Raw genomic sequence first — 57,018 nt, forward strand, 5'->3', positions numbered from 1 at the left:
CCCCAGCCCCAGATCATCGTCGGGCCCTGGCCGGCGCCGATCGAGGTCTTGATCTTCTGCTTGTACGCGTCGTTCTGGTAGTACGTCTCGGCGATCTTGGCGTCCGGGTTGGCGTCGTTGAAGCGCTTGACCGACGCCTTGCGGACGGGCTCACCGGGCGGGCCGCTGAGCGACCAGTAGCTGGCGCCGCCACCGGCGCCGCCGCCGCTGGTGCTGCCGCCACCACTGGTGCTCGGGCCGTCGCTGCCACAGGCCGCGAGCGCCGCAGCGCCGGCCGCACCCGCGGCGAGGCCCATGAAGTTCCGCCGGGACAGAGGGTTATTGGTCACGCTGATCTCCGAACTCGAAAGCCCCGACGCCGCGTCGTCCGCGTCACAGGAGCTGTAACTTTCGCTCGACAACCGCAAATTAACACGAGGTTTCGTTAACGTAGGGTTTCGCCGTGATCATGTCAAGGGTCTTGCTGTGGTCGCGCTCCCATGGCAAGAGTGGACACCGTCCCGACCTGCTGAAGAGGCCCTGCTTAAGATCATCCGGCACCGGAAGAACCCGCTGTGCAAACACTGAAAGTTTCGGAACATCTGAGGAACAACTGAGGAGTGCGCCGTGACCCCAGAACCGGCACGCAAGCCATGGCAGGACCCGGCGCTACCCGTTGCCGAGCGCGTCGACGCTCTGCTCGCCGAGATGACCCTCGAAGAGAAGGTAGGCCAACTCGGCAGCCGCTGGGTCGGAAACGACATGCAAGCGGAAGAGCAGCACGACCCTGAGGAGACCCTCAACGTCGCGCCCATGCAGGACGTTTTCGCCGCATCGGGCACCATACCCCTCGATGAGGCCAGCCGGAACGGACTCGGGCATCTCACGCGTGTCTTCGGGAGCTACCCGCTCACCCCCTCCCAGGGCGCGGCCGAAGTGATTCGTCAGCAGCACATCGTCCTGGCCAACTCCCGCTTGAGCATTCCCGCCATCGTGCACGAGGAGTGCCTGACCGGGTTCACGACCTTCGGGGCCACGGTCTACCCGGCCGCCATCGCCTGGGGCGCCACCTTCGACCCGGAGCTGGTCGAGCGGATGGCCGCCGCGATCGGCCGCGACATGGCCGCCGTCGGCGTCCACCAGGGCCTGTCCCCCGTGCTGGACGTGGTGCGCGACTACCGCTGGGGCCGGGTCGAGGAGACCATCGGCGAGGATCCGTACCTGGTGGCCCTGCTCGGCGCCGGGTACGTGCGCGGGCTGCAGAGCGCCGGCGTGATCGCCACCCTCAAGCACTTCGCGGGCTACTCGGCCTCGCGCGGCGCGCGCAATCACGGCCCGGTGCCGATGGGCCGCCGCGAGCTGCTCGACGTCATCCTGCCCACCTTCGAGACGGCGATCCGCGAGGCCGGCGCCGGTTCGGTGATGAACTCCTACTCGGACATCGACGGCCTGCCCGCGGTGGCCGACCCGTGGCTGTTCACCGAGCTGCTGCGCGACCGGTGGGGCTTCACCGGCACGGTCGTCTCGGACTACTGGGCCGTGCCGTTCCTGGCCAGCACCCACCACGTCGCGACCGACATGGTCGACGCGGGCGTCCAGTCGCTGACCGCCGGCATCGACGTCGAACTGCCCGACACGCTGGGCTTCGGCCCCGGCCTGATCGGCCGGGTGCCCGAGGCGCTGATCGACCGGGCCGTCCGCCGGCTGCTGACCCAGAAGGTCGAGCTCGGCCTGCTCGACGCCGACTGGACGCCGGAGAAGTCGGTGGCGGACGCCGAGCAGGTCGACCTGGACTCGGCGGCGAACCGGGCGCTGGCCCGTGAGCTGGCCGAACGCTCCGTCGTTCTGCTCGACCCGGGCTCGGCCCTCCCGCTGGCCCCGGACGTACGGAAGGTGGCCGTGATCGGCCCGGCCGCGGCCGACCCCCGGACGTTCATGGGTTGTTACGCCTTCCCCAACCACGTGCTGCCACGCTATCCCGACGCCGGTCTGGGCATCGACGTGCCGACCGCCGTCGAAGCGCTCGGGTCTGCACTTAAGGGCAGCGAAATTGTGTACGAACAGGGCTGCGCGGTGATCGGCGGCGACAAGTCCGGGTTCGCGGCCGCCGTCGACGCCGCCCGCGACGCCGACGTGACCGTGGTGATGGTCGGCGACCTGGCCGGCCTGTTCGGGCACGGCACCTCGGGCGAGGGCTGCGACGCGGAAGACCTGACCCTGCCCGGCCTGCAGGCCGACCTGATCGAGGAGCTGCTGGCCACGGGGAAGCCGGTCGTGATCGTCGTGGTCTCCGGACGCCCGTACGCGCTGGGTGCCTTCGCCGGCCGCGCGGCCGGCCTGGTCCAGGCGTTCATGCCGGGCGAGGAGGGCGGCGCGGCCATCGCGGGCGTGCTCACCGGGCGGATCAACCCCGGGGCCAAGCTGCCGGTGCAGATCCCGCGCCACGCGGGCGGGCAGCCCGGCACGTACCTGCAGCCGGCGCTGGGCGCGGAGAACACCGGGGTCAGCAACCTCGACCCGGCCCCGCTGTTCCCGTTCGGCCACGGCCGCTCGTACACGTCGTTCGAACTCGACGATCTGCGCATCAGCGACGAGTCGGTGCCGGTCGACGGCGAGTTCACGGTGACCGTGCGGGTGCGCAACACCGGAGCGCGGGCCGGTGACGAGGTCGTGCAGCTCTACCTGAAGGACCTGGTGGCGCAGGTGACCCGCCCGGTGAAGCAGCTGACCGGGTTCGCCCGGGTGCCGCTCGAGGCGGGCGAGGCCAAGGACGTGACGTTCACCGTGCACGCCGACCGCACCGCCTTCACCGGCCGCGACTACTCGCGCGTGGTCGAGCCGGGCGAGCTCGACGTGCTGGTCGGCACCTCGGCCACCGACCTGCCCTGCACGGGCCGGGTCACGCTGACCGGCGAGCTGCGGGTGGTGGCCGACCGCGACCGCCACCTGATCACCCCGGTGACGGTCGAAAAGGCCTGACCGGCCCTGCGTGCCCTCCGCTCGCGTAGTCAGCACTGCGCCTGCGTGGACGGCACTCCGACTGCTTGGACGTCAATGCGCCTGGGTAGCCGGTCCTCCACCCGCGTAGCCGGCACTCCGGTCGCGTAGCCGGCACTCCGGTCGCGTAGCCGGCACTCCGCCTGTCCAGCCGGCCAGGAGCCGGGCCCTAGCCGGCCAGGAGCCGGGCCAATTCGGTCCGGCTCCGCACGCCGAGGCGGGCGAAGACGTTGCGCAGGTGATGATCGATCGTGCGGGGGCTCAGGTGCAGTTGCTGGGCCACCTCACGGTTGGTCGCGCCCTCGGCGACCAGGCCGGCGATCCTTTCCTGCTGGGCGGTCAGCGGGGCCGGGTCGACCGGCCCGATCCGCTCCCCCGCCGCCCGCAGTTCCCGGGCCGCCTGCTCGGCCCACGGCCCCGCGTCGAAGCGGTGGAAGCGTTCGACCGCCCGGCGCAGGTGATCGCGGGCCTCGGCCGGACGACGGCGCCGGCGCAGATGCCGCCCGTACAGAAGCTCGGTGTGGGCCCGGGCGAAGCCACCGTCGTCGTCGCGTTCGTGCCAGGCCAGCGCCTCGCGGAAGTAGTCGTCGGCGGCTTCGGCGTCGCTCAGCGCGCGGCACCGGCTGCGCAGGGCGAGCCAGCCCGGTTGTCCGGTGCGCGCGGCCCAGTCGTCGAAGGCGGCGCCACCCCCGCCCGACGCCTCGACCAGGTGCGGCGCGATGGCCACCCGCAGGGTCATCGATCCCGTACGGGCCATCCGCGCCAGCCGCTCGGCCGCCGACTCGGGCCGACCCGCGACCAGGTCGAGCAACGCCTCGGACCAGTCCCCGAGAGCGCCCGCCGCCGGCCGCTCGCGACTCGGCCCGGCGTCACCGCGGAAAGCGGCCAGCAGCCCGAGCAGGTCGCGATGCGCATCAGCCAGGTCGGGGCGGCCGGCGGTCCGGGCCACCGCGGCCCCGTCGAGCGCGGCTTCGGTCGCGGCGTCGTGCCGCCCGGCGGCGAGCTCGGCGAAGGCGGCCACTTCCAAGGCTTCGGGTACGAGGGGCGCGTTGCCGGTCTCACGGGCCAGCGTCACCGCCCGCCGGGCCAGGCGGGCCGCGCGCCGGTCCTGGCCGAGCAGGATGCCGGTGCCGGCGGCTCGGGTCAGCGCGGCCGGGTCGGTGGTGTGGTCGGCCAGGCGCAGCACTTCACGCAGGCGGGCGAACGCGACGCCGGGGTCGCCGGTCATGAGGTCGGCCAGGCCCACCACTTGGTGCAAGGCCATCTCGGTGTCGGGGCGGCCGTCTCGGCAGCGGGTCGCGGCCAGCCGGGCCAGGCGCGGGTAGCGTCCGGGCTCACCGGTGCGACCGCAAGCTTCACCGGCCACCAGCAGCGCGTCGACGGCCCCCGCAGGGTCATTCGACATCAACTCGTCGGCCACGTCGAGCAGGGTCTCGCGGGCCTCGGCCGGGGCGCCGCGCAGACGCATCTCGGCGATGAGGCCGCGGGCGCGGGCGTTGACGGTGGCGCTCCCCCGCAGCCTGGACGCGCGACGCAGCAGGGGGCGGGCGTCGTGGGGCCGACCGGCGGCCATCGCCGAGCGGGCCGCCTGCAGCAGCGCCCGCGCCTGCTCGGCCGGGTCGCTGCAAAGGTCGGCGGCACATCGCTGCGCCTCGAACGCGGCCGCCGCCGACGCATCCTCGGCGGCACCAAGCAGGTCGGCAGCCAGAACGTCATCCGGCGCCGCGGCGACGGCGGCCCGATGGAGCAGAGCGGCCAACGTGCGGCCGCGTTCGCTCAAAACCTGAGCGAGCGCAAGGTGCGCCGCCCGGCGACGACCGATCGGTTCCTCGTCGTACGCGATCAGCCCCAGCACGGACGGGCAGAAACGCACCCCGTCGGCGTCGGCATCGATCAGCCCCGCCCGCTCAGCCGGCCCGAAATCGTCCAGACTCGGCCCGTCTCCGCGCAAACGCTCGCCCCCGTCACCCGGAAACGCGCACCTTTTGTCGACAACGTTCATCAACCGCTCATGCTCGGCACCACCAACGAGCGAACGCTCAAGTCCACGCGCAGACGAGCACTCACTCCCATCAGCAGCAAGCAAACGCTCAGGCTCAGGCTCAGGCTCAGACGAGGCCGGCGAGCGCTCACGTTCGTCAGCGGCGAGCGACCGCTCAGGTCCGGCGGCGGATAGGCACCTACTTCCGCCAGCGGTCAGCAGACTCTTGAACTCGCGGGCAGCCGGGCGCTCACTTTCATCCGCGGCCGACACCCGCTCAGGGCCGTACACGGGCGGGCGGTCGTCTTCGTCAGGGGCTGTCGAATGCTCCGTCTCGCGGGTGGGTGAGCACCCACTTACGTCAGCGGCAAGTGAACCCGCGCGTCCGGGGGTGGGTGAGTGCTTATTTTCGACGGGGGTTAGTGAATGCTCACTTCGACCGTCACGTCGGGGATCGCTGCCAGCGCGAGGTGCCCGCGCGGCGGCGAGCAATGCGGACGGGTGTGTGCGAGGGGCGGCGGCGGCCAGCAGGAGCAGGTGGCGGGTCGGCTCGGGCAGGGTGGCCAGGGTGGCGCGGAAGCGCAGGCGGAGCGGGCTGTTCGGGGGCAGCGTCACCGGCAACGGGGTGAGGCCTCGGGCCTGCTGCGGCGTCAGGGCAGCGGCCAGTTCGGTCAGCGTGGCGGGGTGGCCCTCGGCCAATGCCACCAGCGCGGACGCCACCTCGGCGGTCGCGTCGGGGGCGTGGCGCCGGATCAGGGCGTGGCTCGCCTCGTCGTCGAGGAGCGGCAGGGGGCAGACCGGGAGGTCGGCCGCGGCGGATGCGGATGCCACCGTGGCCAGAATCGCGACCGGGAGTTCGTCCACGCGGCGGGCGAGCAGCCGGATCTGCTGCCACGACTGTGGGTCGAGTTTGTCGGCGTCGTCGAGCAGGCACAACACCGGGCCGTTGGCGGCGGCCTCGCGCAGCAGCGTGCGCAGGCTCAGGGCCAGCGTCAGCGGGGCGCATCCGCCGATCGCGACATCACCGCCATCGCCCGGACCGCCGGCCCCGGGCTCATGGCCGGCCACGAGCGAGGCGAGCGGTTCGCGCCGGCAAAGGTGGGCGAGCGGGGCGATCAACCGCTGGAGACCGGCGCCCGGCAGCAACGACTCGTCGGCGAGTCCGGGGGCGGCCAAGATCGTCCACCCGGCTGTCCCCCAGCCGTCCACATGCGCGGGGTTGTCCGTTTCGGCGCGCGACTGCGTCATGCGAACTGACGTCACACCACCGGACGATTCAGCGCTTCCAGCACGCAGCCCCGGGGCCTCCGCCATCGACGCAGCCGTACTCGTTGACTCCCGGCGCGGCTCCACAGCTCCGATCGACGCCGCCGCGCTGAGCCGTATGGTTCGACCGGAACCTACGCCTCCGGCCGACGCCACCGCTCCGCTCGACTGCGCGATTCGATCGGAGCCCACCCCGTCGGCCGGCGCCACCGCCTCGCCCGACCGCATAGATCGGCCGAGACCCAGGCTGCCTACCGCCGCTGCCCCGCCCAATTGCCCGGATCGGCCGGAGACCATGCTTTCGGTCAGCGCCACTGCCTCGCTGAGCTGCGTGGATCGGCCGGAGCCCAGGCTGCCGGTCAGGACCAGGGCGCCGCCGTGGCCTCGGCGGGCGGACGTCAGGAGTTCTTGCACTTGCTGTGCAACTTCCATGTCGCGAGTTTGTCCGGGCCGGCCGCGGGCGGGAAGACATCGACGGTTACTTTTCGGTAGGTGAAATTTCGGGGGTGTTAACGACCGGTTTCGGATGGCTGGTGGTTTCGCCGATGCGCACCGGGTGCGGCCACGCAAACACTGACCGCCATCAATTCCCTATCCCCGGGAGCGTGTCAGGTGCAGCAGCTTCGCAAACTTCGCCGGCTGGTCGTCGCGGTGGCGGCGGCGTCCGTTCTGGCCGTCGGGCTGGGCACGGCGCCGGCCCAGGCCGCCGACAACCCGTACGAAAGAGGGCCCGACCCGACGGTGGCCGCGCTCGATGCCAGCCGAGGGCCGTTCGCGGTCGGGACCGAGAATGTGTCTTCGCTGGTCAGCGGGTTCGGTGGTGGCACGATCTACTATCCGACCAGCACTTCTTCGGGCACGTTCGGTGCGGTGGCGATCTCGCCCGGCTTCACCGCCACCTGGTCGAGTCTGGCCTGGCTCGGGCCGCGCATCGCGTCGCACGGGTTCGTGGTGATCGGCATCGAGACCAACACGCTGCTCGACCAGCCGTCCTCGCGCGGGTCGCAGTTGCTGGCGGCGCTCGACTATCTGACCCGGTCGAGTTCGGTGCGGTCGCGCATCGACACGACCCGCCTGGCTGTGGCCGGGCACTCGATGGGTGGCGGCGGCAGCCTGGAGGCCGCCCGCACCCGGCCCTCGTTGCAGGCCGCCGTGCCGCTGGCGCCCTGGAACACCACCAAGACATGGTCGACGCTGCGGGTGCCGACGCTGATCATCGGCGGCGAGAGCGACACCGTCGCCCCGGTCAGCTCGCACTCGATCCCCTTCTACAACAGCATCCCGTCGGCCTCGGAGAAGGCGTATCTCGAGCTGAACAACGCGAGCCACTTCTTCCCGCAGTCGGTCAACACGTTCACCGGCCGGCTCGCGGTGGCCTGGCTGAAGCGCTTCGTCGACAACGACACCCGCTACGACCAGTTCATCTGCCCGGGCCCGTCCAGCGTCTCGGTCTCGGACTACCGAAACACCTGCCCGCTCACCTGAGCCAGCACAGATCGGGGGCTGGCGTGCGCCGCACGCCAGCCCTCAGCCCATGTCTCAGGGGCATCGACCCGCGGCACACGCCAGCGTCTCAGGTTGCACCGGAGCCGGGATGGGCGTGCAGCACTCGCCGGCCCTCAAGCCGCGTACCTGAAGCAACTACGACAGCGCCACGCTGTGGGCACGAAGGGCAAGGGCAGGACGTTGGCGTCCGGAGCCGACGTCCTCGACCACTTCGACGACGGTCGGCAGCGAACGGGTGGCCTGGCCGGCAAACGTCTCGACCCGTCGCCCGAACGGTGCGCCTGCGGCGCATGTCTGCCCGTGAGTCCATGCCCCAGAGGCATCGAGCCGCGGCACACGCCAGCCTCTCGGTGCGTACCGGAAAGGGGTTGATGTGCGGCGGGCCTCAGCTGCCGGGGCCGGAAGAGGAGTTGAACTTCGGTGCGCGCCAACTCCCGGAAGCGGGTTTGAAGACGGCGCGTGCCAGCCGTTCGGGGCCGGACGCGGGGTTGATCTGTGGTAGGTGTCAGCTTCTTGGGGCGTACATGATGATGGCTACGCCGACCAGGCATATGGCGGCGCCGATGAGGTCGTAGCGGTCGGGGCGGAACTTGTCGACGAGCATGGCCCAGGCCAGGGAGCCGGCTACGAACACGCCGCCGTAGGCGGCCAGGATGCGGCCGAAGTTGGCGTCGGGCTGCAGGGTGGCGACGAAGCCGTACGCGCCGAGGGCGATCACCCCGGCGCCGATCCACAGCAGGCCCTTGTGTTCGCGCACGCCCTGCCAGATCAGCCAGGCGCCGCCGATCTCGGCTACCGCGGCGAGCACGAACAGCAGGACAGAGCGTAGGACGAGCATCTCTAGATCTTGGCAGCGTGGATTCGCTCGATGCTTCCGGCCTTCAGTCGCTCGCTCTCGACGATCTGAAATCCGGCCGCCACGACCGTGTCGCGCTGGCGTCTTGTGAAGTGCTCGCCGGCGGTCGCGATCGTGAGGCGTTCCAGCAGCCACTGCGCGGCCCGGATCGGCGGCCATGAGCTGCCGATGTGGTCGACGAGCAGTAACCGACCGCCGGGAACCAGCACCCGGTGCATCTCGGCCACCGCAGTGCGCGGGTCTGGGATCGTACATAGGGAAAGCGCACATACGACGGTGTCGAAACTGCCTTCGGCGTACGGCAGATGTTCCGCATCGCCCTCGCGCAGGTCGGCCGCCCGGCCGAGTTCGGCCGCGCGCTGCCGGGCCTGGGCCAGCATGACCGGGCTCAGCTCGATGCCGCTGATCGTCGTGCCGGCCCCGTAGAACGGCAGGTTGCGCCCGGTGCCGACGGCCACGTCGAGCACCCGGCCCTGGGCCCGGGCGCCGATCCACTCGCGGGCGCCGGTGAACCAGACGCGTTCCAGGAACACGATCTGCCGGTCGTAGGCGGGGGCGGCCTTGTCCCAGACCTGGCGCGCCTTGTCGGTCGCACTCATGGGGCCGAGCGTACTTACCGGATCGGGATCGTGGTGGTCACCGTGGCCTGGTCGATCTCGGACGTGCGCAGGGTCAGTGACAGCTGCCAGTCGCCGGGGAACGGGAACGTCAGGTTGCCCAGGCCCTGGTTCTCCAGGATGGAGGCGACCTCGTTCTCGATCGGCTCGATCCCCTTCTCGGGCAGGGCCAGCGTCGCCCGCCACTCGACCACCTTGAGCGGCTTGCCCTCGGGCGTGTAGACGAACGCGTGGATCGTGTTGTACTCGCCCACGCCGGCCGGGAAGACCTCGAACTGCACCGAGTAGAGCTTGCTGTTCAGCGTGGTCACGAAACCCCGGGCCTTGGCCGCGGCCACCGCTTCGACGTCCACCGCCCGGCCGGGGTTGGTCTGCACGAGTACGGCCGTGGCCGCCAGCACCAGGGCCGTGATCCCGACCTCGGCCGCAGTGACCTTGCGCAGCCGGTTCGGACTGGCCACAGCCGTGCCACGCAGCACGAGCCGGCGCGACCAGGCCGCCACTCCCAGCACGACGACCAGCAGCCCGGTCTTGATCAGCAGCAGCCGCCCGTAGTCGGAGTTGAGCAGCGCGTCGACGCTGCCGGTCTGCACCACGGCCTGCAGCACACCGGCCGCGACCAGCCAGTACACGGAGAAGGCGGCCCATTTCGACCACGACGGCAGGATCAGCCGTAGCTGCCGGGTGTCAGCCCGGCGCAGCACGACGGCGGTCAGCACAACCAAGCCGCCGAGCCATACCGCCATGCCGGCCAGATGCGCCGTATCCGCCCCGACCAGCAGCCAGGCGAAGGGTGAAGCCGCCGGATGACCGGTCAACGGCCAGGTCGCGAGGATCGCCACGACCAGAATTACGAGTACGGCGGTCGGGCCGCGCCCGGCGTGCCGGCGCACCCGCGGCACGAGCCAGGCGGCCACGCCCAGCAGCGCCAGCCGCACCATCAGGATGATGCCGAACGACGTGGTCAGCACCTGGCCCAGCTCACCGGCGGAGACGTCGAACGGGCCCGCGCCCGACGAGGCCGGCGCCTGCAGCCAGATCGCGACCACAGTGCTCGCCGCGACCACGCCCAGGCCGGCGCGGGCCATCGTGACCAGGGAGCGGCGCTGGAACCACAACGCGAGGAAGAGCACCGGGCCCATGGCGAGCGTCAGACCGCCGTACCCAAAGAATTTGGCAGTGGCTGTTGCCGTCTGGACCGCAGGATGGACGCCCTCGTCGGGCGCGGTCGGCGCGCTGGCCGAGGGAGCGCCGACCGAGAAGGTGAAGGCGCCCGAGATGGGGTGGCTGTCGGCCGAGACGATGCGATAGCTCACCAGGTACGTGCCGAGGGGGCGGTCGGCCGGGCGCAGCTTGATCGTCATGCCGTTCTGCAGCGGCACCGGGTCGCCGACGTTGACCCGCTTGCCGTCGGGGCCGATGACCTGGGTGCGGCCGGGGATGACCTGGATCGCCTCGTTGAACCGCAGCTCGACCTGGTCGGGCGCGACCTTGACGACCGAGCCCTGCTGCGGCACGGCCACGGTGAGGATCGCGTGCGCGCTCGCCGGTTGCGCGGGCCAGCCCAGCGCCGAGACGATCACGGCCAGGCCGGTCGCGAGCAGCCAGGACACGAGCCGTCGGTGCCAAACGTTCCCCACGGACCTCGGTACGGAAAGTGACGGCCAGCGGTTCATAGCCGCCCATGGTGCCTTGCCGCTCCCGGAGCCCGGACGCTGGCCTACCCTGGTCGCCATGCCGGGCCACCACCATCACAGTTTTGCCAGCTCCCCGGGGGCCCGCCGGCTGACCCTGTGGTTCCTGATCCCGGCGGCCGTGCTCACCGCGATCGGCCTGCTGCTGCTGTGGCCGAGCCAGTCGCTGCCCGGGGCCAAGGACGCCGAGGGCCTGATCCGCGTCACCGGCGAAGTACGCACAGTCACACCGGTTCCCTGCGCCGAGGTCCCCACCGGAGATCCCGCGCCCGAGGGCACGTGCGGGACCGTCACTGTACGACTGTCGGACGGTCAGACGGTCGAGGCCGAGATCCCGAACGGGCCGGGCGCGGTCGAGGTGGCCCCCGGCGACGACATCGTGCTGCTGCGGCTGCTCGACGGGGAGGGCGGCCAGAGCCAGAGCTACTCGATCGTCGACCACCAGCGCGGCGCCGAACTGTGGATGCTCGGGGCGGCGTTCGCGCTGGCCGTGATCGCGTTCGGGCGCTGGCGGGGGCTGACCGCGCTGGCCGGGCTCGGGCTCACGTTCGTCGTGCTGTTGCTGTTCGTGGTGCCGGCCATCCTCGACGGCAAGTCACCGGTGCTGGTGGCCGTGGTCGGCGCGGCCGCGATCATGCTGACCGTGCTGTACCTGACGCACGGGTTCTCGATGACCACGACGATCGCGGTCGCGGGCACGCTGGCCAGCCTGACCATCACGGCACTGCTGTCGGCGGCGGCCACCGCGGGCACCCACCTGAACGGGGTCGCGGACGAGACGGCCAACTTCCTCAGCATCACCGAGGGTGAGATCAACATGCGCGGCCTGCTACTGGCGGGCATCGTGATCGGGTCGCTGGGCGTGCTCGACGACGTCACCGTGACCCAGTCGGCGACCGTGGCCGAACTGGCCCAGGCCAACCCGGCGTACGGGTTCCGGCAGCTCTACGGGGCGGCCACGCGCATCGGGCGGGCTCACATCGCGTCGGTCATCAATACGATCGTGCTCGCGTACGCCGGGGCCTCGTTGCCGTTGATGTTGCTGTTCGCGGCGGGCGAGACGCCCGTGGGTGAGCTGCTCACGGGGCAGCTGGTCGCGCAGGAGCTGGTGCGCAGCGCGGTCGGCACCATCGGGCTGATCACGGCTGTGCCGATCACCACGGCTCTGGCCGCGTACGCCGCATCTCGTACTCCCAAGCCGGCTCGGACGGCAAGGCCGGCGCCGCCCCCGGAAGACCGCTGGGCCGCCTTCGCCGACCGCCAGGACTCGTAGTCGGACGGCCTGATCGCCGCCGGACACCGCGCGCTGGCCCGCTCGGTTTATGCTGCCGCGGATGAGTGTGAAGCGTGGGCGGCCGCCCGGAATGATGGACGTCGCCCGGCTGGCCGGCGTGTCGCACCAGACCGTGTCGCGGGTGCTCAACGAGCACCCCAACGTGAGCGAACCGACCCGCCTCAAGGTGCGGGCGGCCATCGCGGAACTGGGCTACCGCCCCGACCGGGCCGCTCGCGCGCTGGTCACCGGCACGTCCAAGGTGATCGGCGTGGTCGCCCAGAACTCCTCGTTGTACGGGCCGGCGTCGATGCTGACCGCGTTCGAGGAAGCGGCCCAGGCGACCGGTTTCGCGGTCAACGTGGGCAGCGTCCGCAACCTCGACGAGCAATCCATCGCCGAAGCCGTCGAACGCCACCTTGATCAGCGCGTGGCCGGCCTGGTCGTGATCGCGCCCGTCGCCTCGGCCGCACCGGCCCTGGCCAAACTGCCCGGTGACGTTCCGCTGGTCACCATCGACGGCGACCCCGAGCACTCGTCGTCGCTGGTCACGGTCGACCAGTACGCCGGGGCCAAGGCGGCCACCGAACACCTGCTAGGGCTGGGGCACCGCACGGTCTGGCACATCTCGGGCCCGGCCGACTGGTTCGACGCGGCCGGGCGCGTCCAGGGGTGGGAGGCCGCGCTGCGCGAGGCCGGCCGCGAGGTGCCGCCCCTGCTGACCGGCGACTGGAGCGCGGCGTCGGGCTACCGCAACGGCCAGCTGCTGGCTCGCCTGCCGGATGCGACGGCGGTCTTCGCGGCCAACGACCACATCGCCCTCGGCCTGCTGAGGGCCCTGAACGAACACGGCCGCCGGGTGCCGGCCGACGTCAGCGTGGTCGGTTTCGACGACGTTCCCGAGGCGGCCTTCTACACCCCACCCCTGACCACCATCCGCCCCGACTTCGACGCGGCCGCCACCGCCGGCCTCGAGCTGCTGCTGGCCCAGATCGAGTCGGGCACGACCGAGAACGCACGCCGCATCATCGCCCCTACCTTGGTGGAGCGCGAAAGCGTCGCCCCGCCCTCGTAACACCGCCGCTGGGTTCGTGTTGCTGTGGTGGCACTCGCGTCGCTGCCGCCTCGGTCGCGTCGGTCGCGTCGCTGCCGCCTCGATCGCGTCGCTGCCGCCTCGATCGCGTCGCTGCCGCCTCGATCGCGTCGCTGCTGCGGCGGTCGCGGAAAGCGTCGGACCCCCGGCGTAGTCTCTGTCAGGTGCCGCGCCCAGCCCCGCTCCTGCTCGTCCTCGATGGCAACAGCCTGCTTCATCGCGCCTACCACGCGGGCGCCGGTGACGGCTGGGTCGACGACGACGGCAACCCGATCTGGGCCTTGCGCGGCCTCTTCGGCTACATGGCCCGGGCCGCCGCCCACCTGCGCCCCGACGCCATAGTGGTCGGCTTCGACTGCCCCGTCGACTCCGCCCGCCGCACCGACTACCCGCCCTACAAGTCCCACCGCCCCGACAAGGCCGAAGACCTGACGGCCCAGCTCCTGGCCGCTCCCGCCCTGCTCCGCGACGCCGGCGTCTGCGTGGTGGTTCCCCCCGCGTACGAGGCCGACGACGTCCTGGCCAGCGCCGCCGCCACCGCCCGCACCGCCGGCTGGCACTCCGTCCTGATGACCAGCGACCGCGACGCCTTCGCCCTGATCGACGACTCCACCACGGTCCTGCGGGTCCGCAACGGCGGCTTCGACGAGGCAGTACTGATCGACGCGGCCGCCCTGCCCGCCCTCTACGGCGTGCACCCCTGGCAATACCGCGACTTCGCCGCCCTGCGCGGCGACCCTTCGGACAACCTCCATGGCGTACGCCGCTTCGGCGCCACGACAGCGGCCAAGTTGCTCACCGCCTTCGGCACCCTCGAAGCAGCTTGGGCGGCCGGCACGACGCTGGTCCGCGACGCGGTGGGCGCCCACGCCGCCACCTGCTTCACCGCCCCCGACGCCCGAGACATCGTCACCCGCAACCGCCGCCTGATGAGCATGCGCGACGACCTGCCCATCCCCGACCTCTCCGGCGCCCGGCTCCCCCTCAGCATGGCCGTGATGCGCCGCGCCCTACGAGCCCGAGGCATCAACCTGGGCCCATCTCTGTGGGCTCTGACCGGCGGCGATCCCCCCACCGCCCCCGACGCCGACCCCACTCCCGAGTTCCGCCCCTGGACCTTCCGCGGCAGCCTGACCGCCCGCCGAGAACCCACCCCGGGCCAGCTCTCCCTTTTCTAGCCCCGCCTCAGCCGACCACGCAAGCGATACCTCACCCCGCCCCGTCCGAGCGTCGACCACGCAAGCCATACCTCACCCCGCCCCGTCCGAGCGTCGACCACGCAAGCCATACCTCACCCCGTCCGAGCGTCGACCACGTGCCCCGGCTCCGCCCACCTGAGCCTCGACCACAGCCCAGCGGCCGACGCACTCCCGCCCGGCCTGTCGACTCGGGCGTTTCGCCACGCCAAATCGTTTCTGTTCCTGCTCACTCCGAACAGGTCGCCAAACCATCCAGCGCCGTGCGCGGCAAGTGACCCGGACCACCATCTCAATCAATGGATTTGACAGACGTGGGCTGTTATGAAGCTGCACTCAAGATTCTTTGTTTTGGCATCATCCATCACTGACATCGAGGGATGGACGACTGGAAGAATATCCGCATGACACAGCTTTCTTTGTTCAGCCGGGCACAGTTGGCCGACATGCGTGATCCCACCAGGGCGCGTAATTACTCCCCCGACGGCGAAGCTTTTCGCCGCGACCACGAACGGCGTCGCAACCACGGAAAAGCGCAACGCCACGCCCGGCGTATATACGAGCAGTTCCAGCGATCATGCCCCGAACCGTCAGCCGTTCCACTGAGCCCTCCAACTCCCCGGCGACCACGCGCCACACCAACACGGGGTGCTCCCTGACGGCGTGTCGACACGCGAATCACATAGGCCAAGACCACTTCCGGGCCGGGCCCGGTCGACCTCCTGGACTCCGAGGACGTCCAACCTCGCGACGCGCTGATGCTCGGCACCGCTGTCGCGGCCCAAACTCGACTTCTTGATCGCGCCCTCCTACCGAAAGACGCCAGCCGCCACGTATACGCCGCGCCGCCATCACGTGCACCGTGACACCCGCCTCACATGGTGAGGAGTCCTCGTTCGACGCCGCAGTCGTCGTTGTATGCAACACCGGCGGCCGACAGAGCTGCAGGAACAGGACGGCTACGCCATTGTCCACCTGACCTGCGTTGATTTCGGCGACGGTTACCTTCGGCGCGTGGTGGCAGACGGCGCTTTGGGGGCTGGTGGTCGCGCGCCAAGAATCCGCCCGATCGCAGCAACCGAACAGGCAGCAGTCCTCCTGATCCCTTCTCGCTGCGGGAAACGCGGCCACCACTCAGCGCGTCTCGACGTGATGAGGAGGCGCCTGAGGTTCGCGCCGCCCCGGGGAGGCTTGAGTGCGACGCAACTTCGCGGGCCAGCACCGCGTAGCGCACACCCATGGGAACGCGGAAGCTTGATCGCGACCCGACCTCGCAGGCCAGCACCGCCTCGCGCACACCCATGAGAACGAACGCGGAAGCTTGAGTGCAACCCGACTTCGCAGGCCAGCGCCGCGTAGCGCACACCCAAGGGAATTCGTTACGACAACGCATGCCAGCCATCAATCGAGATGGTGATGAACTCGGCTTCAAGAATTGATCGCCCATTCTCCCGCATGGCGAGGAGGGCTTTGCAAAAATGCATTGCTTCCGCCAGTCGGGCAGAACACTGCCGGGCCGGAACCCAAGGATGCGGCCCGCCGGAATCGACACTAGTTGAGTCATCCGAAATCGCGATTCAACGGCGTAGGCGCCACCTAATTATCGACGACACCAACCGCGCAGCTGTCACGACGAGCGCCGACAAACACCGCACTCGAGGTTTCCGTGCGCCTGGTTGGCGAGCGGCGTCGATCCACCCGCGGTGGTGCCGGGATGGCCTCGAAGGTCCCCCGGAAGACAATCCAGTGAGGGTCCTGACGACGCGGACGGCTGGCTGGTCCCAACCTGAGCCACCGCCCTACTCGGCGTGCCGTTTCAGGTGCGGCACCGGCGTCGACCCGCGTGCTGCGGGCCATCGGGGCTGATCAACCGGGTGTTGCTGGGGACGAACCGGATCGCCTCGTTGAAGCGCAGTTCGGCACGTCGCGACCATCAGGACTCGCCGCGAGCCAGCGACTCCATCCCACTTGAACGCACGCTACTCGTGCGCCGGGACTCGCCGCGAGCAAGCGACACGATCCCACCGCACGCTCCTCGTACGCCACGCCGCGGACGGCACACGCCACGCCGCGGACGGCACACGCCACGCCGCGGACGGCACACGCCACGCCGCGGACGGCACACGCCACGCCGTGGGCGGGACACGCCGCGCCGTGGGCGGGACTCGGGTTCCCGCGCCAAGGCTGCGGGCTCATCTGAATTACCGTGATGCCCCTCGATGCCGAGGCGACCTGTGCGCTCTTGACCTGCACTAACTTGTTCTGGACGCGCTGGGGTGGCGGTCGGTGGGGTGGAGCTGTCGGAAGTTGGTCTTTGTTGCCGGCCGTCCGGATGTAGTGATGCAGCGAACTCCTAGTTGCCATCTGCTGTTCAATTGCCAAGACTTCGCAACAGCGGTAGGTATTGCTTGCTGCCTATGAGGAGGGCCCATGGAGACGACGGCGATGCACATCGCCAATGGGATCGTGGACGGGCCGGTGTCGGCGGTGTTCGCGGTTCTGGCTGTTGCTGCGCTGGCTTTCTGCGTGCGGAAGGCCCGTAACGACCTCGACGAGCGCCTCGCCCCCATGGCCGGCCTGGTCGCGGCGTTCATTTTTGCCGTGCAGATGTTGAACTTCCAGGTGTTGCCGGGGGTCTCGGGGCATTTGCTGGGCGGGGCCCTCGCGGTCATCCTGGTCGGGCCGTGGGTGGGGGCGCTGTGCGTCTCGACCGTGCTGATCGTGCAGTGTCTGCTCTTCGCCGACGGGGGTCTCACCGCGCTCGGCCTCAACATCACCAACATGGCCCTGCTCGGCACCGCCGCCGGATACCTGCTGGTGGCCGGTCTGCTGCGGATCCTGCCTCGCAACGCCAAAGGCCTCGGCGTGACCGCTTTCATCGCCTCCGTCGTGTCGGTCGTGGTGGCCTCGCAGGGCTTTGTGCTCGAGTACGCGCTGGGCGGCACCACCGACCTGTCGCTGCCCTGGATCTCGGGCACGATGGCCGGCGTCCACGCGCTGATCGGCATCGGCGAGGGCCTGATCGCGGCCACCACCGTCGCCACCGTGGCCAAGGTCCGGCCCGACCTGGTCTACGCGCTGCGCCGCTTCCGCAGGCCGACCGAGCTGAAGCTGAACGCATGAGCAAGCCACTGCGCCGCTTCCGTGAGTCGGCCGAGCCGAACATGGAACGCACGAGCACGCGACCGCGCCGCTTCCACAAGCCGACCGAGCTGGACGTGGAACGCAGAAGCAACCAACTGCGCCGCTTACGCAAGCCGGCCGAGCTGGCGGTGGACGCATTGGGCAAGCGACTACACCGCTTCCGTGAGCCGGCCGAGCCGAACATGGAACGCATGAGCGAGCGACTGCACCGCTTCCGTTTGCCGACTGGACCGACCGAGCTGAAGGTGAACGCATGAGCAAGCGACTGGGCTGGTTCCTGGCCGGCGGCCTGCTGGTGGCGCTGCTGCTGGCCGGCGTGGTGAGCAACTTCGCGTCGTCGAGCCCGGACGGGCTGGACGCCACCGCCCGTGCGGGCTGCACGTTCAACGCCGACGACGAGATCACCGGCGGCACGTGCATGCTGCAGCAGGAACGCGCGCACCAGCTGGAGGATTCGCCGCTGGCCGACTACGGCATCCGCGGCATCGAGAACAGCTTCGTGTCGACGCTTCTGGCCGGCACGGCCGGCGTGCTGATCACGTTCGGCGTCGGGGCCGGCCTGTTCTGGGTGGCCCGCCGCCGGCAGGACGCCTGAGGTGGGCGCCGGGCACGCCCATCCGCTGCATCTGGACAGGGTGAGCCCGGTGCACAACCTCGCGCCCGAGGTCAAGATCGCGGCGGTCCTGCTCTTCACGATCATCGTCGTCATTACGCCGCGTACGGAATTCTGGGCCTTCGGCGGTTACGCCGTGCTCCTGGCCGTGGTCGCGGGGGTGGCGCGGGTGCCCGCCCTGTGGCTGGCCAAGCGGGCCACCATCGAGTTGCCGTTCGTGCTCCTGGCCGTCGCCCTGCCCTTCGCCGGCCGGGGCGAGCGCGTCGACTGGCTCGGCCTGTCGCTCTCGATCGACGGCCTGCACGGCGCGTGGAACATCTTCGCCAAAGGCACCCTGGGCGTCCTGGCCTCGCTGTTGCTGGCCGCCACGACCACCATGCGCGACCTGATCCTAGGACTGGACCGCCTGCGCTGCCCCACCGTGTTCACCCAGATCGCCACGTTCATGCTGCGCTACCTGGACGTGCTGGCCGACGACGCCCGCCGCATGCGGATCGCCCGCCTGGCCCGCGGCTACGACCCACGCTTCCTGTGGCAGGTGAAGGCATTCGCCGTGAGCATCGGAGCGCTGTTCCTACGCGCCTACGAGCGGGGCGAGCGCGTCTACCTGGCCATGGTGTCCCGGGGGTACGCGGGCCGCCTGCCCCAGCCCGAGGCCGGCCCCGCACCCGTCGGGCAGTGGCTGGCCGCGGCCGCGCTACCGATCGCCACCGCGAGCATCGCCCTGACCGCCGTCCTGGGATCATGAGTCCCATGAGCGGCCCCACCACCCCGGCCCTGCATGTGGCCGGGCTGCACTTCGCGTACCCGGACGGCACCCCGGTGCTGCACGGCGTCGACCTCACCCTGGCCCCCGGCGAACGGGTCGCCCTGCTCGGCCCGAACGGCGCCGGCAAGACCACGCTCGCCCTGCACCTCAACGGCATCCTGCACGGCGGCCCCGGCACGATCGAGGTCGCCGGAGCCCGGGTCGACCCGTCCGACCGCGCCGCGCTCGCCGAGATCCGCCGCCGCGTCGGCATCGTGTTCCAGGACCCGGACGACCAGCTCTTCATGCCCACGGTGGCCGAGGACGTGGCCTTCGGCCCGCACAATCTCGGCGTACGCGGGAAGGAATTGCAGTCCCGGGTCGACGAGGCCCTGGCCGCGGTCGGGATGAGCGAGCACCGCGACCAGATCCCCCACCACCTGTCGTTCGGCCAGCGCCGAAGGGTCGCCGTGGCCACCGTGCTGGCCATGCGCCCCGAGATCCTGGTGCTCGACGAGCCGTCGTCCAACCTCGACCCGGCCAGCCGCCGCGAGCTGGCCGAGATCCTCGATCCGTTGCCGGTAACCGTCCTGATGGTCACGCACGATCTGCCGTACGCGCTGCAACTCTGCCCGCGGGCCGTGATCCTCGACGCCGGCCGCATCGTGGCCGACGCCCCCACCGCCGACGTGCTCACCGACGACGCCCTGCTGCGGGCCCACCGCCTCGAGCTGCCCTTCGGCTTCGACCCGGCCGCGGCCGCCCGGTGATCCGCCCGATCGCCCTGGCCGTCCCCCGTCGCGGCGACGACATCCTGGTCTTCGAGGCCCACGACGGGTCGTTCTTCCGCCCGCTGGGCGGCGGCATCGAGTTCGGCGAGACCGCCGAGGCCGCCCTGCGCCGCGAGATGCGCGAGGAGCTGGCGGTCGACGTCGAGGACGTGCGCTGCCTGGGCGTCCTGGAGAACCTGTTCCACGCCTGTGGCCGCGACGGCCACGAAATCGTGTTCGTCTTCGACTGCCGCTTGAGCGATCCGGCCGTTTATGACCGCGACGTCGTCGGCGAGGTCCTCGACGATCCCGGCACGCGTGTGCTGTGGCATCCGCTGGACAGCTTCACGGCCGACGCCCCGCTCTATCCGGCCGGCCTGGCCGACCTGCTGACGCGGTGAACCTGCCCGGCGAGGACGAGATCCGGGCGCTGCACCGGCGGTTCGCCCCCGATGACGAAGCGTTCGAGCTCGTCTGGACGCATTGCCGGATCGTGCGGGACCTCGCCGAGCAACTCCGGACGACCGAGGACCCGGATCTCGTACGGGCCGGGGCCCTGCTGCATGACATCGGCGTTCACCGACTCGCGCCCGGGGAGTCGTACATAAGGCACGGTCTTCTCGGCCGGGAATTGCTGCGCGGCCTGGGCCTGCCGGAGTCGCTTGCACGCGTCTGCGCTCATCACACCGGGGTCGGGCTCACGCGTGACGACATCGTGGCGCAGAACCTGCCGTTGCCGCCCGCGGACTACCTGGCCGAGACCCCCGAGGAAACCCTGGTCATGTACGCCGACAAGTTTCACAGCAAGACGACGCCGCCGCGTTTCAACACCCCTTCGGCGTACGCTGCTTCGCTCGTTCGTTTCGGGCCGGGCAAAGTGGCGATTTTCGAAGACCTGGTCGCGCGGTACGGCCCACCCGAGCTGAATGACCTGGCCGAGCGTTACGGTCATGCGGTTCACTGATTCGCGTGAATGTTCCCTACCGGCAGATCCGGGCCGTGTACGACGATCAGACAATCACCGTCTATCAGGCCTACCCGGCCGCGATCGCGCTGCCCGCGCTGGCCGCCGGCCGTTTCGTGCCCCCGTTCAAGCGGTCGCGCATGACCTGGATCAAGCCGTCGTTCCTGTGGATGATGTACCGCTGCGGCTGGGCCACGAAGCCCGGCCAGGAGCGCGTCCTGGCCGCCACGATCCGCCGCGACGGTTTCGAGTGGGCCCTCGGCCACGCCTGCCTCAGCCACTACATCGCCGGCCTGCATCCGGATCGGGCCGCCTGGACCGCCGCGGCCCAGCAGAGTCCCGTCCGCGTGCAGTGGGATCCCGAGCGTTCCGTACGCCTGCAGCCGCTGCCCCACCGCTCCGTGCAGATCGGTTTGGGCGGTGAGGCGGCCGAGCGCTACTTCGACGACTGGATCGTCCGCCTCGACGACGTGACCGAACAGGCCCACACCATCCGCACCCGCCTCACCGCCAGCAACGACGAGGGCGCGGCCGCACTGCTCCCGCCCGAAAAGCCGTACCCGTTGCCTCCGCCCATCGGTGAGCGCATCGGCGCCACCCCCTGAGGCGCGCGATTCATGACCGGGTCGGCCTGCGGCGAGGTCCAGCTCTCGTCTGCGTGCGGCCCGGCGAGAGCCAGGTCCGATCATGAATTCTCAGGGCCGGCGGCCGCCGTAGGAGGCCAATAGCGCGTCGACCACGAGCGTGGCGTCGGCGGCGGCCACGTCGTCCGGGTATTCGGGCAGCAGGTCGTCCCAGACGACGAGCCAGGAGCCGTACAGCTGGGACTGGCCCTCGGGCCGGGCGAAGAACCAGACGTGCAGGTGGGCGCCGCCGTCGCCGATGCGGTAGACGTGGGCCCGGCTGATGTGCGGCAGCGCCTGGATGTGTTTGGCGATGTGTTTGGTCAGCACGCCCAGTTCGGCCGCCAGCTCGTCGGGCAGGTCGGCCAGGTCGTGGTGCTCGCGCGGGTGCAGCATGAGGATCAGCGGCACGCCCGCCTTGGGGATGCGGGTCAGCCGCCAGTTGTCGGTCAGCCAGAGGCCCTCGTCGCGGCGCTCGCACGACCGGCAGTCGGCCGGGTCCTCCCCGTGCCGCGGCGGCTCCGGCAGCACAGGCTCGCGCAGGGCCGACACCGTCAGCCCCGCCGGCGCGAACGGGCTGATGTCCCACCCGGTCATTCGGGCCAGCGGCAACCGCCGCTCCTCGTCCGCGGCCTCGAGGGCGTGCGCATAGAACTCATCCGGTCGCAAAGCCATGCCCGGCAGCCTAAAACCCAAGCCGCTTCCGTACGATCCCGTGCCCGCCCTCCGGCCCAGCCGTGGCGCCGGCCGGAGCCGCCCCCGCGGCGCCCTCCGGCATGGCGACCGCCACCGGTAGGCCCGGCTCCCGGGCCGCCCCTGAGCCCGACGACGGCCAACGCCATGGCCGGCTCCAGGGCTGCGTTCCGGCGCGGCGATGGCCACCGGTCAGGCCGCGCAGATCGCGAGGCCGGGCCGCGCAGATCGCGAGGCCGGGGCGTACCCGACGACGCTGGATCGGATTTGTCAGACTGGGCCCCGTGGGATTGATCATCGGCGGGGTTCTCCTGATCGCCTTCGCGCTGTGGACCGTGATCGCGCCGCGTCAGCAGTGGCTCATGCTGAACGCCTGGCGCTACCGGGATCCCGATGCCAACGAGCCCAGCGACCTCGCCTACAACCTGGGCCGCGCGGCCGGTGTCGGCACGATCCTGCTGGTGGTGATCCTGGGCGGCTACCTCATCCGCGCCGACGCGGTCCAGGGCGACGCCGACGACATCCGCCAGGCCCGCGAGCAGCGCTTCGGAACTCGCCACGTCGAGCTGACGCTGCTTCCGCCCGCGGTCGTCGCCGGGAGCTCCGGCGCCACCGGCCCTTCGGCTGAGCCGACCACGGCGACCGGCGAAACCGATCAGGCCGGCTCCGCGGTCGCGGTCTGGCGCTACGCGACCGTGCAGAAGGACAACCCGTTCGACCTCGACCTGCCGACCGGAACGAACCTGATCGTCGCCGTCGACGGCGCCTTCCGGGTCGATGCCCTGGACGTGCAGGAATCGCCGGACGCGGTCACCGTCGAGCTGACGGGTGCCTGCACGCAGGTGAAATTGCTCTGCGAGGCCGACCGCACGTCGCCCGTTCCCCCGGTCCGGCTCTATCCGGTCACGCTCGCCGCCCCGCTGAACGGCCGCCCGCTGATCGACCGGAGCACGGGCGAAGAGGCCGTCGGCCGCTGACCGTCAGCGGACGTGGATGTCGAGCCAATCCTTCAACGGGCGGCTCGCGCGCAGGAAGTCGACGATCCGCTTCTTGGCGGCGGCGGTGCCGAGCCAGGGGGCCGGCTTCCACTCCTGCCAGGTGGTCAGGCCCTTGTGCCGCAGCAGGTCGGCCCGCGGGTGGTCCTTGTCGTAGCCGCGCGGCGCCGTCTTCAGTGAGCCGTGACCGTGCACGTCGATCCGAGCGGCGATGCCGGCCAGTTCGGCGCCGGTGATGTCGTCGGCCACCGCGCGGCGATAGCGGTCGAGCTGGTCCTTGTCCATCTGGTAGACGCCGCAGCCGGCCGCGAGCCCGTTACCCGACAACTGGATGTAGTGGCCTGCGTCCAGCCACGCCCCGAGGTGCGTCTTGTACGGGGTCTTGTCCTGGCTGAACCGCACGTCCCGGTACGGCCGGAAGATCTTGCCCGGCCCGAACTCGGGTTCGAGCTCGGCCAGCAGCTCGCGCATGGGGTCGCGTACTTGCTGCTCGTAGAACTCGAGGTGCGCCGTCCAGTACGTCTTCGAGTTGTCGGCCTCGAGCCCGTCGTAGAACTCGAGGGCCTCGCTGGGCCAGCCACGGAACGTCACGGCCCGATTCTGGCACGAGGGCCGTCCCGCACCGGAGCACGGGACGGCCTCGACCGTCAGCTCAGCCAGCGCAGGGGCACCGCCCGGGCGATCGCCTGGTAGCCGGCCGGGTTCATGTGCAGGTGGTCCCCCGTGTCGTACGCCGGAAGCAGTTGCCGTGGCAGCGCGGGATCGCGCACGGCCGCGTCGAAGTCGGCCACCCCGTCGAACAGGCCGCTCCGCCGGACGGCCGCGTTGACCGCCGTACGGGAAGCCTCCCGCAACCCCTCGGGGTCGTCGTAGCCGGTGTTGCCGCCGAACGGCGTGATCGTCGCGCCGTACACCTTGAGGTCGACCGCATGCGCCCGCAGCACGATCTGCTCGTAGGCGACCAGCAGGTCGTCCACGACGGCCTTCTGCCCGGCGACGGTGGCCGCCGCCGTGCCGATGTCGTTGACGCCCTCGAACAGCAGCATCCGGTCGACGCCGCTGGTGGCGAGCACGTCCCGGTCGAGCCGGGCCAGCACGTTCGGCCCGAGCCCGTCGTTGAGCACCCGGTTGCCGCCCGCCGCCTGATTCAGCACGGCCGCCCGGCCACCCCGGGCGATCAGCTGGTCGGGCCAGCGGTCGTTCCCGTCGGTCGTCGACCCGCGCCCGTCGGTGAGCGAGTCCCCCACCACGGCCAGCGCCGGCCCGTCCGCCTGAACCTCGACCCCGCTGATCAGATACCAGTGCGCGACGCCCACGGCACCCGCGAGATCCGGCGCCGCGACGTGGTCACCCTTGATCAGGTACGAGGTGGTCCGCGACCCCGGATGGGACGTGATCTCGACCGTGTCCTGTCCCGTGGCCAGGTAGGCGGTGATGGTCAGGTTCTCGCCCCGGCCCACCGGCAGCGCCACCGGGTCGGACACGATCTGCGCCCCGACCGGCACCGTGACCGACCGCCGTCCACCGAACGTGAGCGGCCGGCTCGACCCGGGCACGATTCCCGGCACCCCGGCCCGCCCGCCGACCGGCTTGGCCACCGCCGCCCCGGTCAGAGGCAGCGCCGCCCCGCCGAACGCGTTGGAGAAACGCACCCGTACGCGCGATCCCCCGACCGAAACGTGCACGGTCTGCCGCAGGGTGGTGTCGACCAGACTCGTGAACGGTTCCGGCGGCAGGTTGCTGGGCTCGGTCAGCTGCGGCATCGCGGTCCACGTGTGGATCCACCGCTTGCGCCCGTGGGCCGAGGCACCGGAGAGCGGCACCGGCAACGCCGCCACGCCGCCGAGCGACAGCAAAGTACGTCGGCGCATGTCAGGACCTCCGGCTCTCGGGCGGTCCGAAGTAGCTGTCCTTGACCCCGCCGGTGTCCACGACCAGCCGCTGCACGATGACCGTCGGGTCGACCGCCCAGAACTTGAGCGTATGGACACCCGGCGTCACCGAATGAACAGTCGTCGTGCGGTTGATGTTGTCGGACGTGTTGCGCGCCCACTGCCGGTTCATCGTCGTGTCGTTGGCGCCGGTCGCTGTGGTCACGTTGACCACCTGCGGCGTCTGCCCGTCGATGGACACCGCGTACTTGAGGCCGTCACCCGGCAGCACGTTGTTGCGCGGCGACAGGTACGCGGTCACCTTCACCGGCCCGGGGCTCGTGAGCGTCATCTTGTATTCGAGCCGCGCGCCCGTTCCGCCCAGCGGCGTGAGCCCGTTGCCCGTCTTGCCGATGCCCGGCAGCAGCTGCCACTTCCCGGTCCTGGCGGTGTAGTGGTCGGCTTCCACGGCCACGTACCCGTTGGCCTCGAGGAACCCGACCGGCTTGGCCGTGGGGTTGGAGATCGGCGCCTGCACGACGACCGTCTTCCCGGCCCCGCTGACGGTGATCGGCACGCTGGTCGTCCCGAGAGGCGCGCGTCGCCAGTCGACCGAGACCGTGGCCCGCACCTGGTCGTCCACGACGCCCGCGGCCGGTGTCACGTGCACCCACGACGCGCCCGTGGTGATCCGGTACCGGAACGGCGTGGCGCCCTTGTTGTAGACGTCGAGGTACTGCTTCCGCTGTGCCTGCCACGGGCTGAACGCGGGCAGGGTCACCGGGTCGCCGCCGTCGAGCCCGACCCCCAGCTCACTTCCGGCGGGCAGTTCGATGCGTTTCAGGTACGGATAGATCTCGTCGGGCAGAGCGACGTTGTTCAATTCCGGTTGTTGCCAGGGCGCGTTCGGCCCGTACCGCTGGACGTTCCCGTACCCGATCTTGGGTTGCAGTTGCCAGTTTTTCCACTTCCCGCCGGCCAGCACGGTGTTGTAGTAATCGTTCATCGACTGGTCCTCGGCGAAAAGCCGTTCCGCGGTGTCGGCCAGCTTGTTCGTAGCCGCCCGGCCCTGTGCCGCGTACGCGATGTTGGTGAACTGCGCCCGCCGCAGCTCGTAGATGATCGCCGTGTCCTTGATCTGGTAATAGACGAGCTGATAGAACGCGTCCTGCCAGGCGGCCGGCACCCGCTGCCGCAAGGCCGTGGCCCGGCGGGCCAGGTCGAGCCATTCCTCGGTCACCCGGTCCATCTCGCCGTAGTCGGTGAGGCTGAACGGAGTCGCCTGGTCGTCGTAGACGACAGCGCCGTTGGCGTCGAGGCTGATGCGCCGGTTGAGCAGCTCCGGCTTGCGGCGTGACTGCAGGAACCCGTACTCGTCAAGCAGTTCGGCCACGGCCGGCGCGAGCTTGGCCCCGAAGTTCTCGGCCGCGAAGCCGGTGGTCCATTCGTCGATCCCTTGCAGCGGAACCGAATCCGGGTTCCAGGCGTAGTCGAGGAAGAACTGCGTCGGCAGCTCCTCGTTCTTGAGGTCGCCCACGTTCACGACCCAGAGCCGGTCGACGCCCTTGCGGTAGGCCAGGTTCAACTGCTCCCACGTGTTGGTCAGATTGATGGTGTCGGCCCATTTGTAGTTGCGGCCGTCGCCCACGTAGTCGAAGTGGTAGTACATGCCGTAGCCCCCGCTGCGGGCCGGCATCGACGCGTCGGGCAGCTTACGCATGTTGCCCCAGTTGTCGTCGCAGAACACGACGGTGACGTCGTCCGGCGGCCGGTATCCGTTGTCCCAGTAGCGCTGCACCTCTTTGTAGAGGGTCTGCACCTGGGGCCGGTCGATCAGCCCGGTCTCGCGCAGGATCTGCCGCTGGCTGTCGATGATCGACGACATCAGATCGATGCCGTCGCCGTCGGGCAGGCTGACGTCACCGTTGCCGCGCATACCGAGCGTGATGACGCCCTCGATGTTCTGGTCGCGCATCCGTTCGGCGCCGTCCCGCCAGTACGCCTTGATGGCGTCCGCGTTCCGGCGGAAGCTCCACTCCCCCGTGCCGGTCGGGTGCCGGTTCCATTCCTCGATGCCGCGCATCATCGGCGCCTCGTGCGAGGTGCCCATGACCACGCCGTAGAAGCTGGCCGTGGCGTGGTTGAGCGGATCGTCCTCGGCGAAGGCCCGCCCCCACACGGCCGGCCACAGATAGTTGGCCTTCAACCGCAGCATGGTCTCGAAGACCTGGGCGAAATAGGCGCTGTTGAGCCCGCCGGGATAGCCGGGCGCCTTACCCGGCCCGAAATAGCCGGGCGCCCACGTGCCGGTGGCCGGGTTCTCGTCGTTGATGAAGAACCCGCGGTACTTCACCTTCGGCGTCCCCTGCGTGTGCCGGCCCGGCAACACATAGAGCTCGGCCTTCTTCTGTACGGGCACATCGTCCCAGAAATGCCAGGGCGAGACGCCGATCTTCCGCGACAGGTCGTAGACGCCGTAGATGCTGCCCCGCTGGTCGCTGCCGGCGATGACAAAGGCTCGCCGCACGCCGGGCAGCGGATTCGACACGACCTGCTCGACAGTGGTCTCCCACTTGCCCTGAACGCCGCGCACGTCGAGTTTGCCGCGGGCGATGATGCGGTCGATGAGCGGGCTCTTGCCGATGGTGCCGACGATGACCGGATCGCGTCCGGCCGGAATGTTGTCGTGCCCGACCACGGGTTTGACCCCCGTGACCTTTTCCAGGTCGGTCTGCAGGTCGTCGGCGACCCGGATCACGCCGGCGTAGTCGTCCTTGCTGACCACGATGGGCGCGCCCCGCAGGGGGAACCGGCCCGGGCCGTTCTCGACGGAGACGTACGAATCCGATTGTTCTTTGTTGTTGTGCGCGGCGGCGGGCGCCGGCGTGATGAGCACCAGCGCGGCCGATGCGGCGATCAAGGCCCTCATGAGAACAACCTCAGCGACACGGCGTCGGCCATCGCGGCCATGCCGGCATCGTTGGGATGCAGCCCGTCCCCACTGTCGTACGCCGGATTCAGCCGCAACGGATCGGCCGGGTCCCGCATGGCCCGGTCGAAGTCGATCACCCCGTCGTACTCCCCGCCGGACCGGATCCAGCGGTTGAGCACGTCCCGCTTGCGCTCGTTGGCCTCGCTGTAGAAGCCGAGCGTGTCGCCCTTGAACGGCAGGACCGTGGCGCCGATCGCGACCAGCCCGGCCGAGTGGGCGCGGGCGATCAGCTGCCGGTGACCCCCAATCAGGTCGTCCGCGCTGACCACCTCGCCGGTCGGGGCGACCGTGCCCGGGTGCCCGAGGTCGTTGACGCCCAGCAGCACCACCACGTAGGCGGCGCCGGGCTGGGCCAGCACGTCCCGGTCGAACCGCCGAAGACCGCTGTGCCCGAAGTACGCCGCGAAGCCCTCGGCCTCGCTGCCGGGCGCCGGGTTCGGGTCGTGCAGCAGCCGGTTGCCCGAGATGCCGACGTTGGCCACGCCGTGGTGGCGCAGCCGGGCCGCGAGCAGGTCGGGCCAGCGGTGGTTGAGGTTGGTGGCCGTGTTGGCACCGTTGGTGATCGAGTCGCCGAGGGTGACGATCGCCCGCGCGTCGCGACGGACAGCGACGCCGGAGAGGAACAGGTATTGCCCGATCGTCGACACGGGCGTCACGGTCCGCGCGGCGGTGACGTCACCGTCGGCGATGACGTTGTCCTGGAACGCGAACGCGGCCAGCGAAGTCACCGGGGTGCGGGCGGGCAGGTAGAGGCTGATCGCCAGGTCGGCGCCGGGGGCCACGCGCAGCCGCACCGGGTCGCTGACCAGGGGTGAGCCGGCCGGGATGGTCACCGAGGCGCGGTTGCCGAAGGTCACGCGGCGGTCGGTGCCGCCGACGATGGCCGTGCTCGCGCCCTCGCCCGAGCGCAGGGCGACCCGGATCGCGCCGAGGCGCAGCGGGCCGGTCCCGAACTCGTTGGTGACACGGATGCGGATCTCGTCGCCGCCCAGGCTGGTGTGGACGATCTGCCGGACGGTCTGCCGAGCGAGGACGGTCGGCGGGGTGGGTGGGATGGTGGTGGGGGCGGCGGCCCAGGTGGCGGTCCAGCCGTCCGTACGGGAAGGGGAAGCCTGAGCCGGAACGGGAAGGCCGGCCGCGGCGGTGACGGCCGCGCCGGAGGTGAGGGCGAGTAACTCGCGTCGGGTGGGCATGAGGGAGCTCCTTCTCGAAGCGCCGAAACCCCCGCGGTGGCCGGAAGTTTCGGAAACACATCGGGCGGACCCCCGTAACGTAAAGGCGGCCGTCTATGTCGTCAAGATTGATTGCCTTGATCAGGCGCGCTTTCAAGGCTGAATTGCAGACCGAAAACGTCGGAACTTTCGGTGAAGATGTCGAAAGTCACTATCTTGGCGCACGCGTCAAGTTGCTGGTAACTTCTTGACCATGCCATCAAGTAACGTCGTCGAGGACGACGAGCAGGTCGAGGCCGAGGCCACCGAGCCCGCCCCGGCGCCGTTGATCATGTTGGAGCCGGCCGACGACTCCGGCGTCTGCGCGGTCGACGGGTGGTGCGACTGATGACCAGCAGCGTCTTCGGCCGCGCGGCCGAGCCGATCGTCGTCGACGTCTGGAGCGACGTCGTCTGCCCGTTCTGCTACCTGGGCAACGCCGTCCTCAAAGAGGCCGTCGAACAGTTCCCGCACGGCAGCTCGGTGCAGGTGCGCTATCACAGCTTCCAGCTCAACCCCGGCTTCCCGGTCGGCGAGGCCGTGCTGGCCGACGACTACCTGGCGAAGCAGTACGGCATGCCCAAGGCCCAGATCGAGGCCTCGCACGCCCAGCTGTCGGCCCGCGGCGCCCAGTCCGGCCTCGACTACCGGTTCCCGACGTCGATGATGATCAACACTCTCGACGCGCACCGCATGATCCACCTGGCCAAGGCCCACGACGCCGAGCCGGCCATGGTCGACCGCCTGTTCCGGGCCCAGTTCACCGACGGCCTCAACCTGGCCGACCACGACGTGCTGGCCGACCTGGCGGCCGAACTCGGCCTCGACCGCGCCTCGGCTCTTGACGCTCTCAAGACCAAAGCCTACGAGAAGGACATCCGCGCCGACCTCGCCCGGGCCCGCGAGCTGAACATCAGCGGCGTGCCGTTCTTCGTCTTCGACAACAGGCGGGCCGTCTCCGGCGCCCAGCCGGTCGAGACGTTCCGCAAAGCACTGGACATGATCTGGCAGGACAGGGCAGCCTCCCCCGCATGAGAGCCGACGCCCGGCGCAACGTCGAGGGCATCCGCCGCGCCGCCCTCGACGTGTTCCGCACCGGCGGCCTGACCACCCCGCTCGACGAGGTGGCCAAGGCCGCCGGGGTCAGCAAGGGCACCATCTACCACCGCTTCGGCAGCCGCACCGGCCTGATCGACGCGGTGGTCGAAGAGCTGGTGGCCGAACGCCTGACCGCCATCATCGAGGCCGTCGAGGCCGTGGACGGCCCGCTGCTGCGCTTCGAGGAATACCTGCTGCGCACCTGGCTGCTCCAGTTCGACGAGCCCGCGGCCAACGACGTGCTGATGCGGGTGCTGCCCGAGTCCGAGCCGCTGACCAGCCTTTTCGAGCGCTCCTGCCACTTCGGGCGCCGATTGCTGTACGAGGCCCAGGCGGCCGGAGTGGTGCGGGCCGACATCACGCCCGACGACCTGGCCTACCTGATCCTCGAACGCGGCGTCATCGCGCGCGCCTGCGACCAGCAGACCCGCGACGACTACCGCCGCCGCCTGGACTTCGTGCTGCGCGGCCTGCGAGCGGTCAGAACGTGACCGGCAACGCCTCCAGCCGGTGCCCGACCGGCGGGATCGGCAACCAGCCCGGGTCCCGATAGGCGGGCCGCAGGTCCGGGCAGCGGTCGAGCAGGATCCGCAGGCACTCGTCGGTCTCCATCCGGGCCAGGGCCGCACCCAGGCAGTAGTACGTTCCCATCCCGAAGCTGAGGTGCCGCCCGCCCCGCCGGGTCACGTCGAACCGGTCCGGGTCCTCGAACACCTCGGGGTCACGGTTGGCGCCGTTCAGCGCCAGATAGACGTGCTTCCCGGCCGGTACGGGGTGACCGGCCAGCTCGACCGGCTCGGTGGTGACCCGCCCGATCACCCCGGCCGGGCCGTCGCAGCGCAGCATCTCCTCGACCGCGAGCGGCATCCGGTCGGGCTCGGCCCGCAGCAGCGCCAACTGGTCCGGGTGGTCGAACAACAGCACCAGACCGTTGGCGATCAGGTTGGCCGTGGTCTCGTGCCCAGCGAACAACAGCAGCACGCAGTTGGCCACCGCTTCGTCCTCGGTGAGGACGCCCTCGGCCTCGGCCGCGACAAACGTGCTGAGGACGTCGTCCCGCGGCTCGCGGCGCCGTTCGGCCGCGATCAGCCGCAGATAGTCGTGCATCTCGAGCATGCTGCGCTGCGCGTGCAACAGTTGCTGCCGGTCACCGTTGCCGAAGATGGGCAGGATGTCCCGCGACCACGCCTGCAACTGCTCCCGATCACTGACCGGCATCCCGAGCAGTTCGGCGATCACATTCGCGGGCAGCGGATAGGCCAGATCACGGATCACATCCATCTCGCCCTTGGGCGCGACGGCGTCGAGCAACTCGTGGGTGAACTCCCGCACCCGCGGCCGCAACCGGTCCACCATGGCCGGCGTGAAATACCGCTTGAGCAGCTGCTGAAACCGCACATGATCGGCCGGGACGGTGTGGCCCATCCACATTTCCACCGACCGGCGTACGGGTTCCAGCTCTTCTTGCTCGGCCGGGCTCAGACGCTGCAGAAAGCGCAGCATGTTGGCGGTGTCGAGGCGCTTGTCCCGCAGGGCCGCATTGACGTCGGCATACCGCGTCAGCAAATAGGCATCGAGCTGCGGCAGCCAGGCGATCGGACTCTCGGCCCGCACCCGACGCAGGAAGCCGTTCGGGTCGGCCATCACCTCCGCGGTGAACAGATCATATTCCTTCACTGTCACGCCGTGGTCGCTCATAGTCGCGATTCTGCTCGCATCAAGTGATCGTTATCTATGCCAGAATCATTCCCCCGTACGGTGGTCGCGCCTCCCCGTCCGCACAACGCCGCGCGACAGGTGGATGTCCCCTACGCGCCGGCCGTGTGACGCTGGAAGAAGTACTGCGGGCCACGCAACCGGGTCCTGGGCTGACCGAAGGCGCGCTTCCTGCCTTCGGTCAGCGCCGGGCGATGGTTCGGTCACCACCAGCGGGTGCAGGCCACCTGGGACGGGTAGCCGGCGGCGTGGCCGCAGGCGCGCATCAGTTTGAAGCTGTCGTTCCAGGGCTCGGTGAAGGTGCTGCCGCCCGTGTTGATGGTGGTCACGCTGAGCTGTTCCCAGGTGTCGCCGCCGTCCCAGCTGCGGTCGACCCAGACCCGGTCGCCGGGTGAGCCGCTGAGGATCCGGCCCCAGGCGCACTGCTGGTTGCGGTTGGGCGGGGTGTTGGCTCGCAGTTCGATGCCGCGCGACCGCGTGTAGACGGTCGCGATCGTCCTCGCGCCGGTCGTCGTGCAGCCGTCCGCGGCCAGCGCGGGCGACGGCGTGACCGCCACCGCGACGGCCGTGCTCAGCAAGCCCGCGGCCGCGACCGCGCCCAGGAACCTCCGGCGAATGGTCATGTCTGGTTTCCTTCCGTTGGACGGGGATCCTTCGCATCTGAGCGTGCGGGCACGGTGTGAGCCGATTTGTTAATGGAATGTTGTCGGCCTGCGGGCGCGGGCGATCGAAGTCCTCGAATACTCTGAACGGCGATGGAGGTTCGACTTCTCGGCCCGGTCGAGGTCCACGCGGCGGGCCGTCTGTGGGACGCCGGCCCCCGCCAGCAACGACACGTGCTGGCCGCGCTGGCCGCCGACGCGGGCCGTCCCCTCACCACCGAGACCCTCATCGATCGCGTGTGGGACGAAGCCCCCAGCGGCGCCCGCCGGGCCCTGCACGTCCACATCACCCGCATCCGCCGCCTGCTCGAACAGACCGGCGGCGGCTCTCTGACCCGGCGCTCCGGCGGCTACCTGCTCCAGGCCGACGTCGACCTGCGCACGTTCCGGCACCTGGCCGACCAGGCCAGTTCACTCGTGCTGTTGGGCCAGGCGCGGGCATTGTGGCGCGGCGAGCCCCTGGCCGGTCTGACCGGGGCCTGGGCCGAGCAGTGCCGCCGCATCTGGCGGCGCGAGTACCTCGTAGTGACGGAAGCCTGGGCCCGCGCCCACCTGGCAGCAGGCGAGCCCGAGGCAGTCATCGCCGCCCTGACCGAACTGACCGGCGAGGAGCCCTTCGTCTGAGCCTGTGTGTCGGCGCATACAGCGAGGGCCACCTGCGCGATGCGCTGAGGAGTGCCGGCCGCGCGCTCGAGCTGTACCGGGCCGCGGGCAACGGGTTCGGCCAGGCCGCCGCCCACAACAACCTCGCCGTGCTCAGCGTCGAGCTGGGCGAGCACGAGCCCGCGCTCGACCACTGTCATCAGGCGCTGGCCCTGTACGACGAGGCCGACGACCGGCACGGCCGGGCCACCGGCTGGGACAGTCTCGGTCTCGTCCACCGTCATCTCGGTCACTACGAGCAGTCGATCGCCGGGTACGAGCACGCCCGCGAGATCTTCCGCGACCTCGGCGACCGCCACGAGGAGGCGGACACGCTGGCCAGCCTGGGTGACGTACATCAGCAATTCGGCCAGGCCGCAGCGGCCCGCACGGCCTGGCGGCAGGCCCTGCGCATCTTCGACGAGCTAAGCCACCCCGACTCGGCCCGGGTGCGGGAGAAACTCGCGGGCGCGTGAACGTGAACGTTCGGGGGAGATCAGCTCTACATCGGAGCCGTTAGGGTCGGGCGCGTGACGCGGGACGTGCTCGAGCCGACAGTTCGCCGGTATGTGCTGGCCACGGCGGCCGTTGCCGCGATCGGCACGCTGTGGTGCGTGGTCTACCTGCGCACCGGCGCCGGCCCCGAGGCGATCGGCTATCTGTTCGTCCCCGTCGGCGGGGCGCTGGCCACCCTGTCCGTCCTCGGGCTGACCCGCGACCAGGCCGGGCACGACCCGGTGGCGCGGCGGTTCTGGCGCACCATCATGGTCGCCGTCGGCATCATCGCGTTCGGCTACGCGTGGCTGGCCGTCGACATGGCCGCCCACGCCGACGAGGTGCGCACCCGCAGCATGCCCGCCCCGGCCGCGGCCTTCGCGGTGGCCGGGTTCCTCATCGCCATCTGGGCCCTGGCCCGGGTGCCGGTGGCCGCAGCCCGCGGCGCCGAGCGGTGGCGGATGACGCTGGACCGGATGATCGCCTTCCTCGGTTGCGCGGCCGTGCTCTGGTACCTCGGCCTGGCCCCGATGCTGTCGGCCCGCGAGCCGTGGAGCCCGCAGGCGACGGTGCTGGTCGGGCTCGGTTTCCTGGTCGCCGTCGGGGCCGCGACCAAGGTGTCGTACATCGCGGGCGGTCCGGTCGACCGGGTCGCGATGCGCTTCGTGGCGGCCGCGGGCGGGGTTCCGGCCGCGGTCTGCGCCGTGCTCGCGGTCCAGTTCGGCTTCCTGGCCAGCGTCCCGGCCCAGGCCGTCGTGCTGCCCCTGGCCCCGCTCGCGATCACCCTCGGGGTGGCCGCGCAGCACCGGGCCGACCGCGGGTTGCGGCCGCCACCGGCCCGGGTCGGGGTGCTGCTGCCCTATCTGGCCATGGTGCTGGTCGACGTCCCGCTGGTCGCGGTGGCGCTCGGCGCGCCCTTGCGCCGGCCGGTGCGCGTGGTCCTGATCGCCGCTGTCGTGGTCACGGCCCTCGTCATGGTGCGCCAATATCTGGCGTACCGGGAAAATGCCCGGCTCTTGCGCACCGCGCGCTTTCAGGAAGAACAGCTTCAGTACGAGGTGAGTCACGACGGGCTGACCGGTCTCGCGAACCGGGCATTGTTCCGCGACCGGCTCACCAATGCTCTGGCTGCCGAGGAGCCGGCCACGGTGCTGCTGATCGATCTCGACGATTTCAAGGCCGTCAACGACCTGCTCGGGCACGGGGTCGGCGACCGGCTGCTGGTCTCGGTGGCGCTGCTGCTGCACACCGAGGTCGGCGGCCGCGGTCTGCCGGCCCGGGTCGGCGGCGACGAGTTCGCGGTGGTGCTGAGCGGCCGCGACACCGACCCCGAGCGGCTGGCCGAGAGCCTGCTGACCGCGCTCTCCCACCCGATCAGCGAGCACCGCCTGCTGGTCCAGGCCAGTATCGGCATCGCGACCGCCGCTCCCGGGGCCACCGTCGACACGGTGCTGCGCGACGCCGACGTCGCGATGTACACGGCCAAACAACAGGGCAAAGCCGATTTCGTACGGTACGTCGAAGGCATGGGCGAACCGGTGCTGGCGCACATGCAGCTCGGCACGGAGCTGCGCCGCGCCCTCGACAACGACGAGTTCCGCGTCGTCTACCAGCCGATCGTGCGCCTCGACGACAAGCGCGTGATCGGCGTCGAAGCCCTGGTCCGCTGGCACCACCCGACCCGCGGTACGGTCGGCCCCGGCGAGTTCATCCCCGCCGCCGAACGCACCGGCCTGATCGTGCCGCTGGGCCGTTACGTGCTGCGCGAGACATGCCGCCAGGCCGCCGCGTGGCTCGACGAGTTCGGCCCCGGCGCGCTGAAGGAAGCCGGCCTCAACGTCTCGGCCCGCCAGTTGCACGACCCCGACTTCGTGGCCGAGGTGACCAGCGCCCTGGCCGACAGCGGCCTCCCCTGCGAGCGCCTGGTCCTCGAGGTCACCGAGTCGGCCGTGCTGCGCGGCCAGCAGGTCTCCCGCGCCCTGTACGAACTCGACCGCATGGGCATCCGCCTCGCCCTGGACGACTTCGGCACCGGCGAGTCCTCGCTCAGCCTGCTACGCGCCTTCCCCGCCGCCATCGTCAAACTCGACAAGTCCTTCGTGGACGGCATCGAGATCGACGACGGCCACCCCGCCGCCGCCGACGCCCGCCAGGCGGTGGCCCGCGCCGTCATCCAGCTGGCCCACGCCTTCGGCCTGGACACAGTCGCCGAGGGCATCGAGTGCCAGGAACAGGTGACCGCCCTGCGCGAACTCGGCTACACCTTGGGCCAAGGCTTCCACCTGGCCCAGCCCATGCCCGCCGCAGGCGTGGCCCGCCTGCTGGCCCACCAGCAATCCATGGCCCCACTTCACTGAGCCTGCCTGGGGCCCGAGCCCCAGACCCCACGCCGTGGGGGCAAGCCCCCCGGATCCCCCATCGCTCCGACCGCCCCGGACAACGACCGGCGCCGGTCTTCGCACCCTCAGCCCACTTGCCCGGGCCGGTTCACCCATGCAGCTCGGCCCCCAAGAGAGCCCAGCGGACTCTCGGCCCATCGAACCAAACGGCCATGCCTTGAGCTCAATCGGGAATCAACTGATTCCCCGCTGAGTACCGCTCCCACCATGTCCCCCGCCGGTGCTTCGTCAATACGCCGTCCCACCGGGCGAACAACAGGATGTCCCCGTTGAAATCGAAGATCGCGTCCTCCGAGCCGGTGTCGAGCACCCGGCGCACGGCAGACAAAATATTCGCAACCGCCCACAATGGGTCGGCCAGACGGTCCAGCCGGAAGACAACCCGGACATACGACTCGGGCTCGTACTCGAACGACCCGTCATCGGTCTCCAGATCCAGAAAGCCAGTGCGCCCGGCCGCGACCGTCACGTCGAACCCGTATCGGTCCTTGAGGTCCGCGGCAAGGCGCGGAGCAACGCCGATCGGCCGCTCACCGACCACAGGGAAGGCCCGCTCGGCGATCTGGTTGACGGGGGTGTCGCCCATGAGGATCAGCTTGTACGTGGTAGCCATGTGTGCTCTTCCATCGGTCGGTACGGCGGCAGGTCGATCTGCACGATGTCTCCGTCAGCAGTGATCGCCTTGACCTCCTTGAGGCCAGGAATGGGCCAGTCCGCGAACTGCTTCTTCAGAGCGGACAGGTCACCTCGCCAGTCCTCGAGATTCACCACCACTCGCTGCGTCTGGCCGTCCTCGACCTTCTCCTCGGCCTCGCTCCAGATACTGCGCACAACCTTCCCGGGCTTGACCGGCGAATAGCAGTCGAACACCCGCCCCTCAAGAAGATAGTCGGGGTCCTTGCCCGGATTGCCCACGTCTCCGGAGTCGAGCCGGGCCCGGGCGATCTCGTCCCGCGACGGGTTTTGCTGAACGTGATAGCCGCGGTCGGCCAGCACCACGGCACCCGAGTTCTCCATCTCCAGCGAACGTCGCACGTCGTCGTCCTCGCCCGGCAGAATGTCTTTGGGCGGGCCGTGCGGGGTGCCGCCGGGCTCGCCGGACCGCTGAGTGATGAGGTCATCGGCCTGCGGCCGCAGTGCGGCCGGCTCCTCTGGCCGGCTACCGGTACCGCCGTTCGCGACCGACCGCCCGGCCATGGAGACCTCGGTGGCCATGTCTTGCTCGGCGCGGACCGAGTCCGTCCCGCCGCCGTGCGGCCGTGATGGCCCGCTTTCGCCGTTCCCGCCGTGTGCCCGGCCTCTCGGAGGCATCCGACCGCCCATCGCCAATCGACGTAGGCATCGTAAGAACCGCCGGCAATCTGGATCACGGCTTGCAACCGCATCTGGTCCAAGTCGTGAAGACGGCCGGCGGCGGCGCGATGGGGTCGCGCCGCCGCCGGGATTTCCTTTCGGAGCGGGTCGGGTCAGGTGGTGGCGCAGGCCAGGTTGTTGACCGACGGGGGTGCTGTGCCGGAGCCCAGCAGGCCGAAGGTCACGTACTTGCCGGCGGCTACTGTGCCGTTCCAGTTGACGTTCTTGACCGTTACCAGGGAACCGCTGCTGGTGGCGGTGCCGCTCCAGGCCTGGGCCAAGGTTTGTGAGCCGGGCCAGGTCCAGTTGACCGTCCAGTTGTTGATAGCTGCGCTGCCCGCGTGGACCATCACCTCGGCCTGGAAGCCGCCGTTCCACGAGCCCGTGATGTTGAACATCGCCGTGCAGTCGCCGGAGCCCGCCGGGGGCGGGGTCGTGGGCGGCGGCGTGGTGGGCCCAGGGGTGGTGGGCGGAGGCGTCGTCGGGGGCGGGGTGGTCGGCGGGGGCGTGGTCGTGCCGCCGCCACCGACGCCGGTGACCTCGCCGTTGCCGCCGTCGAAGGTGACGTCGGAGCAGCCGTAGAACGTCTCGTTGCTGTCCGAGCGTTGCCACACCGAGTAGATCAGGTGGCGGCCGCTCTTGCCGGACGGCAGCGTCGCGTTCCAGTAGTAGTGTCCGTCATCGGAGCCGGGGCCACCGCTGTCCGGCGGGTTGGTCACCGAGTCGAACGGCGTGGACTCCAGGTCGCTCCAGGCCAGCGATCGGGTCGGGCTCCAGCTGTCCTTGGTGATGTACAGCCGGAACGTGCCGGGGTGCTTGGCCCAGTTGTTGTACTGGATGCCGATCTGCCGGCCGGCCGTCAGGTGGGTCACCGGCCAGTCGTTGCGAGCCAGGTTGAAGCCCGTGAAGTTGTACGGGCCACCGGTGCCGCCCGAGCAGAGCTGGCCGTCGGGGATGAACCCTGACATCCGGCCCGCCCCGTCCGAGCGCAGCACCGCGAACCAGTTGTAGAGCGACGTGGTGCCGCTCTGGGCCACCGCCGCCGCGCAGGCCGCGTTCTTGGGCTCGATCGCGCCCGTGTTCGGGTTGCGGCCGTCCTTGTAGCAGAGCCAGGTACGGCTGCCCGGCACCATCATGGCGCCGTGCGCCTGGGCCGCGACCGGTGACACCACCGCGCCGACGCCCGCGGCGAGCAGCCCCGCCATGGCGTACATCAACAGCTTTTTTCGCATGGAAGAGAGCTCCTAACCGTTGGGGAAGAGCCGGGCGAAGTCCGCGTAGCCGGTGGCCACGTCGACCTGCGCCCAGAAGCGGTGGTAGTTGAACGTCGGCGCCGGTCCGCCCTTCAGGTACGCGTCGAGCTTCGGGTAGTCCGGGTCGTTCTTGTAGAAGGAGCGGATGTCCAGGAACGACACGCCCGGCTTGATCTCGTCGCCGTTCGGCATCTTGCCGCTCCAGCCCGGCGGGATGTAGACGCCCTGGCCGGTCGACGCGTTGTAGGTGTCGTCCATCCGGTTGTAGTCGGCGCGGGTCTCGGTGACCGACACGCCCTTCGAGTCCTTCTTGGTCCAGATGGCGTCGAGCAGGTTCTTGGCCGCCGTCTTGGCCGTGGTGCTGCCCGACTTGGCCGCGTAGTAGGTCAGCAGCTTGGCGAACGAGCCCGCCACGCCGAGGTCCTGACCCTTGCTGGTCACCGTCACGTGCAGGTTGGTGTTGGCCGCCGGCGACGACGGGTTCCAGGTGGCCGGCGCGCCCGACCACGCCATGTCGGACGGGATCGAGAAGTCGGTCGCCGTGATGTCGCTGTTGGCCAGCGCCCACGGAACCCACTTGTCGAGGACCGACTTGGCCTTGCTGTCGTTGGTCAGGTAGTAGTACTCGGCCAGCCGTTCGAGCGACCACGTCTGCATGCCGAACCAGCGGTTCGACGGCGGGTCCTCATAGACCGGGGCTTCCACGTACGCCAGCCCGTAGAACGTCGGCGTGCCGGCCGGGCGGGCCTGGTAGCTGCCGTTCCAGCTGTTCGTCGCCCCACCGGCGATCGCGCCCTCGGACGACTGCAGCCACTGGTAGAACTCGAGCTGACGGTTCAGACTGGCCTGCCAGTCGGCCTTGGCCGTGGGTGACTTCGGCGCGAACGCGCTGACGTTCGACAACACGTACGCCGCCATCGGGTTCTGGTAGCCGAAGTGGCTGGTGCTCGAGCCGATCCGCCACGCCCAACCGGCGTTGGTGTCGGTCGCGCCACCCCAGGCGTAGTACCAGGACATCAGGTTGCTGGAGGCGTTCTTGCCGGTGCCCGCCGCGCACGAGGTCGAGGCGCAACCCGGCTGCTTGAAGTACTTGTCGTAGAAGCTGTAGCGCAGGTAGTCGCCCATCTTGGCCGCGTTGGCCACGGCCGCGGTCAGCTGCGACTGCTTGCCCTGCTCGGTGGCCCAGGTCAACGCCCAGTACGCCGCCTGCACCGCGCGCGAGTCCGCGTCCGGCGCGTTCGTGTACTTCCACTGCTTGGCGTAGCTGGAGTCCTTGGTGAACAGGTCGAGGTATCCGTTGGGGCCGCCGTGCTTGAACGTGTCGCAGCTGGGCTGAGGCACGGTCTCGAACGTCGACTCCTGCGGGCCGCGCTGGAACGTGTTGATGTACACGTTCTTCGAGGTGCCGTCACCGCACCGGCCGAAGCCGTACACGTTGTCGACGTCGAGCAGCCAGTGCATGCCGTAGATGTCGGAGGTCCCGTACGAGCTCTTCAGCTCCGAGGCCAGCGGGTCGCTGCCCACCGAGACGCTGTTGTCGAGCTGCGACGGGTACTGCGACGGCAACGGGTACTCGGCTGCGTAGGTGGCCGGCTTCGACGCGTCGTACTTGTCGTTGGTCGGCTGGTCGGCGTGCGACGGGATGATGTACTTCTCCATCGTCGCCCACGCGCTGTTGAACGGCGCCCACTCACCCGACGTGTGCCCGTACTCCGCCTCGAGCCACAGCCAGTAGCTGAACGCCTCGGAGGTGGTCTCGTGGCCGTGGTCGGGCGCCTCGTCGATCAGCGTCTCGATCGAGTGGTAGGGCACGCCGTCCGGGCTGAAGTAGCCGTTGGCCGGGTTCTTGATGTCGTTGTACATCTGGGTGAAGCGGGCGTCGGCCGCCCCTTCCCGGACGACTGTCGCGTTGATCGTCGCAGCCGTGTGCCCGCTCGCGGTGGCCGTGAACGAGGCCGTCGCGCCGATCGCCGCCGCGCTGGTGGCCGCGACCGTGACGGTCTGGCCGGTGTTCCAGTTGGACGGGGTGAAGGTCAGCGTGGCCGGGGTGGCCGAGACGGTGGTCGCGCCCGTGCTGCGGGCGACCGCCACGGTCACGTTGGCCGTCGGGGCCTTCGAGAGGGCCAGCTTGAAGGTCGCCGTCTTACCGGGCGACACGCTCACCGAGGTGGCATCGGTGACGATCGCCGGGGTGGTGGCCGCGTCCACGAACACGGGGACCGCGGCCGTGTTGCTCTTGTTGCCCGCGGCGTCGTACGCGATGGCCTGCAACTGATAGGCCGCGCTCTGGGCCGGAACACCGGTCCAGGTGTACGTGTACGGCGCCGCCGTGTCCGTGTTGAGCAGCAGCCCGTCGTGGTAGAACTCGACCTTGGCCACCGTGCCGCCCGGCGTGGCGGTGATCGGGATGGACGCCGGCGCCGTGAAGCGCGTGTTGGCGGCCGGGCTCGTGATCTCCACCGTGGGCGCGTTGGCGGCGCCGTTGCAGCGGGTGCCGTTGAGCGAGAACGCCGTCGGCACCGGGTTGGCCGAGCCGAACGTGCCGTTGAAGCCGGTGCTGACCGTGGCGTTGGTGCCCAGGTTGCCGTTCCAGGCCGCGTTGCTGACCGTCACCCGCTGGCCGCTCTGAGCGTAGACCCCGCTCCAGCCCTGGGTGACTCTCTGTGACGCGTCCGGGAAGTCGTACTCGAGCTTCCAGCTCGACACCGGGTCGCCGGTGTTGGTGATGGCGATGTCGCCGGTGAAGCCGCCGCTCCACTGGCTCTGCACTTTGTAGACGACGGTGCAGCTGGGCGCGGCGAGCGCGGGGACGCCGGCCACGAGGGCCGCGCCGGCGCCGAGGACGGCGGCGCCGGTGACGGCCAGCGCGCGTCTGGTCCTGGATCTGACTTGCACGAGGGGGTCCTTTCGGTGGGGAGGCGCGCTACGCCGGGGCGCAGGTGACCGGGGACGGGACGGGGTTGGCGCTGCCGCTGAGGCTCCCGAGGAAGCCGAAGGTGGTGCTCGCGCCCGCGGCCAGGGCGCCGTTCCAGGAGGCGTTGCGCACGCTGACCGCGGTGCCGGTCTGCGTGTGGGTGCCGCCCCACAACTGGGAGATGGTCTGTCCGCCGCCGTAGGTCCAGCCGACGGTCCATGCGCTGGTCGGGGCGGTGCCGGTGTTCTTGACGGTCACTTCGCCCTGGAAACCCCCACCCCAGGAGCCAGTGATTTTGTACGTGGCCTCGCAGCCACCCGATGGCGGCGGAGTCGTAGGAGCTGGGGTCGTGGGAGCGGGAGTCGTAGGAGCGGGCGTGGTGGGAGCGGGCGTGGTGGGAGCGGGCGTGGTGGGAGCGGGCGTGGTGGGCGCCGGAGTGGTCGGTGTCGGCGTGGTCGGCGTGTTGACCGGATCGGCGTACAAGATCCCGCGGCCGTTGGTGCCCAGGTAGACCCGGCCGTAGATGCGGGGATCGCCGGCCAGGGCGTCGCCCGCGTTGCCGTACTGATGGGCGTTGTCGTTGATCCGGACCCAGCTCGCGCCGCTGTCGGTGGAGCGGAACACGCCGGTGACCCCGTCGACCGTGCCGACCAGGAACACCGTCGGGCGCGTGGACCCCGGCGCCGCCTTGCCGAACGCCACGTTGATACCCGCAGTGACCGACGCGATCTTCGTGAAGGACGCTCCGGAGTCGGTGGACCGCAACAGCCCGCTCTCCCCCGCGAACCAGACCTCACCCTGCGCACCCGGCACAGCCTTGAAGTGCAGCCGTCCCGCAGTCGGCAGGGCAGCGGCCGAAGCCGTGAAGGAGGCGCCGCCGTCCGTGGACGTGTAGAACTTCCCCGCCGCGTACGCGTAGAAGGTCTTGGGGTTGACCCGGTCCGACTCGACGACCGCCCCGGCCGGCACCCCGCTCGACGCCGCCCACGAACTACCGCGCGTGGTCGAGTAGTGCACCCCCGCGCCGACCGGCGACCAGACCATCGAACCCGCGTCGGCGCCGACCGCGATCGTGCCGCCGCCGGTGACCCCGCCCGGCTCCTGCCCCTGGTACCAGTTCTTGCCGCCGTCCGACGAGATGCCGATGTGCGGGGCCGCGTCCGCGTTGCCGACCCGGGCGAACACGAGCGGGTTGAGCTCCGCGAAGTCGAGCGACGTGTTGCTGCCCAGCGCCGGCGTGTCGTGGAAGCTGGGCTGCACCGTGTCGAGCGATGCGTGATGGAAGCCCCCGATGTCGCCCAGCGCGCTCACCAGCGGCGCCCCCGACGGCGGGCTGGCCAGGTCGAGCACCGCCGTCTCCTCGAGCCCCTTGGCGTACGGCTTGATGGTGAAGGTGGTGTTGCTGTCCCAGTTCGTCAGCTGAGTCGTGCCGTAGATCGTCGCGCCCGTGCCGTAGAGCATCCGGTTCGAGTTGAACGGGTCGATCTCGAGCGACTCGTTCATCCAGCCCAGCTTGGGCGTCGACTCCGGCGGCTGCGGGTTCGTGTTGAAGTCGAGCCACGGGTTGGCCGAGATGTCCATGGTGTACCGCTTCGAGACCGACGGATAGCTGGTGAAGTCCCAGATGCGGGTCCAGGTGGCGCCGTTGTCGGTGCTGCGGAAGAAGATCGCGTCGGGCCACCACGAGATCTGCGTGGCCACCATGAGCGTGCCCGGTTTCTGCCGGTCGACGGTCAGCCCGGAATAGCCGTAGTAGGGCGACCCCGAAGCCGGCGTCGGCGAGATGTCGGTCCAGACGCCGGTGGTCGTGTCCAACCGCTGCACCTGGCCCGCGCCACCGTCGTACGGACCGCCGGTGTCGCTGGTCGCGATGAACAGGTAGTTGCCCGAGATCACGCCCTTGTGCGCGAGGTAGCCGGTGGGCTGGTTCGGGATGCGCTGCCAGGTCGCGCCGTCGTCGAGCGAGCGGTAGACCGGGTTCTCCTTGTCGGCCACGCCCACGTAGATCTGGTTCGCCGCCCCGAAGGTGACCCAGGTCAGGCCCTGGTTCTGGTTCAGGTAGCCGTTGGCGTCGTCCGGGTCGGCCACGTAGTTGCCGGCGTTCGGGAAGTTCGTCACCTCGGCCCAGGTAGCGCCGTAGTCGGTGCTGCGCCACAGCCCGTTTCCGCCCTCCGCGGCGAAATAGACCTTCCGGTTGTCGTTCGGGTCGACGGCCAGCCGCTCACCCATGCCCCGGCCGGGCATGTTGCCGCCGTTCTTGAACGGCAGCACCGTGGTCTGCCAGGTGTTTCCCTTGTCCGAGGAGCGCAGGATCGCCCCGTTGTTGGGGTCCCAGCTGTTCGTGTACATGCCGACCGCGGCGTACACCCGGTTGGTCTCGACCGGGTCGGGCGCGATGCTCAGCACGCCGTTGTAACCCCAGTTGTCCTGCCCGACCCAGTCCAGCAGCGGCGTCCAGCTCTGCCCGCTCTCGTTCCAGCGGTAGGCGCCGCCGATGTCGGTCCGGGCGTAGATCAGGTTGCGCTCGCCGGGGTTGAAGACGACGCCCGGCACGAAGCCCCCGCCGTCGATGCGGACGTTCTTCCAGACGTACGGGTCGGCCGCCGCCGCCGACGCCCCGAGCGGGCGCCCGAGGGCGACGGCGGCCGCACTGAGCAGCACGGCCGTGACGACCGCGAGAATGGTGGACCGACGCATCCGAGAGCCTTCCATCGATGAGCTTCCACATGGGAGCGCTCCCAGCAGCGTCCAGTCCGCGACATCGTCCTGTCAAGCCCTGGAAACCAGGAGTTGACAATCGTGCATATCCTGGCCTCCCGGCGGTCCAAGATCACGCCGTGGGAGGGTTGACCGCCGCCGGACGGGGCAAACCGTGCCGGGTATTCGGGTTTCTCAATAGCTAAATGAAACAGAACAACGGGCGGCAACTCTAAGGAATGAACCGATAACGGTACGTCAGGGATTTGCGCGACGTTTTTCTACGCTGTGTATCATCTGGCCGTGATTACGGGAGCGGGCTCGCCTCCCCCAGCGGAGCCCGCAGCGGAGGAGCATTTGATGAAGGTTTGTGTTGTCGGCACGGGCTACGTCGGTCTCACCACCGGGGTGAGCCTGGCCTTCCTGGGACACGAGGTGACCTGCGTCGACCTCGATCAGGAGAAGGTCGACATGCTGCGGGGCGGGCGCTGCCCGATCTACGAGCCCGGCATGGAGGAACTGCTGGCCGAGGCCGCGCAGCACCTGACCTTCACCACCAGCTACGCCGAGGGCATCCCCGGCGCCGACGTCGTCTTCGTCGCCGTCCAGACCCCGTCGGCCGCCGACGGCAGCCCCGACCTGCGCTACCTGCGCTCGGCCGCCGAGAGCGTGGCCCAGAATCTCGACCACGACTTCACCGTCGTGGTCAACAAGTCGACCGTTCCGATCGGCAGCGGCAACTGGGTCGACGCGATTCTGCGCGATTCGTTCGCGGTGCGCGCCGACAAGCCCGAGAACTGCGAATTCTCGGTCGCGTCGAATCCGGAGTTCCTGCGCGAGGGCAACGCGATCCACGACACGTTGTTCCCCGACCGCATCGTCATCGGCTCGGACAACCCGCGCGCCCTCGAGGTCCTCAACCACCTCTACCGGCCGCTGATCAACCAGACCTTCACCCCGCCGTCGTTCCAGCCCCGGCCGGACGACACCACGGCCGTCCCGCTGGTGTCGACCGACCTCGCCTCGGCCGAGCTGATCAAGTACGCGGCCAACGCGTTCCTGGCCCTGAAGATCAGCTACGTGAACGAGATCGGCCAGCTGGCCGGCAAGGTCGGCGCCGACATCACCGAGGTGGCCCGGGGCATCGGCCTCGACCAGCGCATCGGCTCGCGCTTCCTCGAGCCCGGCGTCGGCTGGGGCGGCTCCTGCTTCGGCAAGGACACCAAGGCCCTGATCGCGACCGCGTCCGAGTACAAGTACGACATGCCGATCGTCCAGGCCGCGCGCGACGTCAACCAGCGCCAGCGCGAGATCGCGGTCGAGCGGCTGCAGAGCGAGCTGCGCATCCTCAAGGGCCGCAAGATCGGGCTGCTCGGGGTGGCCTTCAAGCCCAACACCGACGACCTGCGCGACTCCCCCGCCCTCGACATCGCGAGCCTGCTCGTGGCCCGCGGGGCCCGGGTCAAGCTGCACGACCCGATCGCCGGCGACCGCTTCCGCCGCGAATACCCGGAAATGGCCCCGCACCTGAGCGACACGCTCGACGGCGTCTTCGACGACTGCGACGCCATCGTTCTCGTGACCAAATGGGCGCAATATCTCGAACTCGACTGGGGCAAGTTCGTCGGCCTCATGCGCACGCCGATCGTGCTCGACGGCCGCAACGTGCTCGACCAGGAGCGCATGGAGCGCCTGGGCTACAAGTACATCGCGATGGCGGGCTGACGCTCCCGCATCAACCGATCAGACCACCCCGCCTCGGAGATTCGTCGATTTCCGGGGCGGGGTGATCTGTCTGAGGCTAGGGTCCAGATGAGGCGCTTTTCGCGGCCTGACCAGGAGCTCCACCTTAACCGGTTAAGGTCACCGGAGCAGCGACGCCGTATCGTTACCGAGTCGATCAAGCGGAAATCATTGCGCAACGTGGCGGTTACCTCTTGACTGTGATCCAAGTAGCGCTTCGGACGGCGACGTCTCCGGACGTCGGAAGCGCGATTTGACATAGGGAGCGGTATGTTCGGTCAACCTACGAGCCCGCGCATTCGGGCCGCGCTCGCCGGAACGCTGAGCGCGGGGCTGGTCTTCGGCCTCGCGGCTTGCGGTGGCGGCGACGACGACAGTGCGAGCACCGACGCCTCGGCATCGGCCATCGACTGTGCGCCATACACCAAGTTCGGCGACATCAAAGGCAAGACGGTCACGATCTACACGGGCATCGTGACCCCTGAGGACACTCCGCACATCGAGAGCTACAAGCCTTTCGAGACGTGCACCGGCGCCACCATCAAGTACGAGGGCGACAAGTCGTTCGAGACCCAGGTCCTCGTGCGGGCCCGCGCCGGCAACCCGCCGGACCTCGCGATCGTGCCCCAGCCGGGTCTGGTCAAGCAGCTGGTCTCGACCGGCAAGGCCGTGGCCGCCCCGACCGAGGTCTCGGACAACGTCGACAAGAACTGGGACAAGGCCTGGAAGGCCTACACCACGATCGACGGCAAGTTCTACGGCGCCCCGCTCGGCGCGAGCGTGAAGTCCCTGGTGTGGTACTCGCCGGCGGAGTTCAAGGAGAAGGGCTACACGGTTCCGACCACGCTGGACGAGCTCAAGGCGCTCAGCGACAAGATCGCGGCCGACGGCAACAAGCCGTGGTGCGCCGGTATCGCCAGTGGTGACGCCACCGGCTGGCCGGTCACCGACTGGGTCGAGGACATGGTCCTGCGCACCAGCTCGCCCGAGACCTACGACAAGTGGGTCAGCCACGAGATCCCGTTCAACGCCCCCGAGGTCGCGGCGGCGTTCGACGCGGCCGGTGGCTACCTGAAGAACGACGCGTACGTCAACGGTGGCCTCGGCGACGTCAAGAGCATCGCGACCACGACGTTCCAGGACGCCGGTCTGAAGATCCTCGAGGGCCAGTGCTCGCTGCACCGGCAGGCCAGCTTCTACGCGGCCAACTTCGAGAAGGGCACCAAGGTGGCCGAGGACGGCGACGTCTTCGCGTTCTACCTGCCCGGCAAGGACGCCAACAGCAAGCCGGTGCTCGGCGCGGGTGAGTTCGTGGTGGCCTTCGCCGACCGCCCCGAGGTCAAGGCGTTCCAGACCTACCTGTCCTCGGACGTGTGGGCCAACACCAAGGCCAAGCTCTCCTCGGGCTGGGTGACCGCGAACAAGGGTCTGGACCAGGCCAACCTGACCAACCCGATCGACAAGCTCGCGGGTGGCATCCTGCTCGACCCGAACGCGACCTTCCGCTTCGACGGCTCCGACATGATGCCGGCCGCCGTGGGCTCGGACGCGTTCTGGAAGCAGTCGACCGCGTGGATCACCGGTCAGGACACCAAGACGACGGTGGACAACATCGAAAAGGCTTGGCCGAAGTAGTCACACAGCACTTTCGGGGCCGGTCGGAAATTATTTCCGACCGGCCCCAAACCTCTCTTCACTCCAGCGCACAAGGAGGTCCGGGTCGCGTGTTCAACACCGCCTCCACCACCCCCGAAAAAATCCTGCAGATGTTCGCGGCCCTGCTGCTGTTCGCCGCGGTCATGGGCGTCATTCTTTTCATCGCCGGTCGATTCGGCGGCAAGCGCGGCGACAAGGTCGTCGCATACCTTTACCTCCTGCCGGCCGTCCTGCTGCTCACGGTCGGTCTCGTCTATCCGGGCCTCCGCACGATCTACCAGTCGTTCTTCGACGCCGCGGGCAGCTCCTTCATCGGCTTCGACAACTACAGCACCATCTTCAGCGACAAGGACCAGCTCACCGTCCTGCGGAACACGGTGTTCTGGGTCGTCGTGACGCCGTTCGTGGCCACCGCGATCGGCCTCGTCTACGCGATCCTGGTCGACAAGTCGCGGTTCGAGTCGGTCGCCAAGGCGCTGATCTTCCTGCCCATGTCGATCTCGTTCGTCGCGGCCGGCGTGATCTGGAAGTTCGTCTACGAGTACCGCCCCGACCAGGGCAACGTGAAGCAGATCGGCCTGGTCAACCAGCTGATCGTCTGGCTCGGCGGTAAGCCGATCCAGCTGCTGATCGAGACGCCGCTCAACACGTTCCTGCTCATCATCGTGATGATCTGGATCCAGGCCGGCTTCGCCATGACGATCCTGTCGGCGGCCATCAAGGCCATCCCGGACGACATCATCGAGGCCGCCCGCCTCGACGGCGTCAACGCGTGGAGCATGTTCCGCAAGATCACGCTGCCGAGCGTGCAGCCGACCGTCGTGGTCGTGCTGACCACGATCGGCATCGGCACGTTGAAGGTCTTCGACATCGTCCGCACCATGACCGGCGGCAACTTCGAGACCAGCGTCATCGCCAACGAGTTCTACCGGCAGACGTTCAACGCCGACAACCAGGGCCTGGGCGCTGCTCTCGCGGTGCTGCTGTTCGTCCTGGTCATCCCGATCGTCATCTACAACATCCGCTCGCTGCGTCGTTCGGAGGCATCATGAGCACCGCGACTCCGGTAACGACCCCGCCCCTCAAAGCCGACAAGATCGGCGCGGCCGGCATCGCCAAGAAGCGGCTCAGCTCCCCCTGGGCCTCCATCGCGGCGATCGTCATCGCGGTCCTGTGGACCCTGCCGACCTTCGGTCTGCTGGTGTCCTCGTTCCGCCCCGAGCGGGCCATCAAGACGACCGGCTGGTGGACGTTCTTCAGCGACCCGACGACCACGTTCGAGAACTACAGCAAGGTCTTCGGCGAGGAGGGCGGCGTCAACCTGGCCGCGTTCTTCGTCAACTCGCTGATCATCTGCATCCCGTCGGTGCTGATCCCGATGTCGATCGCCGCCCTGTCGGCGTACGCGTTCGCCTGGATCAAGTTCCCGGGCCGGAACATCCTGTTCCTGGTGATCTTCGCCCTGCAGATCGTCCCGCTCCAGGTCACGCTGATCCCGCTCCTCAAGATCTTCGTGAGCATCGACATCACCGGCACGTTCTGGACGCTGTGGCTGTCGCACGCGACGTTCGCCCTGCCGCTGGCGATCTACCTGCTGCACAACTTCATGAGGGAGATCCCGTCCGGCCTGATCGAGGCCGCCCGCGTCGACGGCGCCGGCCACGTCTCGATCTTCTTCAAGGTCATGCTGCCGCTGCTCACCCCCGCCCTGGCGGCCTTCGGCATCTTTCAGTTCCTCTGGGTCTGGAACGACCTGCTGGTCGCCCTGGTCTTCGCCGGCGGCGGTGACGAGGTCGCCCCGATCACCCTGCAGCTGGCCAACCTGAGCGGCACCCGAGGCACCGCCTGGCACCTGCTGTCGGCCGGCGCGTTCGTCTCGATCATCGTCCCGGTGACGGTGTTCCTGCTCCTGCAGCGCTACTTCGTCCGCGGCCTGCTCGCGGGCAGCGTCAAGGGCTAGCCACCCGCTCTCACCCCGAGGGGCCGCGTCCACGTCCGGACGCGGCCCCTCACCATTCCCGCTCAGCGCCCTTGCCGGAGCGTGGCCACGACGATCATCACCAGCCCGGGCAGATAGACCAGCCCGACCGACGCGATGCTGAAGAGCACGAATCCGCCGAGCAGCGCGATGCACCCCCACACCAGAATCCGCTGCCCCCGCGCGAACAACGCCAGCACACTGAGCAGAACCGGAACGGCGAGGAGCACGACCACACCCCCACCCTCCTGCCCGAGCAGATCAGCCGGAGGCACCAGCAGCACGATGCTCACCGCGATCGCATAGAGCGCCGCCGCCCCGAACCAGAACCCCGCCGAAGCCCGCGTGGGCCGGGCGCTCTCCACATCCATGCCCACATTCACGCACACGTCGACTGGCAGTTCCCTGCCGACCCGGCATGATCAAAAGATGGCCCTCGAAGACACCTACCGCGCATACCTGCAGGCCCTCAACGAACGCCGCCTCGACGACCTGGCCGAGTTCGTCCACGACAGCCTGACCTATAACGACGAACCGCTGACCCGCGAGCAGTACGCCGCAATGATCGCCCCCGACCTGACCGCCGCCCCCGATCTCTACTACGACGCGACAATCCTCGTCGCCACCGACACGCAAATCGCCTGCCGCATCCAGTTCGACGTCACCCCGCAAAGCGAGTTCCTAGGCTTCCCCGCCACCGGCACCCGTCTGGTCTTCGCCGAACACGTCTTCTACGACTTCACCGACAACCGCATCAAGGCCGTCACGTCCCTCATCGACCGCTGGGCCGTCCACCAGCAGCTCGGCCGTTAGGGTCCGCTCACCATTCGGGCGGGCTGCGGCGAGGCTCGGATTCCCCCTGGCAGCGTCCCGCGCAGGTCCGCTCACAACAATTCCTACGGGCCACCACCGGACGAGATCTGGACCGCACCTCGCACCCACCCCGGTCAGGGAACGGGGCCCCTAAGCGACGTCGGGGCGGGTCATAAGAGGCGAGCGCAGGTGCAGTTCCAGGTCAGGGCGGGTCAGCGGCTCGGTGTTCCAAGTGGTCGTGGCCGTGTCACCGTCCACGACGAGGCGTACGCGGTGGGGTGAGGTTATGACGTAGAGATCGGCCACGAACGTGTCGCCCTGCCAGGCGCCGGCCGCGACCACAGGGCGGCCGAGGGGCGAGCTCTCCCGCCATTCGCCGTAACCGACCTCGAGGGAAATCGCCGACCCAAGTTGCAGGCGCCACCCACAGTTCACGGATGTGAGTGACACTTGGGTGCCGTCAGGGAGCGGCGAACTGTCGGCGGAACCGCCATCAGCGTGAGAATGCGGCTGCGGAGCGTTCAGCCTTACGCGGGCTGAGCGTCCCGGATCCGCAGTGCCGGGCACCGGGGGCAGGGACAACCGTCGGAGACGGGCCGCGAGGATTTCGTCGTCCTCGGGGCTGTCGCTGTGGTTCAGGCCGGGGAGCAGACAGTCCCAGATCGCGTCGAACATGGACTGCTCGTCGGTCATGGCGCCGGTCAGGACGATCACCAGGTCGTGGTCGGGGACGACGATGCACTGCTGACCGTTGGCGCCGTTGCCGAAGTACCCGTGACGGGACATCCAGAACTGATACCCGTACCCCTGAAGGAATTCGGCACCACCGCCGCCGACCTCCGCCGGGAGGGTCTCGGCCTGTTTGCGAGTTGCCCGTCGCACCCAGTCCTGCGGCACGAGTTGACGGTCGCCCCAACGGCCCTCGCATCGCAGCAGTTCGCCGAACGCGGCGACGGCCTCGGTCGTCAGGTGCAGGCCGTGGAAGCCGAAGGCGGCGCCGCCGGCCACCCGGTCCCACTCGGCGTGGTCGATGCCCATCGGCGCGAACAGGCGCTCGTCGAGAAACTCGGGCAAGCCACGGCCGGTCACCCTTTCCACCATCCGGGCCAGGACGTACGTGGTGGCGTTGTCGTAGGCGTGCCGGGCCCCCGGGGCGTCCGGGAACGGCACCCGCAGGAAGCCCTTCGTCAGATCGTCCGGTTCCAGCTGCCAGGCCTCGGGCAGGCTGTCGGTGCGGTGCCCGCTCGTCATCGACAGCAGGTGGTGCACGGTGACCTGGCGGGCCCGCTCCGAGGCGTCCGGCGGCACGTGGCCGGGCAGCACGTCGACGACCTTGTCGTCCAACGTGAGCCGGCCGTCGGCGATCGCCAGCCCCACCGCGATCGAGGTGAACGACTTGGTCAGCGAGTACAGCAGGTGCGGGCGGCTGGACGAGTACGGCGCCCACCAGCCCTCGGCCACGACCCGGCCCCGGCGGACGATCATGAGCGAGTGGCACTCGACGGTCAGCGCGTCCAGCAACGCGCCGATCGCCCGGGACGAGACCCCGGAGGCGGCCGGCGTCGACCGGGGCAGCACCTCAGGGTTTGCGGGCGACCGCGCCGTAGACCGACACGTGCTCGGCCGGGGGCGGGGTCACGCCCGGGTCGGGACGCCACTCGCTGACCACGGTCAGGCCGGGCTCGAGCAGCTCGAGGCCGTTGTCGTCGAGCAAGCGGGTGATCTGCGAGCCCGAGCGGCCCTCGAAGCTGCCCGTGCCGCGCACCTGGCCGCTGGTCAGGGCGGCCGCGATCTCGGGCGGCAGGAAGTCGGCCGTGGCGTGGGTGAGGGCCAGGAAGCTGCCCGGCGGCAGCGCCCCGAGCAGGGTGGCGATGGCCTCGTCGGCCTGCTTGTCGTCGTGCACGAAGTGCAGCACGGCGATCAGCATCACCGCGACCGGGCGGCTCAGGTCGAGGGTGGCGGCCAGATCGGGATTCGCGAGGATGCTCTCGGGGTTTTCCAGGTCGGCCGAGATGTACGCCGTGCGGCCCTCGGGGGCGCTGGTCAGCAGCGCGCGGGCGTGGGTGAGCACCAGCGGGTCGTTGTCGACGTAGACGACCCGGCTCGCGGGGTCGATGCGCTGCGCCACCTGGTGGGTGTTGTCGGCCGTGGGCAGGCCGGTGCCGATGTCGAGGAACTGGCGGATGCCGTGTTGCTCGGCGAGCACGCGGACCGCGCGCTGCAGGAAGCGCCGATTCTCGACCGCGGCCGTACGGATGTGGGGAAAGACGGCCTCGATGGCGTCGGCCGATTCGCGGTCGGCGGCGAAGTTGTCCTTGCCGCCCAGCCAGTAGTTGTAGCGCCGGGCCGGATGAGCAGTCGACGAGTCGACTGTGGAGCTGACGTCGTCTGCCACGCCCCTGACCATACCGGTTGACGGCGGCCCGCGAGCACCCGTTCGCTACCGTGACATCGATGCTCGTCATCAAGCTGCTGATGATCGCCGTGGGGGCGCAGTTCGTCACCACGCGGCGTGGATGTTCCGGGAGCGCCGGGTCGAGCCACCCCGGATCACCGAGTGGACGGCCTTCCCGAACGGCCAGTCACGGCGTACGGGAAGGCCGTGGATCTGGTGCGGAGGAGCGTGGTGCCTGCTCGTGGTCGGGGTCTGCGTCCATCTCAACGTGCTCATCTTCCTGGGTGACACCCGGGGTGCGGCCATCGTGCTGACTCCGGCCGCCGTGGTGGTCTCGGGCCCGGCGTACGTCATGGGCCTGAATCTGCGCCGGCACGGGCGCCGCCACCTGGCCCGGGTGCTCGACTCGCCGGGTGCGGTGGGCGACGAGCCGTTCGTGCTGTATCTGCGCAGCTTCGTCGACGACGCCCGGCTCGACGTGCCGCAGGAAAGGCCGTCGATGCCCGCGCTGACCAAGTTCCTCATCGCGGGTCGCAGCGAGGAAGAGCAAATTGCCCGAGCCGTACGCCGGATCGGGCGCCTCGTCGCGGTCGGTGAGCCCGGCGAGCGCCTCCCCTACGCCGGCGCCGACCGGGTCCATCTGCCGCTCGACGACTGGCAGGAACCGGTCAGCGACCTGATCGGCCGCGCTCGCCTGGTGGTGCTGTCGGCCGGTACGAGCAAGGGCACGCTGTGGGAGTTGCAGGAGTGCATGCGCCTGCTGCCCCCGAAGCGGCTGGTCGTGCTGGTGCCGCTCGAGTCCGAGGCCATGCGGATCGGCCGCGCCCCGTTCTTCCGCGACATGGTCCACGTGGCGCTGAAGTACGCGCTCGCGCCGAGCGCCGACCGGCTCAGTCGCGGAGGTTAGTGGGGTCGAGCGTGGTCTCCTCGTGCCGGACGTTGCGGTTGTAGAAGTAGGTGACCAGCCACAGCAGCACGCCGATGACCAGCAGGATGCCGGCGATGCGGTAGTCGGCGGCGTCCCGGCCCGAGAGCGGGCTGGCCAGGTAGGCGCAGGCCACCGCGCCGATCACCGGGATGACCGTGGGCGCCTTGAAGTGGTCGTGGTCGACGGGGTCGCGGCGCAGCACCAGGACGGCGATGTTGACCACGGTGAAGACGCAGAGCAACAGCAGCGACGTGGTGCCGCCCAGCGCGGTCAGGTCGGCGAACCAGATCAGCCCGAACGCGATGAGCGTGGTGAAGACGATGCCGACCCACGGCGTACGGCGGCCGGGGTGGACCTTGCCCAGGACCCGCGGCAGCACCCGCTCGTTGGCCATGCCGTAGAGCAACCGGCTCGCCATCAGCATGTTGATCAGGGCTGAGTTGGCCACGGCAAACATCGTGATGAACGCGAAGATCCACAGCGGGAAGCCCGCCGCGCCCGCCTCGACCACCTTGAGCAGTGGCGCATCGCCCTCGCCGAGCTCCTCGGGCGCGACCAGGGCGACCGACGAGATCGAGACCAGCACGTAGATGACCCCGGTGATGCAGAGCCCGGTCAGCATGACCTTGGGGAAGATGCGTACAGGATCCTTGGTCTCCTCGGCCATGTTGACCGAGTCCTCGAAGCCGACCATGGCGAAGAAGGCCAGCGCCGTGGCCGCGGTGACCGAGAAGAACGCGGACTCGCCCTCGGCCGCCGTGAAGTCGGTGAGCCGGGACAGGTCGCCGTTGCCCCCGCCCAGCGCCCAGGCGCCGATGCAGATGACGATCAGCAGACCGGTCAGCTCGACGCAGGTCAGCAACACGTTGAGCTTGACGCTCTCGCCGACCCCGCGGAAGTTGATCAGCCCGACCAGCAGCATGAACCCGAGCGCGATGGCAGTCAGCGCGGCCCCGTCGCCCAGCGACAGGTCGAACGCCTCGTCGAAGTTCGACGCGAACGCCTTGGACGCGCTGGACGCGCTGGTCAGGCCCGAGCACATGACCGCGAAGGTGACGATGAACGTCAGGAAGTGGATCCCGAACGCCTTGTGCGTGTAGAGCGCGGCCCCGGCCGCCCGCGGATACTTCGTGACCAGCTCGAGGTAACTGAACGCGGTCAGCAGCGCGACGACGAACGCGCACAGGAACGGCAGCCAGACCGCCCCGCCGACCTCGGCCGCGACCCGTCCGGTGAGCGCGTAGACGCCCGTGCCGAGAATGTCGCCGACCACGAACAGCAGCAGCAGGCCCGGGCCCATGACCCGCTTGAGCGCGGGTTGTTCGTTCGTTGTGACGTCCGCCATATTTGCCAGGTTGGTCTACAACGGCGGATCTGTCGAGTCAGAACTATCGACGAGTCGCGATCAGCCGGTAACGTCAGGTGATGCGCATCGTCGTCGCCGCCAAGCCCGAAGCCGACCAGCCGTGGCTCGCCGACGCGGTGATCGGCCTGGCCAAACAGACCGGGGCCACCGTCGCCGTCGTCGCCGCCGACGAGGTCGAGCTCGAACGGCTGGCCGCCGTGCCGCGCAAGGTCTTCGCCGACAACGCGTACGCGTCGGCCGCCAGTATCGCCCGCCGCCTGGCCGAGGCCGGGATCGAGGCCAGCGTGACCGTGCTGTCGGGCCGCCCGGTGCCGGCCGTGCTCGACTTCTCGCGCCAGCACAACGCCGACCTGATCGTGGTCGGCTCGAGCACCCGACCCAAGGTGGCCGAGCGGCTGCTGGGCAGCGTGCCGCTCGACCTGATCAAACAGTCACCGAAGCCGGTGCTGGTGATCACCCATCCGGGCCACCCCGCCTAATTCACGACGCAACTCGTCCCGTCCGGCCCTTCGCCGATCTTGGTGGGCTCGTCGCCCGTGTCATTGCCCTCGAACAGATCGCACAACGAGATCCCCTCGCCGACCAGCTGGACCCCGTCAATCGTGAGCCGGTCGCCCAGGTTGACGTTGATCCCGGCCAGCGTGTCACCGGGCGCGGTGGCCGTGATGTTCTCCATCCGCACGGTCCGGGCCGCCTGCGTCGAACAGTTACCGCACGACCGATACAACTTCCCGAAGTCCGACACCTCGAAGTCACGGATCGTCACCGACCCGCCCGCACCCCGATTGTCCTGGAACACCTTGTCGTCGGCCGCGGTCGCGCTACCGCCCTCGATGACGACAGTTGCGTTCGTCCCGCGGAACGTGCCCGCGTCCTCGCCGACGTCCTCCCAGTGCACGTTGCTGAGCGTGCAACTGCCCGAACAATGCACCCCGTCAGCGGCCGGGCTCCCGAGGATGACGTTCCGCAGGGTGGCCCCCGCCGCCAGCTGGAACAGCGGATCCTGCCCCTCGTCCTGGCCACCGTCACCGAGATCGCCGCCACCGACGAACCGCTGGTTCTCCCCGTCGAACACCCCGGAGACCTCGATCGTCGCGGTCACCACCTGCTCCCCGGTGGCCGGCGGAACCGCCGCCGACGAGATGTTGGCGAAGACCACAGCGGCCCCCGTCCCGACGACCGCAACCGCCACAGCGGCCATTCTTTTCCGCATACCAGTCATGACTGGCCTTCCACTATCAAGCCCCCACAGCCGACAGTTGTCGCACAGAGGTACGCATCCCCCCACCCATCGGATCAAGGTCAAGAGCAGGATGTCGTAGCTGAGTGGGTGGTACAGACCGCAACTCACGTCGAGGGCCCGGGCGAGTTCCGCCGGCCGCTGACGCGTCCAGAACGCGAAACCCACCCGGGCGACCTGCGTGCGTGGTCACCCTCAAAATCAGTGCTGACGGCCGAGCTGTCCCCGCCTACGCCGGCCGGCACGGCGGCGTACTGAACCCACTACGTCGCGGCGCTCGGCGGTGGCATCGTGCGCGACCTGGTGATCGGCGCCGTGCCGCCGCTGGCCTTCGCCGACTGGCGCTACGCGGTCACGGCGGTCGCCGCCTCGCTCGCCGGCCGGCGGGATTCGAGCCAGCGGAGCAGATGAAGGGCTTGGGAACGCTGCATGGCCCGCAAGTGCGGGATGTCGGGAAGGTCGGGCCGGCGGCCGTCGCGCCAGGCCCGGCCGGCCAAGCCGGCCAGGGCCACGTTCACGTGATCGTCCGGGGTACCGGCCCACGGCGAGCGCCGCCACAACGCCTCCGGGTCGTGGCCGTCGGCGGCA

General features: G+C 69.6%; 52 protein-coding genes and 1 pseudogene (2 of these 53 cut by a window edge). 29 read left to right on the forward strand and 24 right to left on the reverse strand.

Annotation, left to right across the window (positions count from 1 at the left end; all coding sequences use genetic code 11):
* Positions 1-329 (reverse strand): twin-arginine translocation signal domain-containing protein (locus tag M1L60_RS34960; protein WP_253241832.1); only part of this gene is annotated, 329 nt, incomplete at its 3' end.
* Between the two features lie 277 nt (positions 330-606).
* Between M1L60_RS34960 and M1L60_RS34965 the strand changes: the two genes are divergently transcribed.
* On the forward strand, positions 607-2,958 hold the full coding sequence (locus M1L60_RS34965; protein ID WP_253241833.1) for a glycoside hydrolase family 3 N-terminal domain-containing protein: 2,352 nt from the start codon (positions 607-609) through the stop codon (positions 2,956-2,958).
* A gap of 187 nt (positions 2,959-3,145) precedes the next feature.
* Here M1L60_RS34965 and M1L60_RS34970 read toward each other — a convergent pair whose 3' ends face one another.
* Positions 3,146-4,978 (reverse strand): helix-turn-helix domain-containing protein, encoded by a 1,833-nt coding sequence (locus M1L60_RS34970; RefSeq protein WP_253241834.1) that lies wholly within the window; start codon positions 4,976-4,978, stop codon positions 3,146-3,148.
* Positions 4,979-5,383: 405 nt separating this feature from the next.
* On the opposite strand from M1L60_RS34970, the gene M1L60_RS34975 reads away from it, so the two are divergent.
* Positions 5,384-6,214, forward strand: a complete 831-nt coding sequence (locus M1L60_RS34975; protein ID WP_253241835.1) for a hypothetical protein — start codon at positions 5,384-5,386, stop codon at positions 6,212-6,214.
* Between the two features lie 621 nt (positions 6,215-6,835).
* A complete protein-coding gene (locus tag M1L60_RS34980; RefSeq protein WP_253241836.1) occupies positions 6,836-7,708 on the forward strand; it encodes an alpha/beta hydrolase family protein in 873 nt (290 codons plus the stop codon).
* A 526-nt stretch (positions 7,709-8,234) separates the two neighbouring features.
* On the opposite strand, the gene M1L60_RS34985 is transcribed toward M1L60_RS34980, so the two are convergent.
* Genes M1L60_RS34985 through M1L60_RS34995 form a run of 3 tightly spaced genes read right to left on the reverse strand, consistent with a single transcriptional unit; the run spans position 8,235 to position 10,815 of the window.
* Positions 8,235-8,567, reverse strand: coding sequence for a YnfA family protein (locus M1L60_RS34985; protein ID WP_253241837.1), 333 nt, complete (start codon positions 8,565-8,567; stop codon positions 8,235-8,237).
* A 2-nt stretch (positions 8,568-8,569) separates the two neighbouring features.
* Positions 8,570-9,184 (reverse strand): class I SAM-dependent methyltransferase, encoded by a 615-nt coding sequence (locus tag M1L60_RS34990; RefSeq protein WP_253241838.1) that lies wholly within the window; start codon positions 9,182-9,184, stop codon positions 8,570-8,572.
* 14 nt (positions 9,185-9,198) lie between these two features.
* A complete protein-coding gene (locus M1L60_RS34995) occupies positions 9,199-10,815 on the reverse strand; it encodes a copper resistance CopC/CopD family protein (RefSeq protein WP_253241839.1) in 1,617 nt (538 codons plus the stop codon).
* Positions 10,816-10,936: 121 nt separating this feature from the next.
* Here M1L60_RS34995 and M1L60_RS35000 point away from each other — a divergent pair, with 121 nt between their 5' ends.
* The 11 genes from M1L60_RS35000 (at position 10,937) to M1L60_RS35050 (ending at position 21,302) form a co-directional block, all read left to right on the forward strand.
* Complete coding sequence (locus M1L60_RS35000) at positions 10,937-12,169, forward strand: YibE/F family protein (RefSeq protein WP_253241840.1); 1,233 nt, start codon at positions 10,937-10,939, stop codon at positions 12,167-12,169.
* A gap of 61 nt (positions 12,170-12,230) precedes the next feature.
* Positions 12,231-13,244 (forward strand): LacI family DNA-binding transcriptional regulator, encoded by a 1,014-nt coding sequence (locus tag M1L60_RS35005; protein WP_438862187.1) that lies wholly within the window; start codon positions 12,231-12,233, stop codon positions 13,242-13,244.
* Between the two features lie 182 nt (positions 13,245-13,426).
* Complete coding sequence (locus M1L60_RS35010) at positions 13,427-14,440, forward strand: 5'-3' exonuclease (protein WP_253241841.1); 1,014 nt, start codon at positions 13,427-13,429, stop codon at positions 14,438-14,440.
* A gap of 2,448 nt (positions 14,441-16,888) precedes the next feature.
* Positions 16,889-17,581: an energy-coupling factor ABC transporter permease gene (locus M1L60_RS35015; protein ID WP_253241842.1), complete on the forward strand. Its 693-nt coding sequence runs from the start codon at positions 16,889-16,891 to the stop codon at positions 17,579-17,581.
* Complete coding sequence (locus M1L60_RS35020) at positions 17,578-17,859, forward strand: hypothetical protein (RefSeq protein WP_253241843.1); 282 nt, start codon at positions 17,578-17,580, stop codon at positions 17,857-17,859. The genes M1L60_RS35015 and M1L60_RS35020 overlap by 4 nt, the downstream gene beginning before the upstream one ends.
* Complete coding sequence (locus tag M1L60_RS35025; RefSeq protein WP_253241844.1) at positions 17,856-18,197, forward strand: PDGLE domain-containing protein; 342 nt, start codon at positions 17,856-17,858, stop codon at positions 18,195-18,197. The genes M1L60_RS35020 and M1L60_RS35025 overlap by 4 nt, the downstream gene beginning before the upstream one ends.
* Position 18,198: 1 nt before the next feature.
* The gene (cbiQ, locus tag M1L60_RS35030) at positions 18,199-18,963 is read left to right on the forward strand and encodes a cobalt ECF transporter T component CbiQ (RefSeq protein WP_253241845.1); all 765 of its coding nucleotides are present in this window, start codon (positions 18,199-18,201) and stop codon (positions 18,961-18,963) included.
* Positions 18,964-18,968: 5 nt separating this feature from the next.
* Positions 18,969-19,733, forward strand: a complete 765-nt coding sequence (locus M1L60_RS35035) for an energy-coupling factor ABC transporter ATP-binding protein (RefSeq protein WP_253241846.1) — start codon at positions 18,969-18,971, stop codon at positions 19,731-19,733.
* Positions 19,730-20,134: an NUDIX hydrolase gene (locus M1L60_RS35040; RefSeq protein ID WP_253241847.1), complete on the forward strand. Its 405-nt coding sequence runs from the start codon at positions 19,730-19,732 to the stop codon at positions 20,132-20,134. The genes M1L60_RS35035 and M1L60_RS35040 overlap by 4 nt, the downstream gene beginning before the upstream one ends.
* A complete protein-coding gene (locus tag M1L60_RS35045) occupies positions 20,131-20,697 on the forward strand; it encodes an HD domain-containing protein (protein ID WP_253241848.1) in 567 nt (188 codons plus the stop codon). Before M1L60_RS35040 ends, M1L60_RS35045 begins: the two co-directional genes overlap by 4 nt.
* Before the next feature lie 5 nt (positions 20,698-20,702).
* The gene (locus M1L60_RS35050; protein ID WP_253241849.1) at positions 20,703-21,302 is read left to right on the forward strand and encodes a DUF4291 domain-containing protein; all 600 of its coding nucleotides are present in this window, start codon (positions 20,703-20,705) and stop codon (positions 21,300-21,302) included.
* Between the two features lie 90 nt (positions 21,303-21,392).
* On the opposite strand, the gene M1L60_RS35055 is transcribed toward M1L60_RS35050, so the two are convergent.
* Positions 21,393-21,995: an HIT family protein gene (locus M1L60_RS35055; RefSeq protein ID WP_253241850.1), complete on the reverse strand. Its 603-nt coding sequence runs from the start codon at positions 21,993-21,995 to the stop codon at positions 21,393-21,395.
* Between the two features lie 302 nt (positions 21,996-22,297).
* Between M1L60_RS35055 and M1L60_RS35060 the strand changes: the two genes are divergently transcribed.
* Positions 22,298-22,990: a DUF6199 family natural product biosynthesis protein gene (locus M1L60_RS35060; RefSeq protein ID WP_253241851.1), complete on the forward strand. Its 693-nt coding sequence runs from the start codon at positions 22,298-22,300 to the stop codon at positions 22,988-22,990.
* 3 nt (positions 22,991-22,993) lie between these two features.
* On the opposite strand, the gene M1L60_RS35065 is transcribed toward M1L60_RS35060, so the two are convergent.
* Genes M1L60_RS35065 through M1L60_RS35080 form a run of 4 tightly spaced genes read right to left on the reverse strand, consistent with a single transcriptional unit; the run spans position 22,994 to position 29,064 of the window.
* A complete protein-coding gene (locus M1L60_RS35065) occupies positions 22,994-23,599 on the reverse strand; it encodes a DUF2461 domain-containing protein (protein ID WP_253241852.1) in 606 nt (201 codons plus the stop codon).
* 56 nt (positions 23,600-23,655) lie between these two features.
* A complete protein-coding gene (locus M1L60_RS35070) occupies positions 23,656-24,879 on the reverse strand; it encodes an SGNH/GDSL hydrolase family protein (RefSeq protein WP_253241853.1) in 1,224 nt (407 codons plus the stop codon).
* A 1-nt stretch (position 24,880) separates the two neighbouring features.
* Positions 24,881-27,808, reverse strand: coding sequence for a glycosyl hydrolase 115 family protein (locus M1L60_RS35075; protein WP_253241854.1), 2,928 nt, complete (start codon positions 27,806-27,808; stop codon positions 24,881-24,883).
* Positions 27,805-29,064, reverse strand: coding sequence for an SGNH/GDSL hydrolase family protein (locus tag M1L60_RS35080; protein WP_253241855.1), 1,260 nt, complete (start codon positions 29,062-29,064; stop codon positions 27,805-27,807). Before M1L60_RS35080 ends, M1L60_RS35075 begins: the two co-directional genes overlap by 4 nt.
* 232 nt (positions 29,065-29,296) lie before the next feature.
* Here M1L60_RS35080 and M1L60_RS47305 point away from each other — a divergent pair, with 232 nt between their 5' ends.
* Genes M1L60_RS47305 through M1L60_RS35090 form a run of 3 tightly spaced genes read left to right on the forward strand, consistent with a single transcriptional unit; the run spans position 29,297 to position 30,671 of the window.
* Positions 29,297-29,431: a hypothetical protein gene (locus M1L60_RS47305; RefSeq protein WP_256517784.1), complete on the forward strand. Its 135-nt coding sequence runs from the start codon at positions 29,297-29,299 to the stop codon at positions 29,429-29,431.
* The gene (locus M1L60_RS35085; RefSeq protein ID WP_253241856.1) at positions 29,431-30,117 is read left to right on the forward strand and encodes a DsbA family oxidoreductase; all 687 of its coding nucleotides are present in this window, start codon (positions 29,431-29,433) and stop codon (positions 30,115-30,117) included. The genes M1L60_RS47305 and M1L60_RS35085 overlap by 1 nt, the downstream gene beginning before the upstream one ends.
* A complete protein-coding gene (locus M1L60_RS35090) occupies positions 30,114-30,671 on the forward strand; it encodes a TetR/AcrR family transcriptional regulator (protein WP_253241857.1) in 558 nt (185 codons plus the stop codon). The genes M1L60_RS35085 and M1L60_RS35090 overlap by 4 nt, the downstream gene beginning before the upstream one ends.
* Here the strand turns inward: M1L60_RS35090 and M1L60_RS35095 are convergent.
* Positions 30,661-31,878, reverse strand: a complete 1,218-nt coding sequence (locus tag M1L60_RS35095) for a cytochrome P450 (RefSeq protein WP_253241858.1) — start codon at positions 31,876-31,878, stop codon at positions 30,661-30,663. The genes M1L60_RS35090 and M1L60_RS35095 overlap by 11 nt on opposite strands.
* Positions 31,879-32,099: 221 nt before the next feature.
* The gene (locus M1L60_RS35100) at positions 32,100-32,519 is read right to left on the reverse strand and encodes a hypothetical protein (RefSeq protein WP_253241859.1); all 420 of its coding nucleotides are present in this window, start codon (positions 32,517-32,519) and stop codon (positions 32,100-32,102) included.
* Between the two features lie 132 nt (positions 32,520-32,651).
* Between M1L60_RS35100 and M1L60_RS35105 the strand changes: the two genes are divergently transcribed.
* The 3 genes from M1L60_RS35105 to M1L60_RS35115 all read left to right on the forward strand — a co-directional run bounded on the left by M1L60_RS35105 (position 32,652) and on the right by M1L60_RS35115 (position 36,052).
* The gene (locus M1L60_RS35105; RefSeq protein WP_253241860.1) at positions 32,652-33,182 is read left to right on the forward strand and encodes an AfsR/SARP family transcriptional regulator; all 531 of its coding nucleotides are present in this window, start codon (positions 32,652-32,654) and stop codon (positions 33,180-33,182) included.
* A 128-nt stretch (positions 33,183-33,310) separates the two neighbouring features.
* Positions 33,311-33,676 carry a tetratricopeptide repeat protein gene (locus tag M1L60_RS35110; protein WP_253241861.1) on the forward strand — a complete coding sequence of 122 codons (366 nt, stop codon included), beginning with the start codon at positions 33,311-33,313 and terminating at the stop codon, positions 33,674-33,676.
* A gap of 54 nt (positions 33,677-33,730) precedes the next feature.
* Positions 33,731-36,052, forward strand: a complete 2,322-nt coding sequence (locus tag M1L60_RS35115) for a putative bifunctional diguanylate cyclase/phosphodiesterase (RefSeq protein ID WP_253241862.1) — start codon at positions 33,731-33,733, stop codon at positions 36,050-36,052.
* A gap of 205 nt (positions 36,053-36,257) precedes the next feature.
* On the opposite strand, the gene M1L60_RS35120 is transcribed toward M1L60_RS35115, so the two are convergent.
* The 5 genes from M1L60_RS35120 to M1L60_RS35140 all read right to left on the reverse strand — a co-directional run bounded on the left by M1L60_RS35120 (position 36,258) and on the right by M1L60_RS35140 (position 44,311).
* Positions 36,258-36,707, reverse strand: coding sequence for a SitI3 family protein (locus tag M1L60_RS35120; protein WP_253241863.1), 450 nt, complete (start codon positions 36,705-36,707; stop codon positions 36,258-36,260).
* Positions 36,686-37,309 (reverse strand): CdiA C-terminal domain-containing protein, encoded by a 624-nt coding sequence (locus M1L60_RS35125; RefSeq protein ID WP_438862188.1) that lies wholly within the window; start codon positions 37,307-37,309, stop codon positions 36,686-36,688. Before M1L60_RS35125 ends, M1L60_RS35120 begins: the two co-directional genes overlap by 22 nt.
* A gap of 251 nt (positions 37,310-37,560) precedes the next feature.
* Positions 37,561-38,679, reverse strand: coding sequence for a lytic polysaccharide monooxygenase auxiliary activity family 9 protein (locus M1L60_RS35130; RefSeq protein WP_438862189.1), 1,119 nt, complete (start codon positions 38,677-38,679; stop codon positions 37,561-37,563).
* Between the two features lie 12 nt (positions 38,680-38,691).
* The gene (locus M1L60_RS35135) at positions 38,692-41,595 is read right to left on the reverse strand and encodes a glycoside hydrolase family 48 protein (protein WP_253241864.1); all 2,904 of its coding nucleotides are present in this window, start codon (positions 41,593-41,595) and stop codon (positions 38,692-38,694) included.
* A 28-nt stretch (positions 41,596-41,623) separates the two neighbouring features.
* Complete coding sequence (locus tag M1L60_RS35140) at positions 41,624-44,311, reverse strand: cellulose binding domain-containing protein (RefSeq protein ID WP_253241865.1); 2,688 nt, start codon at positions 44,309-44,311, stop codon at positions 41,624-41,626.
* A 360-nt stretch (positions 44,312-44,671) separates the two neighbouring features.
* On the opposite strand from M1L60_RS35140, the gene M1L60_RS35145 reads away from it, so the two are divergent.
* From M1L60_RS35145 to M1L60_RS35160, 4 genes are all read left to right on the forward strand, one after another.
* Positions 44,672-46,036, forward strand: a complete 1,365-nt coding sequence (locus M1L60_RS35145; RefSeq protein WP_253241866.1) for a UDP-glucose dehydrogenase family protein — start codon at positions 44,672-44,674, stop codon at positions 46,034-46,036.
* Positions 46,037-46,324: 288 nt separating this feature from the next.
* Entirely contained in the window at positions 46,325-47,689 is a 1,365-nt protein-coding gene (locus M1L60_RS35150) for an ABC transporter substrate-binding protein (protein WP_253241867.1), read from the forward strand.
* A gap of 131 nt (positions 47,690-47,820) precedes the next feature.
* Positions 47,821-48,762, forward strand: coding sequence for a carbohydrate ABC transporter permease (locus M1L60_RS35155; RefSeq protein ID WP_256517821.1), 942 nt, complete (start codon positions 47,821-47,823; stop codon positions 48,760-48,762).
* A complete protein-coding gene (locus tag M1L60_RS35160; RefSeq protein WP_253241869.1) occupies positions 48,759-49,670 on the forward strand; it encodes a carbohydrate ABC transporter permease in 912 nt (303 codons plus the stop codon). The genes M1L60_RS35155 and M1L60_RS35160 overlap by 4 nt, the downstream gene beginning before the upstream one ends.
* Positions 49,671-49,732: 62 nt before the next feature.
* Here M1L60_RS35160 and M1L60_RS35165 read toward each other — a convergent pair whose 3' ends face one another.
* Positions 49,733-50,059, reverse strand: a complete 327-nt coding sequence (locus M1L60_RS35165) for a hypothetical protein (RefSeq protein WP_253241870.1) — start codon at positions 50,057-50,059, stop codon at positions 49,733-49,735.
* A 58-nt stretch (positions 50,060-50,117) separates the two neighbouring features.
* Between M1L60_RS35165 and M1L60_RS35170 the strand changes: the two genes are divergently transcribed.
* On the forward strand, positions 50,118-50,501 hold the full coding sequence (locus M1L60_RS35170) for an ester cyclase (protein WP_253241871.1): 384 nt from the start codon (positions 50,118-50,120) through the stop codon (positions 50,499-50,501).
* Between the two features lie 150 nt (positions 50,502-50,651).
* Here the strand turns inward: M1L60_RS35170 and M1L60_RS35175 are convergent, their stop codons facing one another.
* Positions 50,652-52,079, reverse strand: coding sequence for a serine hydrolase domain-containing protein (locus tag M1L60_RS35175; protein ID WP_253241872.1), 1,428 nt, complete (start codon positions 52,077-52,079; stop codon positions 50,652-50,654).
* 1 nt (position 52,080) lies between these two features.
* Positions 52,081-52,908: an SAM-dependent methyltransferase gene (locus M1L60_RS35180; protein ID WP_438862190.1), complete on the reverse strand. Its 828-nt coding sequence runs from the start codon at positions 52,906-52,908 to the stop codon at positions 52,081-52,083.
* Positions 52,909-53,017: 109 nt separating this feature from the next.
* Between M1L60_RS35180 and M1L60_RS35185 the strand changes: the two genes are divergently transcribed.
* Entirely contained in the window at positions 53,018-53,803 is a 786-nt protein-coding gene (locus tag M1L60_RS35185; protein ID WP_253241874.1) for a hypothetical protein, read from the forward strand.
* Here M1L60_RS35185 and M1L60_RS35190 read toward each other — a convergent pair.
* Entirely contained in the window at positions 53,787-55,169 is a 1,383-nt protein-coding gene (locus tag M1L60_RS35190) for an APC family permease (protein WP_253241875.1), read from the reverse strand. The two genes, M1L60_RS35185 and M1L60_RS35190, sit on opposite strands and share 17 nt — an antisense overlap.
* Positions 55,170-55,249: 80 nt before the next feature.
* Here M1L60_RS35190 and M1L60_RS35195 point away from each other — a divergent pair, with 80 nt between their 5' ends.
* Positions 55,250-55,669, forward strand: a complete 420-nt coding sequence (locus M1L60_RS35195) for a universal stress protein (RefSeq protein ID WP_253241876.1) — start codon at positions 55,250-55,252, stop codon at positions 55,667-55,669.
* Here the strand turns inward: M1L60_RS35195 and M1L60_RS35200 are convergent.
* Positions 55,666-56,391 carry a pectate lyase gene (locus tag M1L60_RS35200; protein WP_253241877.1) on the reverse strand — a complete coding sequence of 242 codons (726 nt, stop codon included), beginning with the start codon at positions 56,389-56,391 and terminating at the stop codon, positions 55,666-55,668. The genes M1L60_RS35195 and M1L60_RS35200 overlap by 4 nt on opposite strands.
* A gap of 303 nt (positions 56,392-56,694) precedes the next feature.
* Here M1L60_RS35200 and M1L60_RS35205 point away from each other — a divergent pair.
* Positions 56,695-56,808 (forward strand): annotated as a pseudogene (locus tag M1L60_RS35205) (TRIC cation channel family protein); the annotation flags it as partial.
* On the opposite strand, the gene M1L60_RS35210 reads toward M1L60_RS35205, so the two are convergent.
* Positions 56,775-57,018, reverse strand: partial view of a hypothetical protein gene (locus M1L60_RS35210; RefSeq protein WP_253241878.1) — the 3' portion only. It continues 29 nt past the right edge of the window; 244 of the gene's 273 nt are visible here — the last part of the coding sequence; the start codon falls outside the window, past its right edge — the gene reads right to left on this strand; the stop codon is at positions 56,775-56,777. The pseudogene M1L60_RS35205 and the gene M1L60_RS35210 sit on opposite strands and share 34 nt — an antisense overlap.
* Positions 56,945-57,018 carry the final stretch of a phosphotransferase gene (locus M1L60_RS48390; RefSeq protein WP_369077254.1) on the reverse strand. It continues 850 nt past the right edge of the window, so only the last 74 of its 924 coding nucleotides appear in the window; its start codon lies beyond the right edge, outside the window — the gene reads right to left on this strand; its stop codon occupies positions 56,945-56,947. The genes M1L60_RS35210 and M1L60_RS48390 overlap by 103 nt, the downstream gene beginning before the upstream one ends.

Origin of the sequence: Paractinoplanes aksuensis, from assembly GCF_024137025.1 — a bacterium.
Taxonomy (GTDB): Bacteria; Actinomycetota; Actinomycetes; order Mycobacteriales; family Micromonosporaceae; genus Actinoplanes; species Actinoplanes aksuensis.

Coding starts and splice junctions, on each gene's coding strand:
- M1L60_RS35020 (WP_253241843.1), top strand. CDS start 17,578: ATGAGCAAGCCACTGCGCCGCTTCCGTGAGTCGGCCGAGCCGAACATG.
- M1L60_RS35075 (WP_253241854.1), bottom strand. CDS start 27,808: ATGAGGGCCTTGATCGCCGCATCGGCCGCGCTGGTGCTCATCACGCCG.
- M1L60_RS35190 (WP_253241875.1), bottom strand. CDS start 55,169: ATGGCGGACGTCACAACGAACGAACAACCCGCGCTCAAGCGGGTCATG.
- M1L60_RS35170 (WP_253241871.1), top strand. CDS start 50,118: ATGGCCCTCGAAGACACCTACCGCGCATACCTGCAGGCCCTCAACGAA.
- M1L60_RS35145 (WP_253241866.1), top strand. CDS start 44,672: ATGAAGGTTTGTGTTGTCGGCACGGGCTACGTCGGTCTCACCACCGGG.
- M1L60_RS35140 (WP_253241865.1), bottom strand. CDS start 44,311: ATGCGTCGGTCCACCATTCTCGCGGTCGTCACGGCCGTGCTGCTCAGT.
- M1L60_RS35080 (WP_253241855.1), bottom strand. CDS start 29,064: ATGCCCACCCGACGCGAGTTACTCGCCCTCACCTCCGGCGCGGCCGTC.
- M1L60_RS35155 (WP_256517821.1), top strand. CDS start 47,821: ATGTTCGCGGCCCTGCTGCTGTTCGCCGCGGTCATGGGCGTCATTCTT.
- M1L60_RS35055 (WP_253241850.1), bottom strand. CDS start 21,995: ATGGCTTTGCGACCGGATGAGTTCTATGCGCACGCCCTCGAGGCCGCG.
- M1L60_RS35160 (WP_253241869.1), top strand. CDS start 48,759: ATGAGCACCGCGACTCCGGTAACGACCCCGCCCCTCAAAGCCGACAAG.
- M1L60_RS34970 (WP_253241834.1), bottom strand. CDS start 4,978: ATGAACGTTGTCGACAAAAGGTGCGCGTTTCCGGGTGACGGGGGCGAG.
- M1L60_RS35105 (WP_253241860.1), top strand. CDS start 32,652: ATGGAGGTTCGACTTCTCGGCCCGGTCGAGGTCCACGCGGCGGGCCGT.
- M1L60_RS35000 (WP_253241840.1), top strand. CDS start 10,937: ATGCCGGGCCACCACCATCACAGTTTTGCCAGCTCCCCGGGGGCCCGC.
- M1L60_RS35165 (WP_253241870.1), bottom strand. CDS start 50,059: ATGGATGTGGAGAGCGCCCGGCCCACGCGGGCTTCGGCGGGGTTCTGG.
- M1L60_RS35195 (WP_253241876.1), top strand. CDS start 55,250: ATGCGCATCGTCGTCGCCGCCAAGCCCGAAGCCGACCAGCCGTGGCTC.
- M1L60_RS35120 (WP_253241863.1), bottom strand. CDS start 36,707: ATGGCTACCACGTACAAGCTGATCCTCATGGGCGACACCCCCGTCAAC.
- M1L60_RS35130 (WP_438862189.1), bottom strand. CDS start 38,679: ATGCGAAAAAAGCTGTTGATGTACGCCATGGCGGGGCTGCTCGCCGCG.
- M1L60_RS35015 (WP_253241842.1), top strand. CDS start 16,889: ATGGAGACGACGGCGATGCACATCGCCAATGGGATCGTGGACGGGCCG.
- M1L60_RS35025 (WP_253241844.1), top strand. CDS start 17,856: ATGAGCAAGCGACTGGGCTGGTTCCTGGCCGGCGGCCTGCTGGTGGCG.
- M1L60_RS35185 (WP_253241874.1), top strand. CDS start 53,018: ATGTTCCGGGAGCGCCGGGTCGAGCCACCCCGGATCACCGAGTGGACG.
- M1L60_RS34975 (WP_253241835.1), top strand. CDS start 5,384: ATGCTCACTTCGACCGTCACGTCGGGGATCGCTGCCAGCGCGAGGTGC.
- M1L60_RS35100 (WP_253241859.1), bottom strand. CDS start 32,519: ATGACCATTCGCCGGAGGTTCCTGGGCGCGGTCGCGGCCGCGGGCTTG.
- M1L60_RS35085 (WP_253241856.1), top strand. CDS start 29,431: ATGACCAGCAGCGTCTTCGGCCGCGCGGCCGAGCCGATCGTCGTCGAC.
- M1L60_RS35035 (WP_253241846.1), top strand. CDS start 18,969: ATGAGCGGCCCCACCACCCCGGCCCTGCATGTGGCCGGGCTGCACTTC.
- M1L60_RS35005 (WP_438862187.1), top strand. CDS start 12,231: ATGAGTGTGAAGCGTGGGCGGCCGCCCGGAATGATGGACGTCGCCCGG.
- M1L60_RS35095 (WP_253241858.1), bottom strand. CDS start 31,878: ATGAGCGACCACGGCGTGACAGTGAAGGAATATGATCTGTTCACCGCG.
- M1L60_RS35200 (WP_253241877.1), bottom strand. CDS start 56,391: ATGGCCGCTGTGGCGGTTGCGGTCGTCGGGACGGGGGCCGCTGTGGTC.
- M1L60_RS34985 (WP_253241837.1), bottom strand. CDS start 8,567: ATGCTCGTCCTACGCTCTGTCCTGCTGTTCGTGCTCGCCGCGGTAGCC.
- M1L60_RS35125 (WP_438862188.1), bottom strand. CDS start 37,309: ATGGCCACCGAGGTCTCCATGGCCGGGCGGTCGGTCGCGAACGGCGGT.
- M1L60_RS35150 (WP_253241867.1), top strand. CDS start 46,325: ATGTTCGGTCAACCTACGAGCCCGCGCATTCGGGCCGCGCTCGCCGGA.
- M1L60_RS47305 (WP_256517784.1), top strand. CDS start 29,297: ATGCCATCAAGTAACGTCGTCGAGGACGACGAGCAGGTCGAGGCCGAG.
- M1L60_RS35180 (WP_438862190.1), bottom strand. CDS start 52,908: ATGGTCAGGGGCGTGGCAGACGACGTCAGCTCCACAGTCGACTCGTCG.
- M1L60_RS35070 (WP_253241853.1), bottom strand. CDS start 24,879: ATGCGCCGACGTACTTTGCTGTCGCTCGGCGGCGTGGCGGCGTTGCCG.
- M1L60_RS35090 (WP_253241857.1), top strand. CDS start 30,114: ATGAGAGCCGACGCCCGGCGCAACGTCGAGGGCATCCGCCGCGCCGCC.
- M1L60_RS34990 (WP_253241838.1), bottom strand. CDS start 9,184: ATGAGTGCGACCGACAAGGCGCGCCAGGTCTGGGACAAGGCCGCCCCC.